We start from the raw sequence: 57,671 nt of genomic DNA, 5'->3' as shown, positions 1-57,671 counted from the left end.
CAAAAGCAGCGCGATCAAGATTCCGATGATCGCAATCACGACCAGCAATTCCACCAGTGTGAAACCAGGTAAACGGGGAAGTCGGGTTGGTTGTCGCTTCCTCACAGAAGACACCCTGTTCGGGGGAACTTAAGCCAGCATGAATGGGACCTATTGGATCGGGGGAGCAGCCCCATGTCAATTCTTTGCGGCCAGTTTCCCTTCCAGGTCTTTCCCGGCCTTCGGACCGCTTTCATGAGGGGGCAAAACATCTTATAGTAGGCGTTTACGTTCTGGCTTCGGGGATCTACCGTGCGCCCCAGGACCAAACAGCCAAAGCAAAAAAAGTCTCGCTAAGACAATCTCGCGCCCCACGTTCGTCGCCGACCAGTTTTCCTTGCACTCGGCTACCCCCTACTTTTGCGTGGGCCCTACCGTTTTCGACCGCAGGATATTGAATGAAAACGCTGATTAAGAACGCCACCGTAGTTTTGCCGGATGGACCGCAGAAGACGTCCGTTTTGATCGATGGTGCCCAGATTGCCGACATCGATCCGGCCGAATCGGTCAAAGTCGACGAAACGGTCTACGCCTACGGCATGACACTGATCCCCGGCGTCATCGATCCGCACGTCCACATGCGTGACCCTGGTTTCACCTCCAAGGAAGACCTCCGCAGCGGTAGCCGCGCATGTGCCAAGGGGGGCATCACCACCTTCCTGGAAATGCCCAACACCAATCCAGCGACTGTTTCGCAAAAGCTGCTGGAAGAAAAGCTGACGTTGGCGGCTAACAAAAGCATCGTCAACTACGGCTTCTTCATGGGCGCGACTCTGCAGAACATGGAAGAGCTGAAGACTGCCAAACGCACGCCTGGCATCAAGATCTACATGGGCAGCAGCACCGGCGACATGGCCCTCACCGATCCAGGCCTTTTGGAAGCGATCTTCGCCGAAACCAAGCTACCGATCGCCGTTCATGCGGAAGACGAATCGATCATCGAAAAGATGAAGCAGGAATGTGCCGGCACGCGCAACGTGATGGACCACTCCAAGATTCGCAACGTCGATGCCGAAGTCGCCGCCGTCAAAAAGGCATGCGAACTGGCTCGCGAATACAAGCATCGTCTGCACATCTGCCATGTCAGTGCTGGGGCTTCGGTTGACATCTTCGAGGATCACGCCGATGTGATCACCGCAGAAGTTTGCCCGCACCACTTGTTCCTGAACATCGAAGATTACTTGAACCTGGGCACGCTTGCTCAGATGAATCCTTCGCTCAAAACGAAGGAAGACAACGAAACGCTCTTCCAGGCCCTGCTGGACGACAAGATTCAAATCGTCGCGACCGATCATGCTCCGCACCTTTGGGACGAAAAGTGCGGCCGCTACCCTGACACCCCCAGCGGTGTTCCTGGGGTCGACACGGCGTTGCCGCTGATGCTGGACATGGTCGCCAAAGACAAGTGCACCATCGAAGACGTCGTGCACTGGATGTGCGAAGGCCCTGCATTGGTTTGGGATATCCTGGAAAAGGGTCGCATCGAAGTAGGCTACGACGCCGACTTGGTGCTGATCGACATGAACAAGACCCAAACCATCCGCGGCCCCCAAATGGAATCGAAGTGCCGCTGGACCCCATTCGAAGGCCGAGAAGTCACCGGCTGGCCAATGCGAACATGGGTGTGTGGTAAGGAAGTCTACCGCGACGGCCAATTCGACGAATCCCGCATGGGCGTCGAAGCCATGTTCGACCACGACCGAGGCGGCTACTGGGCCGGCGTCGAAGATTAGTTTTCCCCTGCCGATTTGCCTCTCAATGCACAGCTGTCGGCAGACAGGACTCGCGCATCCCGTGTTCAACAACCGGGGTGCCACTGGCTTTTTCAGTGTGGAAGCTACTCCGCGATCACCATTTTAAATCGCAATAGCCAGCGGCAATTTACCGCTGGCTATTATTCTAGACCGTTCTCAAATCGATTCGAGGCTTTCCACTTCACGAGTCCGTTATGGCTAGCCAACTAATTACGCTATTCGCCATCGGCGGACAACTTGCCGATGAGATTGAGACTAATCTGGCTCGCTGGTTTTCAGCTCGTCAAGCGGAAGATCCGGACGAATGGTCCACCGAACAATGGCCAGAATCAATTCACGCCGAGATCGACCAATTTGCAAAACGTCTTCTCAAACATGGATTCACCCCACCGATCGTGTACCGCTCGCAGCATGTCGACCTCTGGTCGGCTGGCGATGTTTTCAACCGTGCCCTTGATACGTGCGATCACCAACTCTTAACCAATCGCTTCCAGATCTACAGCAAACGCGCTTCGTCGAGCCATCGAGACGACAAACCGTTGCCCCAATTTGATGAATACCAATGGCTAGATCGGCGTATTCAGGAAGCCGCTACCAGCTGGAAAGAAATGGGATCGACCCCGTTGCTACTACTATTCCGCGAAATTATGGGAGGACTATGGTTGGATTCCGAAGTGGAAGCGTCACTAAAACATTTACCTGACTGGTGGTAATTTGGCGGGCATCAACATTTTCTAGGCATCGCTACGTCGCAATTCAATGCGATTTCGCCAGTATCTTGACGGGAAAACGCCCCAATCGCAAATTTGCAGGATGCCCAACGCGCGGATCGGGTTCCACTTTAATGAGTAGAAAGTATTGAACAAGTTTGCGCGTCATATTAGCGAACTATTGTCCAACCATACAGCAAAACTTCGACATTCTTACGTGGTGTTTGCCCTGCCCCAATGTGCCTTCTACGACCTCAGCGACGCACCATTGCGCGTTGCATGCAGAGCTTACCCCTGTTTTTCTCGAGGGTTTTGAGCGGCGAAAAGAAATCGTGGACGCTTGGACAACCATTAGAGACAATCGGAGCGATTCTCTTTCGAGGTCATAAGCTTGGCAGCGAATTCACGCCACTTACCAGTTGGCAGGGGGCCGGCGGTCGGGAAGCGATTGTCGGCGAGCGTGTTACAGATACATGCCCATGAAGCCGTCGTCCGATTCGCTTTCGGCTTTGATCTTGGCGATGCGTTCTTCGGTTTTCTTGAGATCGCCGGCTTGGATGTAGTGGTCGAACTCGACGGCGACGCTTCGCTGAACTGTTTCCTGGAACCACTGTACGATTGGCTCAGAAAGCCATGTACAGGTTTCCTTGACCAGTTCGACTTCCAGATCGGTTCCCTTGGTGGCCAGGTCGTCGGCATCGGTCATGACGGTGCCGTGGAACTTGAACTGGATCATCCCATCCTGCGGATGATTAAGCAGGTGGTAAGTGCACGAAGCGTTGTGCAGATAGTAGGTGTTGTGGGAACCATGTTTCTCCATAGCCCCCTTCACACGCAGACAGTGCTGCTGAAACTTGGGCGACGCGTCCATCGGAATATCAAGCCGATCGATTGAACGCAGCGGCAAGCAGTCAAACTGAATTTCAACCCAACGATCCATCGTTGCTCCGACTGAAAACTGGACACTTCACACGGAAAACGGACGACGTGTTTTAGTCTACCACAGATGTCACTTCGGTCGCAGGCGTGGGGACTTCGGCAGGGGCTTCCAGCCTCCAGCTTCCGACGAACCAGCCAGGGGTGACCGAAAGAGAGGAAATTTTCAGCGTTCCGGCTTTGGCCAACTCGCCTTCCAATTCGATCCCTTCGCCGACAATTTCCTGCTTGAAGACCGCCTCGAACTTCTTACGCAGGAAGGTTTTCGCCGTCAGATCGAGCGGACCGAGGCGTTCCTGCGTGGGGAAATCGACGACCACATCGCCAGTGCGGGTCAGCAGTGTGCCGTTTTCCCCTTTTTCGATCTTGTAGTCGGCACTGATGGCGATGGTGCGATTCACTTCGTTATCACCCCGAGTGAACTGCCGACCGCGGATGCCGATCTTGACGGTGTCGTTATCGAAGACGACCTGAATCGGCAGCTTGTAATCGAAGGTGATCGACCATGGATCGGTATCAGGCGTGATTTTCAATTCCTCAGGAATCTCGGCGTCACGCTGCTCGAGGATTTCCACGAGCCGTTCGTCGGTCAACTTGACGCCGGCCAGGAACGTTTCGCCGTAGTTATTGATGATCGATTCATGCAGCTTCAGGGTGAGATCAGCCTGTTGGTCTTCGGTTTCGGGGGCAGGCTCCGGAGCGGCCAGCTGCGTTTGGCTGGCATGCATCACTTCGAGGTTTAAATGATTGGTCGTCGTGGACACGTTCAGCTCGTCCGGGAATTCGTCGCGACCGAGCAGGTGGCGATAGAGCCGCTCACGAAGTCGCGAGTTCGCATCGGTCACCAGATCGCGTGTTTCGTCGTCAAATCGGGCTTCCAGACGGGCTTCGGTTCGCTGCGAAGCGATGCGTTCGGCCTGCGATTTTTGCTGATAGGCACGCTTCGTGGCGATTTTTTGGATCAATCGCATCTTTGCGCAGATGGCATTGAACGTCGTCGTCGTGTCGGCATGGGCCGTCGCGGGACTTGCCGTTAAACCATCCTCGTCGAACGCCAGCAGCTTGCTGGCTCCGACGGTGCTGAAACCGGTGGAGTAAATCGTCGCAGGGCCATTCACCCCTACATTGTCGGAAGAAACAGTACCAGCAAGGGTAAGCTCGATCAGGCCTTTGTCCTTGCTGGGCACGAGATTCACATCGACGTCACCCACCATATGGGCGGTGCCACGAACGGTCGTTCCCAGGATCAGTTCCCGGACAGGAGTCGTTTGATCGACATTTCGGCGGACGGCACCTGAGATGAATTCGCGGGAAACCGACGCATACAAGTTGGGACGATCGAGTTTATTTCGGATCGTTTTTACAGCGGCTGGAACCTGGTTCCCTTGCTCAAGCCAGCCGAGGATGCCACCGATGGCCTGGGCATCTTCACGAACTCGATTTTCGACGTACCGTCCAACGGCATCGCCTAAGGTTTTTAGCTGGATATCGAACTGTTTTTGGTACTGCTCGACTTGCGAGAAATAGGCCAGATTGATGTACGTTCGCAGGGCTTTTCGGGCCTCGATCATCTGCTGTTTGTCAAGCCCCGCATACGATCCTCGGAATTTCAGGTAGATTTCCTCTAAGGTTCGCAGGTCGGGTTTTTCCGCAGAAAGTTGCGTTTCCAAGTCGCTCCAACGAAGGTAAGTCTTCCAAGCTTCTTCGTTTTCGGCGGTACCGTTGTTCAGAAGGTCTTCAAGCGTTCCGAGGTTCGCTTCGAGCGTTCGCTTGGCTTTCGAGACATCCTCGTCCGTCACCGGCTGGAAATTACCTTTGGCGTCCTCAACGACATCCGAAAGGTCGCCAGCAGGGGTTGGCTGCTGCGAGAATGCCGAACCGGAGACAATCAGTAAACCTGAAGCCAGAGCCGCGAGATAAAGCGCTGCCGTACGCCGTAGATTGCAAATCATGATGTTCCTCATCCGTGGTGGAAGGGGCCAAATCCGGTTTGTGAGGTTGGGGCAGCCCACAAGATATACCGTTTAGGTGATCTCGTGAAGCTTTCATGGCCAGCATTATTTCGAAAAGCCACCTAATACACAAACAATTCCAAGACCACATCCTTTACCTATACTTCGCACTTAACCCACCTGTCCAGACGGGCAAAGATCTGAAGAAATTGCATCTCCGAGGTGCGTTTGCCCGCAGTAGTAGATTGACTGCTACAACTGGTCCACTTAACTTTACGTAGATGACTTGACCGGTAAATCCCGCGTTTCCTACCTAAATGCGGGATTCTTTACCAACGATTTCTCTCCCTTTTAACTCCCCCGATTTCTCTATGAACATGTCGCTTCGCTCCTTTGGCGTGTTGTTCAGCCTTCTGATTCTCGCTGGCTGGAACGGCACCGCACTGGCCGAAACTTCGGAACTCAATTGGCACGACGACTATTCCAGCGCTGTCAAAGCCGCCACGGCGGAAAAGAAAATGCTGTTCATCGTCTTCGATGACGACTCGAACGCGGCCACTCGTTTCGAGACAGAGATCCTTCCGGATAACCGTGTCTCGAGCCTGCTAAAGAATTATGTCGTCGCCAAGCTGTCGGTCGACGCTAATGTCACGATCAAAGAAAAGCCAACGCGTCTGCTGAACCACGCAGCGTTCGGTTATATGTACGGAAACGCCGGGATTGCGATTGTCGACTACACCAATAACGATCCATCGCAGTATGGACAGGTAGTCAGCCAGTTCAATTTTCGATCGGCCCAAGGTCGCAGCGTTCACGAGATGCAAGTCATCCTGACACTGCCGCCTGGTTCGCTCACCCAGCGAACGTTGATCTACGCCGTTCGGATGCATCCGGAACAGCCTCGCAGCACCAAGGGCATCTTCCGCCGACTGCTCGCCCTGGAAACGTTCCGTCACAGTCGCAACCAAGCCAACATGCAGTTGCAAGGACACCATCAGTGGGAATCGCGTTTCCACCAGATCAAAGCCCAGCTTCCTGGTGGCTTGGTTCCAACAGAAGTCTGTGCAGAAAGCTGGCCTGGTCAGCGTTTGGAAGACGCCGCGATTGAATGTGTTCGCAGCTGGCGTCATTCGTCCGGTCACTGGTCGGCGGTCAGCGATAACAACGTCTACTACGGCTACGACATGAAGCGAGGCCGCAACGGCATCTGGTACGCCACCGGCATCTTCGCTCGGAATCGTTAAAGCAGCGACCGAGCAAAGCTCTCGCAACTGACATAACTCACGCGACCCGTGCTGTTGTTACAACCGCACGGGTCGCGTTGTTTTTTCTCAACATCGCATGATGAAAAAATGCCGCATGTTGCCTAACCGCGTGCTAGGTTTTCATGGCTTGTCATTCTGGGCAAGCTACGTCGGGAACTCCACGTCTGTGTTTTGGAAACAGTCATGCGGTGGTCAACTAGCACGAAGCGAACGTTGCTCCTTACGACGCTATGGATTGCGATCGTCAGCATAGGCTGCGCGCCGTTCCGCGTTCCTCGAATCGACCCTTCCGGGCAGCGAATCTTTGCTCGCGATACGACCTCGGTCGACTGTAATTTAGGTTGCTTTAATCAACAGCCTGCCTTCCAGCAGCCGGCGCCACTTTCTCCTTGCCCGGCCCCTGGTGTCACACCGCTGACCCCGCTTCCTGCGGCTCCTAAAGACGTAGCCGACCCGGAAGCACTTCAGCTTTCACCTTCACGCGTCGTTGCTCCTGTCGGTACGGAAGTTGTCTTGGTGGCTGGCGTCAATCGTAAGAAACATCTGCATGAGGCTGGTCGTCCAGTGAACTGGATTTTGTCGCGTGAAAGCGTCGGCTATATCACGGAAGTTGGTAAAGACTCGAACATGTTCGACCTGGTTTCGAACCGAAACTATGGCGTACAGGGACCAGACTTCGCGACAAGCAGCACCCTTTTGTGCGACAAGACGATCGACCGCGGAACCGAACTTCCCGGCGACGACGTGCGTGTACTCAAGGGGCAAACCTGGATGTCGGTCAGCTCGGCATCGCCAGGGGTGAGCCGCGTAACAGCGTTGGCCCCGACGTTTGAAAACTGGCCTGCTCGTCAACAGACAGCAACTATCTACTGGGTCGATGCGCAGTGGCAGTTCCCTGCTCCAGTGGTTGTTCCTGCAGGCGACAAAGCTGTTCTGACAACGACCGTACTGCGTCAAACGAATCGACAGCCCGTCGAAGGATGGAAGGTTCGATACGAAATCCTGGACGGTCCTCCCTCAGCATTCCTGATCAATGGCCAAACGGCTGCACAGGGCGAACCTGTCGAAGTTCGTTCCGATGGCAATGGTTTTGCGACCGCCGAGTTGGCCCCCCTATCGAATCAGGCCGGGACAGCTCAGGTTCGTGTCACGCTTATCCAGCCCAATATGGACCCTGAAAGTAACGCCGAGAACTTGATGCTCGGTTCCGGAGTGACCACAGTCACGTGGAGTGCTCCACAACTTTCGGTCGACATCACCGGTCCAGAAGTTGCCGAGTATAACTCGCAGGCGGTCTACAACATCAACCTGCAAAACGGTGGTGATGTGGCCGCACGAAATACATTCCTTAGCGTGACCCTCGATCCTGGTCTGGTCTACGAGTCGAGCGTGCCAGCCGCCCAGGTCCGTGGCAATCGCTTAGAGTGGTCGATCGGCGACCTCGAAGCTCGCGGCTTCCGACAGATCTCGCTGACAACGCGAGTTCAACAATCGGGCACACTGCAAAACCAGGTCGTCGCAACGGCCGAGCCAGGACTTCGTAGCGAAGACAGCGTCAGCACGCAAATCGCGGTCGATGCGATCCACCTCGAAATGGAGGGGCCGGAATCGGTCACCGTCGGCGAACCGGTCACCTATCGAATCACAATCCGTAACACTGGCAATCAGCAGCTCACCAATCTACGGTTGGAAGATGTGTTCGACAACGGATTGATCATCCCAGGTCGAGAAAGCCCGATCGGCAATCGCCTCAATGGCGGTACGCTGAACATGGGCCAAACCATCACGGAAAGCCTTACCTTCCAAACACAGACTCCGGGGCGTTACTGCCATCGCTTGACCGTCGAGGCCGATGGTGTGCAGGGCAAGTCCGCTACGGCATGCGTCTCGGTCAATCCACCCCCTGCAGAGCCTAGTTTCAACTTGGAACTGCGTGCCCCTTCGACCCGAACGGTAGACGAAACGGTTCTGTTCCGGGCCATCCTGACGAACACCGGACCAGTGACGCTGACCAATGTCCAGGTGGAAGAAATCGTTGATCCTAGCTTCCAGATTCTCGGCCGAACCGATCCGGCTCGCGACGAGCAGAACAAAGTGATTTGGACATTCCCACGCATCTTGCCAAACCAGCAAGCGATTTTGGAAGTGGAATGCAAAGCGAATAGTCCTATCAGTGAGGCTTGCAATCGCATTTCCGCAACGACCGCGGAAGGCGTGTCGAATAATGCTCGAACTTGCACGACGATCACGGCCTCGGCACGTCCGCCTCAGGAACAGCCACCAGCAGTGGGTCAAAACGGCGGGGGGACACCTCAGGAAGTTACCGGGCAATTGGAAGTCAGCCTAACCGAACTGCAAGAGAACATTCGAGCCGGCAACAATGTGACCTATTACCTTTCGGTTAGGAATGCCCGTAACGCTGACGATGGCAACGTCGAAGTTCTACTGCGGCTCGGCGACGGGATGCGATTCGTAGGACTAACCGGCCCAGGTAATCCGCAAACGTCTCAGTCCGCTGATGGAATGACGATTGGCGTTCAACCGCTTCGCTACATGCGAGCCGGAGACTCGGCCAGCTTCCAAATCACGGTCCAAATGGCTACGCCTGGGAAGAAATTGATTAAAGCGGAAGTTCGCAGCCAGCGATCGCCGCAAGGCATATCGGTCGAAGAGGATACGACCGTATACTAAAGGCATGCCTCGCTTTGCCATCCTTCATCACGAAACGCCAACCGAAGCAGCTAAGCCGGATCATTTCGACTTGCTGCTGGAAGAGGGGAGCGTTCTGAAGACGTTCACGCTGTGGCAATTCCCGCAGATCGAAACGACCGTCGCGGCGGTCCCTGATTTTGATCACCGGATGGTCTACCTCGAATATGAGGGACCGATCTCCAAGAATCGTGGGCACGTCCAGCGAGTCGACGTAGGGACGTTTGAGTGGATCGAACAGACGGCTGAAAGAATCGTCGTTCAACTTGCCGGGCAAAAGCTCGACGGAAAGCTAACGCTCGAGCTTCAAAGCTCCGCAGGTGTTTCGGGAAGCGACGGTAATTCAGCGGGGGCTTGAGCCGGTGCCGCTTCTTCTTTTTTGATTTCTTCCTCGGTCTTGATGGTTTCGCCGGATAGCAAAATCTCGCCATCTTTCAGTTGCAACGCATCGATCCGAATTTCCCCTTCGATATCGGCACCCGAACTGGGGATGGTTACCAGGGCGACCGGATCTCCATCCTTTTGTTGCCATCGAATCGGAATATCAGCTTTGCCGGCGTAGGTATCAATTTCCGAAAGCAGTTGCCCTAGCGGGATCGGCAGAGCGCCTGCGGTGACGTTGTGAAGTTGAATGCCGACAACGTTCGGCTCCCCTTCCACCAGAAAACAATCGAGCGAAACGGCCAAGACCGAGTTGAGCGACTGGCCTTTGTATTTACAGCCGACGAGCAACGTCTTGCCTTTTACTTTGATCCGCGGTTCCTCAATGTGCTCGGGCAAAAGCTCGGGGAACTTTTCTTTGAGATCGGCAGCCAGCCAGCCGTTGATCTGCTGATCGGTCAGACGAAGCGACCACGCACGAGGCTTTTTGACCTGATTGGTGAATGCAAAGACCTGCTCTTCGAGGATCTCGCCTGACTCATGAGCCGTGGTTGGTTCGACGTAAAGGGCCTCGGTATAGAATTCCGGGACATGCTGAGTGGCGTTATAGACCGAACCGGTCACCGCTGCGATCAGCACAGCCGCTACGAAAAACACCACGAGAAACGTCTTTTTCCGCGCCAACGTTCAACAAGCCCAGTGGAAGTTTGCCCGCCCCAAATAAAAACCGCCTGCCGGAATCGTAGGGATTTGGCAGGCGGTCGTCAATTTGAATCAGCGGTTGGCTAGCAGCTTTGATCTACTCGCCAGCAAACCGCAACAAAGCGTATTTCTTCTTGCCGCTCCGTAAGACCATGACCGTTTCGCTGGCCAAATCGGTGGTGCCGAGCGATCTTTCGACCTCTTCAACGCGGCGATTATTGACGTAAGCCCCGCCCTGCGAAATGGTTCGGCGTGCGTCCCCCTTGCTCTTGCAAAGGCCTGACTCAACCAACGCATCGACGATGTTTAATCCACCATCGGCGGCCAGTCGGTCTCGGCTAAGCTCTTGGCTAGGCACATCCGCGAAAATTTCGATGAGCTGCTTATCGCTCAAATTATCGATCTCGCCGCCAAAGAAAATGTCGGTTGCACGTAGAGCACTTTCGACACCCTGCTTGCCGTGGACCAGTTCGGTCAATGCTTCGGCCAAGCGTTTCTGGCTTTGACGCTTATGGGGCTCTTCTTCGCGGGCTTTATCCAGCGATTCGATTTCTTCCCGTTCTAGTTCAGTCAGGAATCGCAAGCACTTGCCGGCATCTTCATCCGCGACGTTGATCCAGTATTGGTAGAACGCGTATGGACTTGTGCGATCGGCCGACAGCCAAATGGCGCCGGACTCGGTCTTCCCCATCTTGGTCCCGTCGCTTTTGGTCAAAAGCGGACAGGTCATACCGAAGAGTTGAGCCGATCGCATCCGGCGTCCCAGATCGATCCCAGCCGTGATGTTGCCCCACTGGTCGCTACCACCAATCTGCAGCGTGCAGCCATGCTTGTCGTACAGATGCACGAAGTCGTAGGCTTGCAGCAGCATATAGCTGAACTCAGTGTAACTCAGCCCGGCATCGTCTCGTTCGAGTCGGCCTTTGACGGAGTCTTTCGCCATCATCACGTTGACAGGAAAGTTCTTGCCGATGTCGCGCAGGAAGTCGAGGTAACTGAAGCTTTGCATCCAGTCAAAGTTATTCACCAAGACGGCACCGCTGCCTGCTTCCTCAAAGTCGAGAAACTGCCCCATCTGAACTTTGATGGCGTCAACATTAGCTCGCAGTTGATCGACAGATAGCAGGTTCCGTTCAGCACTTTTGCCACTCGGATCGCCAATCATTCCTGTGGCACCACCGACCAAAGCAATCGGCTTATGACCTGCCGCTTGAAAACGACGCAGTAGCATCAACGGCAACATGTGCCCGACGTGAAGGCTCTCGGCAGTCGGATCGAAACCTGCGTAGACGGTCCGCGACTGCTCGTTCAGCCAGGTCCCGAACGAGTCGTCCCCCGTGGTTTGATTGATCAGTCCACGCCACGAAAGTTCTGCGAAAATGTCTTTCATCTGCCGAAGGTCGCTGCCGTTAAGGGTTTCGTTGCCGTAAGAACCGGGCATTCTAAGAAAATTTTGCCAAACGAACTACGGGACGACACCTAAACGCTTGCCTGGGTTCAGCTTCCGCTCGTAAGAAGCCGTTCTGCAACTACCAAGTCATCTTTGGTCGTGATCTTCAGGTTCTGGAGGCCCCCTTTCACGACATGCACGGGGTGACCTAATCGCTCGACCAGACTGGCGTCGTCTGTAGCAGGCTCGTCACGGAACTTTTCATATGCCTCGAGAATGACTTGTCGCCGAAAGACCTGCGGCGTTTGTGCTTCCCAGACGCCCTCCCGCGGAACGGTCTCGGAAATGGTGCCTTCGATGGAGACACGCTTGAGCGTCCCAGTAACCGGCAGCGCCAGAATGGCCGCGCCATGGGAAGCAGCTGCGTTGAAGACATCGTCGATCATCGCATCATCGATACCAGGCCGCGCGGCATCGTGAATCGCGATGAACTGGCTATCGCCAGAAAGTGCGTCGATTCCATTGGCAATCGAATCGGTACGCGTTTCACCACCAAGGACAAATCGAATACCGTACTTCTGACAATCGGCAGTGAAGTTCTCTTGGAAGTAAGACTCGTCGTCGGCTGAAATCACGATGACGACTTCGCTAACATCGTGTCGAGCCGCAAATCGTTTCGCGCTATGTAACCAAACCGGTTGGCCCAGGAGCGAGACGTAGACCTTTTTCAATTCGCCGCCGCCGAAGCGTGTACTACGTCCGGCAGCGGGAAGAATGACACTGAATTTGACCAACGGCGAGCTCCTTCCGCGATGAAAATAGAAATACGTTACTTATCATAACGCATCATGATTTCATCTGGAGGCGTACTGACGCCGGGGAAATTGCCTTCGGCAATCATGCCGCCAACTTCAGAAACACGGCGGAAGTAACGATCGCTCGGAGGAGTGAGCAAGATCTTGCGTTTCAAATCTCGGCAAGCAATGTCGGCCGCGGCACGTACGGTCTCGTTATCTTGCTTGGCGGCATACAGCGCCGTGCACAAGATCGTCATCAGGTCCTGGACGTTTTGCGAGAGATACGACATACGGCACTGCCGATCGGCCAGCTTCAGCTGATGCTTCCGCATCGTTCCCGAAATCTTCAGAGGCATGTCCTGCAGACGATCAGCTGCAAACTGGGCATGGGCTTTCAAATCATCAGGCATCGAAGGTAACTTCGGCCGTGGTTTTCCTCCCATATACTCCTTCATCATCCAGCTGGCATAAGGAGCCAAGGCCCCCTTGAGCGCCCACGCATGAGCAGGGTTCAACGGATTTGGCTTCTTGATACCGGCAGCGTGCAAAGCTTTGCCGATCGGTTCGAAGAACTGCGTACCATGCTTTTTGACAAGCGACTTAAAGAAAGCCATCCCAAGCATTTCCCCTTCCCCTTCGTAGATACAAGGGGCAAGATACTCGTGGACGTTGTCACCAAACATATGTCCATGTAGGAACGAACGGCCACCGTGCGTCTTCATAAATAGTTCAATCGCCGCTTCCTTCTGCGATTCGCTACCGAAGATCTTGGCAATAATACATTCCATTTCGCCGCGGTAGCCTGAGTCGATTAACGTGGAACACCATGCGACCAACGCATCGGAAGCGACAATCATTCCGGCCAGTTTACCGAGCCGTCGCTGCACGAGTTCGCGTTTGGCGATCGGTTCGCCATAGGTTTCTCGAAAGTGAACCCACGGAATCATGCTTGCCATCATCAGTCGCATCGTGCCGGCGGCGTTCGCACAGAGACTGATACGGCCGAGGTTTAATCCGTGATACGCAATCGTGAGCCCGTTTCCTTTACCGGGCAGCAGCAGGTTCTCCTTTGGGACACGGAAGTCTTTGAAAATGATCCCTTGGTTATAGGTATGCTTCAGTGCCCAAATTCCATACTTCCGAAGTTGGAAGTTCGCGTTTTCCTCCGGAGGGAGGTCGACCACTAACACAGCCGGCACGTCGTCGATCAGGCAGACCACACCAATCGTTCGCCCTGGAACGACATTCGTGATGAAAAGTTTCTCGCCATTGAGAATGTACGAGTCGCCGTCCAGCTTGGCCGATGTCTTCAGCGCCGTCAGGTCCGAACCAGCACATGGTTCGGTTAACGCGAATGCCGAAAGACGTTCGCCACTGGCCAGCTTCGGTAAATAGCGCTGCTTCTGTTCCTCGTTTCCAAAAGTACTGACAGGATCGACAGCCCCGATACAGCCATGCACCGAAGCAAGTCCAGCGAGTGTTGGATCAACCATCGCCATTTCAGTAAGAAAAGGGGCAAACGATCGAAACGGCGTTCCGCTGCCGCCGTACTTCTTATCAACGAGCAAACCCCAGTAACCAGCTTCGCCGAGCGACTGCAAGACTTCGTCCCGGATCTTTCCCTTCTCGTCGGTGATCGACTTACTTTTCTGAAAGCCGCGAACGACCTCCAGGCTGTCATCCATCACTTTGCGGATTTCAGGAGCCGTTTCAATAGAATCAGACTCGAATAACTCCGTCGGAATGCCACGATCCCAAACCGCACGGTGCGCCGGGCTGTTTGCCGTTTGGTACTGCGGCTGAAATAGCTTTTCGACTTGATCGTCGGCAGAATCAATCGCCCCGGTTCGACGAGCTTCGTCTTCGCTTTTGCCCCCGAGTTTGAGCGCGGTTTCGGCGAACGATGTCTCATGTTGTTCGTCCGGCTTCGTTTCTGGAACCGAAGGATTAGTGGTATCGCTGCTCATCGTTGCTGCTCCCGCGACAGATTGAAGTGGTTCGTAATGAGAGACACACCCCCATTAACACTGCATCCAAGCTAACTAACTCTACCTTACATATCGATGAAAGGCGCTCCAACAATCGGCACATGTTGACGTAAACACCTTCCAGAAAGCATCTTACAACTATCGCCTCTGCCACGGGAACCACGACACTTTCCGCGGCTTGTACATTTGTTGGATCAGCCCACGATAATTTTCCGCGATCGTATTTCGGCGAAGACTTAGCTTGGGGGTCATTTCGCCTGTTTCTGGAGTAAAACCTTGGCCCAAAATGGTGAAGTGACCGATTTGCTCGAAATCGGCACGATCGGCAAGTTGTCGGTCGATAACCTCTCGGTACCAGGCCCGGACTCGGGGATGAGCCAATGCTTGTCGCTTGGAAAAGACCCAGAGCCTGGCCTCTTTGATTCGCGCTCGCAGTTGCTCCGGTTGGGGAACGATCAATGCCGACAAGCATTTCTCCCCTTCGCCGCAAACGACTACTTGAGCGACAAGCGGATCACTACTGATCGCCAGTTCGAGGGTCGACGGATTGACCTTTCTTCCGGTTGAAAGGACGAGCATCTCTTTTTGACGACCCGTGATCCAGAGAAACCCATCATCGTCAATCTGCCCGAGATCGCCGGTACGAAGCCATTCTCCATCCATGATTTCGTTTGTGGCAGCTTCGTCGTCGTAGTAACCCTGCATCACGTGCGGACCACGCGTTTCGACTTCGCCATCTTTTGTTACCCGAATTTCGACACCGTGAATTGGCTTACCAACGCTTCCGGTTCGATGGGCGTTCTCGGTGGAAACGGTAATGACGGGAGAAGACTCGGTCAGTCCATAACCTTCCAAGATGGTAATGCTTTGGTTTTGGTATTCATCGATTGTCCAAGTCGTCAACGGAGCACCGCCACTGGCGCACATGCGGATTTCACCACCCAAGGCATTGCAAAGTGAGTTGTCGATGTCCAACATCCCCTTTGCTTTCAGTCCCTCGGCAACTTTCTGATAAAAGTAAGGGACACCGTTAATCAGCGTCGGCTGTGTGGCCTGACAATCGGCCAGGATCGTATCTCGAGACTTGGCCAACACCAACTGCGACCCACGTGCAATCCAGGTATAGACGTCGCAAGTTCGTGCGTATAAATGACTGAACGGCAGAAAGCTGAGACGTTTGTCCGCTGGTTTCTCTTGGTAGGCATGCACGACGGCCGAGGCATCGAATGCCAAATTGCGATGCGAAAGCATGACGCCTTTCGGTGTACCAGTCGTCCCTGAGGTGTAGACGAGCGAACAGACGTCGTCGGGATTCAATGCATCTACTTTTTCCTGCAGAAACGAAAGCATTTCGTCAATCGATGTCGCACGAACCACCTCATCCAAGGAGGCAGCAGGATCGGCTAGGGGATCATCGCTTTCGTCGTCGACAACGGTCCAGCAAACTGAATCATCATGCAGCGCAAGCAAATGTTGGCGTATTGCTTTCGGGTTCGCAATGATCATCGCCGGCTTGCAATGCCGAGCAATCGCGACGACTTGATCGTTTGAAAGATGGGAACTCAAAGGCACGTGCCACCATTTGAGAAACATGGTGGCGAGATCGAACGTGATCCATTGGCGGCTGTTATCGCGAATTTGAACAACGCGATCACCAGGCTGAAATTCCTCGAGCCGTTCGTACAAAACGACACTCGCGTAGACATCGCGAAGCAGATCAGCCCACGTCACCCATGTGAAATCGCTGGCATCCTGGGCCTTGGAACAAAGCGCCGGCTTATCCGGGTCGGTTCGGACACGGTCGAGAAACATCGATGCTATCGACGCATGTCGAAAGACTTCTTCCCCCGTTTCCATACGAGAACCTCAGGCAGCTAGTCGATTCGCTCGAAGATCGTTGCGATCCCCTGCCCTACACCGATGCACATCGTGGCGAGACCAAAACGAGCATTTCGATCTTTCATTGCATGCAAGAGCGTCGTGCTGATACGGGCGCCTGAGCAGCCCAGTGGGTGCCCAATCGCGATTGCTCCCCCATGCACGTTCACTTTGTCGACGTCAAGTTCCAAGCCTCGAATACAAGCCAACGACTGTGCAGCAAACGCTTCGTTCAGTTCGATCACATCGATCTGATCCAGCGTCATACCGGCTCGCTTAAGAGCTTTCTGCGTCGCAGGAATGGGCCCGGTTCCCATTACCGAAGGTTCGACACCTGCTACGGCGGTGGCGACCACTCGTGCCATTGGCTTAAGATCCAGGCGTTTTGCAGTCTCTTCCGACATCATCAACATGGCACAAGCACCGTCGTTGATTGGCGATGCATTCCCGGCAGTGACCGTTCCGCCATCTGGCATAAATACGGGCCGCAACGCGGAAAGTGCTTCCAAGCTGGTATCTTCGCGAACACATTGATCCCGCGTCAGGAGATGCCGCTGGCCATCTTCGTCGCGTCCATGGGTGGGAATGATTTCCTGCGTGAACTTCCCTTGATTGAATGCAGCGACCGCTTTTTGATGACTGGCCAAGGCGAACTCGTCTTGATCCTTTCGCGTGATTCCTTGCGTCTGCGCGAGAAACTCGGCCGTGATCCCCATGTGGAGCGCGGCTTCCGAGGTGTGATGAAACAGCTTTGGATTAACGTCGATCGCATGATCCATCGGGACATGCGTCATATGTTCCAGACCACCGACAATCTGCACATCTTCCGCGCCGGCGATAATACTGTGAGCTGCCTGATTCAATGCCTGTAAGCTACTGCCGCAAAGTCGGTTGATCGTTGCGCCTGCCGCAGTGACGGGAAGCCCAGCCGTCAATGCAATGATTCGCGCGACGTTCAGCCCTTGCTCTAACGTTTGCTGGGTATTGCCGAACAAGACGTCATCGATGTCGTTCGGATCAACTCCGGTACGCTCGATCAAAGCTTGCACGCAATGCACGGCCAAATCGTCGCTCCGCACATCGCGATAGTACCCACGTTCTGGATGGGCACGACCGATCGGCGTTCGGACACAGTCAATGATTACCGCCTGATTCATGATGATGCTTTCTCTCTCTTCGCCGAGCCGTTAGTCCGAGGTTCGATCGTAAAACTTACTGTCCTGCTTTGCCATTTCCAGCAGCATTTCCGTGGCAGCAAAACGAGGCCCGAGTTCTTCGAGCGGCTTAAGCCATTCGACCAAAGCCTTCGCTCCGATCGTGTCTGCCCAGAACAGTAGACCTCCCTTAAAGGGCGGGAAGCCGATACCAAAGATCAACCCTAAATCGACATCGCGTGGATCTCTCACAACGCCTTCGTCGAGAGCACGCGTCGCTTCGAGCAGCATTGGCAAAATCAAGCGATGTTGGATTTCCTCGTCTGTGATCTCTCGCTCTGGCTTGTCGACGTACTTGGCGATCAACTCAAGGGCCATTGGATCAGGTTCAGGGCGGCCCTTCTTCTTTTCGTGGTTGTAGAACCCGTACCCCTTTTTCGTGCCCATTCGTTCATTCTTGATCAACGCCGGCAAGATCGGCGAGACCAGCGTGCGATCCGGGAAAGCATCGTACATCGTTCGGCCAGCGTAGAACGACGTATCGATCCCGACCATGTCGTACAAAGCGATCGGCCCCATCGGCATACCAAACTTGACGGCAACTTTGTCGATCCGCTTCATGTCGACGCCATCTTGAAGAAGCTGAGTTGCTTCATTCATGTAAGGGAACAGCAATCGATTGACGAGAAAACCGGGGCCATCGTTCACGACAATCGGGAACTTGCCGAGTCCCTTGGCATATGCGACCGCGGTTGCGGCTGTCTCGTCCGAAGTTTGTTCACCGCGAATCACTTCGACCAACTTCATCTTGCGGACGGGATTGAAGAAGTGAATACCGACAAATCGCTCGGGGTGCTCTAATTTTTCGGCGAGCTTCGTGATCGGCAGGGTTGATGTATTGCTTGCTAGAATCGTTGACTCAGGTAATTTCTCTTCGAGTCCGGCGAAGATTTTTCGTTTGAGTTCCAGGTTCTCAACGACCGCTTCAATAATGATGTCGGAGTCGAGCAATTCGTCTCCACTAGTCGTACTCCGCAGACGCCCAGCATAGTGGATTGCACGCTCGACGCTCTTTGAGCGGGTGTCCTTGTCGAACGAGACTTCATCTAAGACTGCGCTCGCGCCTCGTTCCAAGGCTTCTGCGTTGGCATCATTCAGTGTTACCGTCAGGCCGCGTTTCAGATTGGCAGCGGCAATACCACTACCCATGATTCCGGCCCCGATCACGCTGGCAGATTCCAACTTTTTCGGCTTTGGGCCGTCACCTTCGATCCCGCTGTCTTTCTTGTTCCGATCGGTCAACAGAAAGACATTGATCAACGCTGCGTTGACCGGAGTGCCGAACAGCTTCGCCATCCCTTGAGCTTCGGCTTCCAGGGCCGATTCCGCATCGACCATGGCCCCACCGAGCAGCGTTTCTAAGGCCGCTAAGGGCGCTGGATACTGTCCCTTGGTTTGCTGTTGGATATAGGCCGACGCCGTAGCGCCCAGGAATCCAAGTTCTGTTTCATTGATTTGGATTGGCTTGATCCGCTGGGCACGATCGCTCAGGTATTGCTTCGTCTCTTGTTCTTCACGGATCATGCGGATCGCGGCAGGCACCAACTCATCGGTTGCCACCATATCGTCCGCTAGGCCTTGTCCCAGGGCTTTTCGGGGAGAGACGCTTTCGCCAGAGGTGATCATCTTTACGGCGTTGCCCAGGCCGACAAGTCGGGACAAGCGAACCGTTCCACCCCAACCGGGATAAATGCCGAGCTTGACTTCCGGAAGTCCAATTTCCGTTTTTTCATGAGTGGTAACGATTCGACGATCGCAACCCAGGGCCAACTCGGTTCCACCGCCAACACAAGTCCCATTGATCGCGGCGACTGTGACCCAGGGATAAGCGTGTAGGCGACCGAACAGTTTCTGCCCCCACCGACACATCTCGAACGTCCGTTTTTCATCCACTTCCATGGAAGCAGCAAACTCGTTGATATCGGCACCGGCAATAAAGATGCTTGGTTTGGCCGAATCAATGACGACCCCGACGATGTCGTCTCGCTCAGCAAGCGTATCAAGATGGTTTGCCAACTCTTCCATCACAGGCCGACTCAGAATGTTCGCGCCTTTGCCAGGCAGGTCGAACGTGAGACGCGCGATGTCCTTTTCGGGGAAGCTTAGCTGGATGCTGGGATTCGAGGCCATGTCTCCGTCCGTTTCGTCCCGGGCCGTCGCCATTATCTGGAATTCGGCCGCGTAACTATCTTGGGGGAGCCATACATGCGGGGTGCTCCCTGACGGTGGAATTATAACGCGCTGAAGCGACCAGCGTTGAGTAGGGCAGACCGGTGTCGGTTAGAAATTGCCTGTCGAGAGGGTGTCCTGCCGATCAAACCACTTTTTCCAGGCGGCACATTTGGCTTCAAGAGGTGTCGTACGTGAAATCCCCTTGGGATGCTCTTCCAGGGGCACAATACTGGACAGTCCGTCTAAGGCGGTCGATCGAATGGAGGTATCGTCATCCAAAAGTCGTATCAGAACCGGCACATCAGAGGACTTCTTTCTAAGAGAAATTGCCTGGACAGCCTTTAATCGAACAGTCTTCGACGAAGAGTAGGTCATCCGGTATAGATGGTTAATGCCACGTTCATCTCCGATCAATTCAAGCGATTCACATGCAGCCAACTGCACATCGACATCACGATCGGTAAGGCAAGCGACAAAGAGATTCGGATCTAGTTCTGCATCCAATCGACTTAACGCGTTAATCGCAGCGATTCGTACGCCGGGAACTTCATGCTGCAGACCATCGGCGATTGGCGAAACCACGTCTGCCATTGGGAAGTCGCTTACATGCTGATAGGCCTCCATGCGAACGGCCGGATTATCATGGGCCAATGCACGCCGTGTTATATTTTGTGCCGGCTCGCGACCGTCGTCTTGAATTACCGACATAACCGCGGGCCAGGTCATCGCCGTGAAACTCTCCACGTGATAACTCAGGCGCCAAACAACCAACTCCGGCAATTGGGTACTACGAGCATGTTGCTCAAGCGATCGCAACGCTGAAAGACTCAAGCGAGGATTCCCCGAAATCGCTTCTTGCACATGCTGATAAACAGGATCGCACTGCGGAAGCAATACGTCGAAGAGATACGTATTATCGTACTTCGACAAAGGCTTGGCCGTTTTCTCAACGGCCGCGAGTACCTTATTGGGCTGCAACAAAAGTTGCCTACGTGCCTCGGAACGAACGGATTCTTTTTCGCCGAACTGGGCCTGTTCGATCCAATCGAGAATTTCCACAACTTGATCCGCGTCGAGCTCAACCACTTCGCTCTGCTTGACGGTCGATTTCTTTGCTTCTTCTGTCGCTACACTGCCGACGAGTTCCGGCGAACGTTTCTCGATGGTCGCACGCACTTGATGGCTGTTGTCGTCTTTCAATTTTGCAATGATCGCTTGATTCCGCGGTTCGAGCGGAATCCACTGAGCGACTGCTTTTCGCACACGCCACGAACTTGCTTCCGCCAAACGTTCCCAGGCCTCATGCTGCTGGACAAGGCTCCATGCAAAAACAGACGCGACTTGCACTAAAGTAGGGTCGTTTTCGGTGACTCGTTCGAGCATGGCCTGGGCGGCTGCAGAACCTTCTCGTCCAAGCCCGATCGTGGCACTTTGACGCGAAGGAAACTCTGGGGAACGCGTTTGCGAAATAAGCTCTTCCAGTGGGGCGACACTCCGCAGGTAAGGCTCCCAAAGACCTAAACGGCGAATTGCCTCCGGCGAGAGCGACTGAAAGTAGTCGTCGATGGAAGTTTGTGCTGAGGCATGACGCGCCGAGAGAAGTAAGTCGAGAATGGTGGCTTGAACGCTTGGGTTGTGCTGGTCGAAGTTGGCCACAAATCGAGGATCCTCAGAAATGTCCTCTGACACGGCCGCAAGCGTCGCCCAATATTGCGTCTCCAACATGGACGCTGCGTCTTCATCAGTTCGACGTACATGATCCAAGAATTGACTGCGATTGCTGAACAAACCTTCGACGACCGACTTGGTGTTGTCTCCCGTCATCAGGCTCATCGCTTCAAGAAGAGCGGCCTGAGTGGTCGGAGCGATATCCGGATGGTGAAAAAGTTCGGCGAGGCGTGAGGGCTTCGGCGGATGTCCAAGCCGAACCAAGCCAATCGACGCGGTCGCGGCAACTTCAATTTTGGCCGACTTAGCGCCATTACGAAGGGTCTCGACACTCGATTCGGTTTGATCGAGCAAGCCTTCCAAAGCATGGTGCTTCCATCGCGACTGCCGTGCTGGAAACGCTTCGTAAAGTGGCATGCTTTGATCGAGATACCACCCGCGTGACTCAATCTTCTTGGGGCGAAGCGAAGTCTCTGAGGTTTGGACGACACTTGCGGCGAGAATCGTCTCTGCGGCGGTAACAGCTGGCGGGGGCTCAGGTGTGTCGGAAACTTCCGCTGCCTGCACAGCGTCCGATTCTTCGGCGGGAGCAGAGGAAGCAGTAAGCGTAGTCAAATCGTGCTTGGTTTCGACGACACTACGGCAGCCAGCGGTTCCGAAAAGGAACGCCACTACCGTAGCTGCTAGCATGACAGCAGAAGTCGAGTTTATCCAAGCGTAAAGATTGACCATGCCGCTGCTTTTAGCTGGCAGCGGCAGCTAGGACAAGATCAGTCGTACCTAGTTTGGCACGTCAGGAGCGGCCCCACCGGGAATGTCCTCCATCGGTGCGGCAGGTCCCGCAGGTACATCAGCTGGTGGACCTGCAGCTCCAGGCACATCCGCCGGAGGTGCACCCCCTGGAATATCAGCACCAGGGATATCGGCCCCTGGAACGTCCGCGCCAGGCAAGTCAGCACCAGGAGCTCCGACGCCTGGGATATCCGCTCCACCAGGGACATCCCCAGCTGGCATCGCCCCTGGAACCTCATCGGCGGGAGCCGAATCGTCGGTATCTGGAGGCGTGATTTCTACCGCTGCTTTGGCTGCGAGCTTCTGTGCAGCGACCGTCAAAGCCTCTAGACGGGTCTTGGAGTTCTTCAGCAGCTCATCTTCCCACAATTCTTCGTCGTCGACGGTTGCCAGCATGGTAAGCATTGACTTTGCGAGACCGACAATAACCTGACGATCTTCGGCATTTTGTGCATAACGAATGATGCCTTCGCGGATACCGCTTCCATCATCCGAAATCTGCATGGTATTACCGACTAGTCCCTGCTTGCATTGATCGAGGTGCGTCTTCACACGACGACGGAACAAGCTTTCCATCCGAACAGCGAGCGGATCTCGGACAATTTCAGGCTCCATCATTTCGCCACCGCCGAATTCGTCGAACTCGCCTGGCCCACCCGGACCACGGCCGCGGTTGCGATTTCGAGAAGATGGTCGTGGAGTAGGACGCGGAGTTGGTCGCATGCCAGGCCCCATCATTGGTCCACCGAATTCGCCCATCATGCCGGAACCGCCTGGTCCCAACATAGCTTTGTAGTACTCGGTCATCGCATCGTCGTACCATTCGACATCGGAAGCCACTGCTTCAAGAGCCACTTTACCGATCTCGGCTGATTCTTTGACGACATCCATCTTCGCCGCCGTCTGAGCATCGAACGTCAGTTTACCTTTGGCAGCCACTGCATCGCACCGCATTTCAATCGGTAGGCTCTCGTCGGTAATGACCATGTTCAACGCGTTCGCAAGTGCGCCATCTCGCCCGGCATTTCCAATGTTGCCTGCGACATCAATGGCACGCTTTCGCATCCACGAATGAGCGTCGGCACCGCGTCCTTCAGGCGGAGCTTTTTCACTGATGGTTTTGACAACCAAGTCCATCAGCTTGTTTTTTTCGGTGTTACCCATCGCGCCAAGATTGACGCCGTACAACTCACTTTGCTCCAACAATCCAACCCAGGCCCCCACCTTCACGGCGTCGCTTTGATTTGGATCTTCAATCGCGGACAACAAAATTGCCGTCGATGGAGCGTACGGAATTTCTGGCGTCTGATTGATGTTGTCCATCTCTTTGGAACGCAAGTCGCCGATCAGCAAGATCGCGTTGTATCGCAACACAGGATGGTAAGCTGGCTTGATGTATTCCGACATGAACTCAACCATAATGCCATTAAGCATTGCGCGAGCATTTTCTTCGGAATAGAGCGGACCGTAATAGGCTCTCAGAAATTCTTGTCGCTTCGCCCCAGCCTGGGTCCAGTTTTCTTTACGCGTCCAACTCTTTAGGTAAGCATCGCGGAAGAACTTCCGAATCAATTGCCTACCCTGCTCGTCCATCGTCTTACCGCTAAGGTACTCACGGACGGCGGCTTGGGCCTGACCAAAACGAATTCGCGTTTGTGTGTCGCGCGAATCGGGATCGATATCGGTCGCAGTGACAGGAATTTCCTTATATTGAGCCCAAGCAGTTTGCGCACTAGTTACCAGAACGGCAAAAGCGAGGGTCAAAACAGCAAGTCGTTGCATGCCACGGTGTTCCTATGGATAGAGAGGCCTCAGCTCGTTAGGCTGAATCCGGCTTCGATGAGAATCACGAGGGATTTAAGGGAGCTCAATTTCCCAATCGACGAGTTATCTAATCATACCCTCTGACTTCGGTTAGGTTAAGAATAGTTGCGCAAGCGAAAGCCTGTCAATGAATTCGCAAAACACCCCTCTGGAAGGGAAGACTTCGGGCATGACCAACCTGCTTTATTATCACGACCGATTTCTTCAGCACCTCACCGGCGATCATCCGGAGTGCCCGCGACGTTTAACTACGTGCACGACACAACTTAGGGACCACAACGTCTGGCAGAAATGGAAGGCTCCGGCGTTCTCGGCAGCCGCCATCGAAGACGTTTCTGCCGTTCATGAGCCCCAAATGATTGTTAAGGCCCGCGACTTGGCCACTAATGGAGGGGGAAATCTGGATGCGGACACCGTAGTGAGTCCCGAGTCGTTCGACATTGCGTTACTTGCCGCAGGCGCCGCCATCGATGCGACGCGAAGCGTCATGTCCGGCCGCGCAGAAAACGCGTTCTGCTTGATTCGGCCCCCAGGCCATCATGCCACTGCTGATACGAGCATGGGATTTTGTCTACTGAACAACGTTGCGATCGCAGCCGCTCTGGCAATTAAAGAATTCGATCTCGCTCGCGTGCTAATCGTTGACTGGGACGTTCACCATGGCAATGGAACCCAGGATATCTTCTGGCGAGATGATTCAGTCGCATTCTTTTCTATGCATCGCTATCCATTTTATCCCGGATCAGGTGACAGAGATGCCGTTGGTGAAGGGCCTGGGAAGGGCTTCACGCACAACCTGCCGGTTCCCTATGGAACCGATCGCATGTCAACGTTGACCACATTCGAATACCAACTGCAAGAATTTGCCGAGCGCGTTCGGCCCGAGTTGATTTTGATCAGCGCTGGCTTCGACGCCCACAAGGACGATCCTGTTGGCGACCTTGGCTTGGAAACCGAAGACTTTGCCACGATGACACAAATCGTTCAGGCAATTGCCAACACATGGTGTCGCGGGCGAATTGTCAGCCTGCTGGAAGGTGGCTATAACCCGCCGCGTTTGGCTGACTCGCTTGAAGTCCACTTACGAGAGTTAGCAACGACCAAGCAGAGCGACCGTTAGCTTACGCCGTCATTAATCCTCGAACTCGTCTGAGGAGTCAGACAATTCGTCCGCCACGCTTAGCATCTTCAGCAGGACGACGACATACGGCGTATCAGGGTGCGGAGTGGCTGGCAGAGGGCGGGCAAACGAAGCCATGTCGTTTGATTCGGAGGAGTTTTCGCGTGGCCATCCAAAGTGGTTGACGTTGCAAACCATCGATGCGACTTTCAACAAACCGGGAGCAAAAAAAGGATAGCCATCCCAATCAGCAATCGGAGTGCCAAAAAACGACCGAGCCGTACGAATTCTGCTCAAGTCGGGAATCGTCGAGCCTACCGATCCAAGACGGTTGACGTCTCATATTGCCCGGTTTGACTGACCATTACACCTAGTCAACTCTATGGAAAAAATTGCAAGCCAAGATTGCAAAACATACGAAATACTAGGGCTTCCACGCCTCGATGGCTTCGACCGCCATTTGAAGTTGCGGGTCCTCGAATTCAAGCAACTCTTGCTCCTCTTCCGAGATTTCACGTTCCTCAGCCATTTCCGGTTTCGAGAAATTTGTACGATCGATGTCGTTCAAACGCCTCGCGCGGATGACTTTTTTCAACGTCTCGTCTTCTAATTCCAACTCCCAGCCTTCATCGGGCGTGACGCCCCAGTCGTCCTCTTCGGTAGAATCGGGAAAACGATGAATGTTGCTACCGCTCGGCCGCCAATAGGTTGCCGTGGTGATCTTCATCGCACGGCGATCTCCATCGAGCGGAAAGATGCTTTGTACGGTTCCTTTGCCGTAAGACCGTTCGCCAACGACAATCGCACGGCCATGGTCCTGCAGTGCGGCTGCAAAAATCTCGCTGGCACTAGCACTAGCTCGGTTCACCATGACGACAACCGGCAGATCTTTGGGAACCGTTGTCGTACCGCCCGTAGCGGCGTGAACTTCGCGAATCTTGTTATTGCGCGTCCGCGTCGTCACGATATCCCCTTCGTCGAGGAACATATCAACCATCTGCGTAGCCGCTGTCAGGTATCCACCGGCGTTGCCACGCATGTCAATGATCAAGCCTTCTACGTCTGGCCCAATTTGCTCCAATGCGTCGGCAAAGTCGTCTGCGGTTCGGTCTCCGAAAGAATCGACACGTATGTAGCCAATGTTGGGATTGCTCGCGAGATGGAAATCCCATTTCCCACCTTCGCCATGCGTGTCTCCCATGACGGACTCGACCATAATGTTGGCTCGAGTCATCGTAATATCGACCGGTTTATCTTCACCGATATGAAGCACCGTAAGTGTTACGGGGGTGCCAGTGACGCCATGTAACCGTTCAAGCGATGTCTTGAAGTCTTCTCCGTTGAGCTCTTCGCCATCGATCGCAACAACAATATCGCCTGCTTGGATTCCCGCCTCGTAAGCGGGGGCACCAGCCAATGGAGAAATGATGATCATCTCCCGCTTTTCTTCGTCGAAGTCGACGTGAACACCGATGCCACCGAACTCTTGTCCCAGTTCTCGGCGGAAGTCCGAGTAGCGTGTCGGAGCGATATAGCCTGAGTTCTGATCGAGTGGAGCGGTCATCCCTTCCATCGCGGCATTGAATAGATCTTCGTCAGGAACGGGACGAACGTAATATTCCGATATTGTTCGCAGTCCCTGCTGAAACATCAACGCGTAACGTGATTGCGCCGCAGATTGATAGCAAATCATCGCCACAATAAACGTGACGACAATGGTGATTAGATTTCCACGCGGCATGAAATCGTTCCGTCCCAGGCACCAAGAAGATATTCAACGGTATCTCCATGGTACCCCTTCCCTCGGTCAGGTCCTAGTGCTGAAACCGTTTGGACTGATCGGTTAGGCCCCGAGAAACGGCACCGGAACTAGGAACGCATGCTGTTCAAGAAGGCTGTTCGCGCCCCGCCAGGAAATATAAAGGAACAGATACATGAAGAAGATGTAGGACACCACCACCGGGATAGTCGCCAAACGACTTAACCAACGCCAAACGAAATGAGCTGGCTTATCTCGCTTTTGCGCCACGGCCAACGCCCAGCCCGAAAGCATTCGGGCCGGAAAAATGAAGACCACGAAAAACAAGCTCGGCAGCCAGGCAATCTCGCGATCGATCATTTCGATCTTGAGCAAGTACAGCGGCAGGGCGAATAGCAACGTGATAAACAGGGCAAACCACCATGCCAAGGGTGCCTGCCGAAAAATTCGCCGGATGGCTCCGACCTCAAACAAAGCCTTAAGGCGATTCTCGGAAGCAAATCTCGCCTGGAGAAATGGCAAATACAGCAGGACAAACGCAAAAATCAACATGCCTGGCAAGCTTACTAAGAAAGCCCCAGCTGGTTCGCTGATCTGCCGAGCACCGATCATCCACAAAACGGGAATCGCCAACCATACCAACGTACCGATAAAACCACGAGCTCCCATCGAAAAGTAATGCCACAAATGCAACTCTTTGATGAATGACAGTGTTCCTTCTCTGGCTTGAGCGTACATGCCGCCATGGAAAATCGTCTTAACGAATCGAATAGGGGCAGGCCACAAAAAGTGACGAAACTTGCCGCCCCGATAACAGGCCCAAGCGACATGCAGTCCGACGACAACCGTCGCAATCATTGTGACAACCCAAAGGTTTCTTGTCTGAACACTTTCTGGATCAATCAACCAGGCGCTTTGCCATGCGTCGGAAAGAAGTCGCAACGGCAGAAACATCAGCCAAGCCCCAGCAACGATACTGCCGATCCTGGCCGCCTTACGAATTCCTACGAATCCCTTCGAGAACTTTCCTGTTCGAGCAATCCGGCCACTAACTTCCAGTAGATATCCCAGGCTCATCAAGTTGAGGATCGGCACGGTCGCAAGAAATGCCAGGATGACAATCATCGACATCACGCCAAAGCACCACTCCCCAGCACTCAGTAACCCGGCGCCGAACTGCCGAAAACCGTTCTTTCGTGGTGGCTGGGCTGCCGTCTCCGAGGGAACCAGCGATTCGTTCACGTCCGTATCGATCGAATACTCAAGTTCCTCGGCGGGAACCAATTCTTCGGCATGCCATGTTGAGTTGACCACTGACATTGGGGAATCCTGGAAACGGATCGAGAAAAGCGGTGATACCCTATCTACTTGGCTGCTTAGTTTAGCGGTTTTGCGAAATCGAGAAAAACGGGAAGTTTTCTTTGCATTCGGAAACCAATCGCCTCAATTCCCGGTAACATGATTGTACGACTTGCTTTTCTCTATCCATTCTGGGCCTAACGACGAGTCTGTTTCATGTGGCTCAAAAATCTAGCGTTCGTTTCCTTGGCCACCATTGTACTGGCCTCGCTAGCCAACTGGCTTTTGACGCCCCCTAAAGTCGAAGCGATCGACACCCCTATCGTCGTCCGTGGCGACGATTTCGATTCAACGGTCGCGGCCATCGACGCACAATTTCATGAAACGTGGCAGAAGAACAACCTGCAACCGGCACCACGTGCGGACGACCTGACGATCGCTCGAAGAATTTCTCTTGGTCTAACTGGGATGATCCCCTCGCTCGAGGAAATTCGTCTGATTGAAAACCGCCCAACCGAAGATCGTCTTGCGTGGTGGGTCAATCACTTGCTCGAGGATCGTCGCTACGGCGACTACATGGCCGAGCGACTGTCGCGTGCCTATGTAGGGACAGAGAACGGTCCGTTTTTAATCTTTCGCAAACGTCGATTCGTGACATGGCTTAGCGATCAGCTGATGGCCAATCGTCCATACGATAAGCTCACCACGGAATTGATCGCCGAGTCTGGTCTTTGGACCGATCACCCCGCAGTCAATTTCGTTACGGCAACGGTCGATCAGGACGGCACCAAGGAACCTGACGTGGCCATGCTTGCTGGTCGACTTACGCGTGCTTTCCTGGCGACACGAATCGATTGCGTTCAATGCCACGACGATAACTTAGGGGGCGACTTGAAGCAAAGTGACTTCCACGAACTAGCCTCCTTCTTCCGTGAAGCTCAAAATTCTTTCGTGGGTATCACCGACAAGCGAGGACGACAGTACGAGTACAAATACCTCAATGACGAAGACGAAACAAACGTTCCCGCTGAAGTCCCCTTTAATCAAGATCTCTTAGCGGAATCAGGCGGTACGCTTCGCCAGCGTTTGGCCGGTTGGGTTACGCACCCTGAAAACCGCCCGTTTGCCAGAGCAATTGTCAATCGTGTCTGGGCCGTCATGACGGGGCGACCGCTGATCGAACCCGTCGATAACATTCCTCTCAGAGGCAGCTTCGAGGATGGCAAGTACCCTGCAGGCATGGAACCACTTGTCGATGACTTCGTCTCCCACGGATTCGATTTGAAGCGGCTTGTTCACGTGATCGCTGCGACGGAGGCATTTCAGCTCGACAGTCGTGCCGAACACGAAATCACTTCGCAGCATGAAGCGAATTGGGCCGCTTATCCCATCACACGGCTTCGACCAGAACAAGTCATTGGCAGCATCAATCAGGCATCGTCACTCCATACCCTGAATGCCGATAGCCATGTCCTGACCAGACTCATCACATTTGGCGAAACGAATGAATTTCTACAGCGATATGGAGATGCCGGCGAGGATGAGTTCAGCATGGACGGGGGAACCATTCCTCAGCGTCTGCTGATGATGAATGGCAATCTTGTCAAAGAACGGACTAAAGAGAACTTTGTTCGAAATGCGGCGACTCGAATTTCACAGCTTTCGCCCAGTGACGAAGTCGCGATTGAAACCGCGTTTCTTTGCGTGCTGACGCGCCGTCCAACGGAAGCAGAAAAGAAACACTTTATCGAGAAGCTGACCAGCGAAGAAATCCCCATGCGGCGAACGCAGGAATTTGAAGACATTTACTGGGCGCTAATGAACTGCACTGAGTTTGCCTGGAATCACTAGGAGCGACAATGAAACGCTTTCAAACTATGCTCGGTCCAGAAGGCTGCGGAACGGCTGGCCATTTCAGTCGCCGCACACTGCTTCAAGCCGGAGCAGGTCTTGCCTGGCTAACACCGTTGTCGCAGGCGTTGGCTGCATCTGCGGATGGATCCAAGCGTACTCGCCGTCCTAAGTCGGTCATCGTTCTATGGATGCAAGGGGGCCCAAGCCAGTTGGAAACGTGGGATCCCCACCCCGGCAAGATGATCGGCGGCGATGCCAAAGGAATCAACACATCCGTCAAAGGGGTACAACTCGCCGCATCGATGCCGAAAACGGCGGAACTGTTAGACCAGATATCTCTGCTTCGCTGCGTCACCAGCAAAGAAGGAGATCATGAACGTGCCACTTACAACATGCAAACTGGCTATCGCCCAGATCCGACGCTGATTCATCCATCCGTAGGTGCGATCTTATGCCATGAACTCTCAACGTCAGGCGTCGAAATTCCTCGGCATGTGTCGATCTTTCCGTCAGAGTTTTCCCCGCGCGGGGGCTTTCTTGGCAACAAGTACGATGCTTTCAAAATGTACGATCCGCGTGGCCAGTTGCCTGACCTTCCTAAGCGAGTTTCGGAAGAACGATTTCAAGCACGTTTGAACGACCTCGATATCTTGGAATCAAGCTTCGCACGCGGACGCCGGCGTGATCTGGAAACAGACAAAACGCTTCACAGAGAGACGGTCGATCGCGCGACCACGATGATGACTTCCGAACAGATCAACGCATTCAACGTCGACGACGTCCCGGAATCGATTAAAGAACAGTTCGGTGATACCGGATTCGGGCGGGGCTGTTTGTGCGCGACCCAATTGATCGAAACTGGCGTTCGTTGCGTTCAAGTTACGTTGTCCGGCTGGGACACCCATGCCAACAATCACGAGTTGCAGTCAAATCGCGCCGCCGATCTCGATACCGCTTTCAGTGCAACGATTCATCACTTGAAAGTGCGTGACTTGTTTGAAGATACCATCGTGCTGTGTGGTGGTGAGTTCGGGCGTACTCCGAAAATCAATCCAGCCGCCGGCCGCGATCATTGGCCTCATGGGTTTAGCGTTGCCCTTGCCGGAGGCGGTATTCGCCAAGGAGTCGTTCTGGGAGAAACTAGCCCAGAGGGTGAGAAAGTCACGGCGGACACCAAGCATGCCGTCGGGGTTGCCGATATCCACGCGACGATTCACTCTGCTTTAGGGATCGACTTCGAGAAGGACTACCAAACCCCAATTGGGCGGCCAATGGCAATCTGTGAAGGAACACCGATCCATGAGATCGTGGCAGACGCTTAGTCTACGGGTCGCTTTTGCTCGAATTCGACCATCGCATCTAACGTAATGTTAGACTGAGCGTATTCGATGAAAGTCAGTCGGGGTTGCTTAAGAAGCGTATCGATCGAGGCGTTGGTCACCGGAGTATCGCTCAAACCAATCCCGACAAGCTTTGGAAGCCGTGGCAAACGCGTCAGATCTTCGTCGGTTACCTCGCAGCCGCTCAGGTTGATTTGTTCCAGATTCGGTAAGCCACGCAGCATCTCCAGCAACTCGGGGCGGTACCGTTTCGGGGGAATTTCTATCGCATAAATCACGCCCCCTTTCTCGCGACGCATCAATGCGACACCTTTTCGGGCGAGTAGAAAGCGAATTCTTCGGCTATCGACCTCCACGCCTTCGGCTTGGTTTGGCGATTGCTGAACAAACTGTTCTCGCGAGATCTCGACCGATTTTCCATCTGCGTCGAGAACGAAGTACATATCGCCTAGCCAAGGACGTGGTTCGGAGATATGAAGCTTACTCCCTGGCTTAGCCGCTCTCTCAAAGTAGAGCTTGAATAGACGTCGTTCATTCGGAAAAGGAACTTCCAGATCTCCCCAGCCAGTGATCTTATAGTTGCTGGTTTTTGTGGTGATCATTGCTTCCGGTAAATGGTGAGAGTACAGCACGCTGGCAATACCGTGATCGACCCAGCCGGCATAAAAGCCCGCAGGATAAATCAGAAGCAGACCGGCTAATCCCCATTCCCAGCGAAACCGAGGGACGACGCTAGGAGCATTCCACATAACCCAACCGCCAATAATCGCCGTTGCCAGATTCCACGGCATCACACTGATGTTGTGGTCGTAAAACAAAGGTGTCAAAAACAGCGTGATCCCCACGTGCATCATCGCACATGGTATTGCAGCCCAGCGAGGACGAAAGATGGCCAACAGGCCAACCGCTAATTCACCGAGCCCCACGCCATAGGCAAACAACCTTTGAAAGTTCTCGGGGTTCACATGGAGCGACTTGACCATGTACCACGACGCAAACGTGAACCAATCAGGCGAAAGCAATTTGTGTAATCCGGCCCAAAGCCAAAGCGATGCCAGAAACCAACGAACCAATACCACTCCACAGTCTTCGACAACCGCAAACATCAGCATCACCATTGCGATGACCTGCGGTTGCGTTCGGTATTGATCGAACACAAATGAAAGCAAGAGCGACGCCGCGTGAACGGCAAGTCCAAGCCGTGGCCGTACAATCACCAAAACGAGCGTCGCGAGCATCCATACCCCAAACGGAATTTGAGGCAGATCGATCGCCGGCATATGGACTGGTGAAATTCGGACTTGCCACAGCGGCCAAGTGATTCCGATTGTGAGGGCCTGGGCGACGACTGCAATAAGAAGCAGCGCATAACGACTTCCAGGCAGGCCGCAAATCGACCAAGCGTTGTCCAATTTCCCGTCGTTTTCACTCGGCTGAACGATCGCAGCCATGTTCACCATTCTCCGCAGGTGAGTTTCTCACAACCACCAACCATAGCACATGCCGTCAGAAAACCTCTGATTTCGAGCGTTCAGTCGCGTCGGCATGGAAGATTGACATAAGTTATCGCAAATCGGTCCGAATCGCTTGATCGAGGGGGTCATGCTCTCGCACAATGGGGGGCACGTATTAATGGGCAACCGGAATCGACAATCCTGAGGATTTTGACATGTTGGCGCAACTGCGGACCTATTCGATGGCAGGCATCGACGCGATTCCGGTAGAAGTCGAAGTGGACGTTTCCCCTACCGCTCTCCCAAAGACGGTTCTCGTTGGACTACCGGAAGCCGCAGTCAAGGAAAGCGTTCATCGGATCGAGCGAGCCATCGTCAACTCAGGCTTCTTTTGCCCGAGAGATCGTGTCGTCATCAATTTGGCACCGGCAGAACTTCCTAAAAACGCTGCCTCGTTCGACCTGCCAATTACACTCGGCATCCTCTTAGGCAGTGGCCAACTCAGCAGTGACCGGCTGTCTCAGTATGCAATCGTTGGCGAACTGGCCCTGGATGGAACAGCACGTCCAATCCGCGGCATTCTTTCCAAGGCCATAGAAACCGAAAAGCAAGGTCTCGCCGGCATCATTGTTCCCGCTGAAAATGCCAGAGAGGCGGCCGTCGTCGAAGGCATTGAAGTTATTCCGGTAACTAGCCTGACCGAAGCCGTCGGGTTCCTTTCAGGTCAACTCAATATCGAACCAGTCCCCCCACAAATCCACGCCCTACTTGAAGAGCATTCGACCTACGACGTTGACTTCGCGGATGTTCGCGGCCAGGAACTAGCCAAGCGTGCCGCAACGATCGCATCAGCTGGAATGCACAACTTACTTCTCGTGGGGCCTCCTGGGTCTGGAAAAACGATGCTGGCCAAACGCGTCCGCACGATTCTTCCAGAATTAACTCCCAGCGAATCGGTCGAAACCACGCGTATTTATAGCGCCACCGGTCGGCTTGCGACCAACCAGCCTCTTCTGGCTACACGCCCCTTTCGTTCTCCGCATCATACCATTAGCGAGGCTGGACTTGTCGGAGGAGGCAGCAATCCGGCGCCTGGCGAAATCAGCCTATCCCATAACGGAATTCTCTTTCTCGACGAGCTCCCGGAGTTCAATCGCCGTACGCTTGAATTGATGCGGCAACCGCTGGAAGATCGCCTGGTAACGATCAGCCGAGCCCTGCGTAGCGTCACGTTTCCGGCCGACTTTATGCTTGTCGCAGCGATGAACCCATGCCCTTGCGGGTTTCGCAACGATCCCCGTCGCGACTGCCGCTGCTCGGTTCCCCAAGTCGAAAAGTATGTCGGTAAAATCTCTGGACCACTGCTCGACCGGATCGACATTCAAATTGAAGTGCCGGCAGTTCCTTATCAGGAATTGGCCAGCGAGACCGAAGGAACAAGCAGTGCGGAACTAAAAGAAATGGTTGTTGCTGCCCGTAAGCTTCAAACGCGTCGTTTCGTTGGAAGTCGTACGCGATACAACGCCCAAATGAGCAGCCGCGAAGTTCGTAAGTTTTGCCACGTAGAAGAAGAAGCGGCAACGCTGATGAAGCAAAGCGTGACCAGCTTTGGGCTGTCGGCAAGAGCGTACGACAAAATCTTGCGTTTGGCTCGCACCATTGCCGACTTGGAATCTGCAACGATGATTTCCGCCGACCATGTTTGCGAGGCAATCAACTATCGGATGCTCGATCGCAGCCTGGTCGGGTAATAATTACTTCTTGCCCAACTCACGAAATTCAATCTTGCGAATTTCAGCTTGACTTTGCCAGGCCGAAAGTCCCATCGGCTGTGAAAGTGTGACTTCGGTACGCATCGAGATTTTTTTACCTTCGATGTTCGCATCGATGACCTGCTTCCCGTCGATCCAGGCCTCGATTTTCTTTTCCGTGACGCGAACTTTAAAACGGTACCACTGATCGTCATTGAACGGGATGTACTTCGTCGTTTCGTTTTCGGAGGCATCGGCACCATCGATGTTGCTTAAGCCTACGACCGCACCGCCCCATCCGCCGGCGACGAAACTGCAGTAGCTATCTTTGACCGGGAAGGTACACGCGGCGAAGAAGTCGATTCCCATCGTTCGGCGTGCTTCCCACATCAATTCATAGTTGGTCTTCGGGAAATCGTCCTTATTGTAGGTGATGCCGGTCAGCATCACGCCTTGGCCCATCTTGATGACCCCATCCTCAACGGTGACTTCTCCTTCACCACCAAATTGTGGCACATCGAAGAACTCGAGCGACTTGCCGTCGAAGAGGGACTTCGCTTTCGATTCCTTTTTCGCTTCTTCTGCGGAGACCGACATCGCCAACATCGAAACGATGAGCAAGCAAAGGAAGGACGGGGCGATGCGCATGGCGGGAATCACTTTGTTTGAAGGAAGATGAAACAGTCCAAGCTTCAGGCACGTTTCCTTCAGCCTAACAAGAGAAATCGCCTGATTCCATTAGCCATGCCAGGTTCGGAACCAGTCGACGTACTCCTGAATGCCATCTTCAATCAGTACTTTGGGACCGTATCCCAGCAGCTTTTCCGCCTTTTCAAGATTGGCATACGTAATCGGCAGGTCCTCCGGACGTTCCGGTTGATAGTCGATTACCGCTTTTTTGTCGAACGACTTTTCCAACAGTTCGATCAGACGGCGCATCTCGATGGGGTCGCTGTGCCCCAAGTTAATCTCTTGTCCAACGACACCATCTGCCGTTAGAGCCGAGATAAACCCTTGGCAAATGTCGCTGACATGGGTGAAGTCGCGACGGATGCTACCATCGCCGAACAACGGAATCGGCGTGCCTTCGTGGACTGCTTTCGCGAAGATCGTTAGTGCGAGATCTGGGCGAAGTCGTGGACCGTAAACGCTGAACGGCCTTAGGCAAGCGGTTGGCACACTATGCAGCTGATGGTATGTCAGGCACAGCAACTCTGCGGCCCGCTTGGTGGCACCGTAGGGACTAGCCGGAATGCCAAGCGGGGCATCTTCGCAAAACGGGACGCCAGCTCCCTTACCGTAAACGGTTGAGGAAGATGCGAGTAAAAATCGCTTCACCGGATGATGACGAGCTGCTTCCAACAGGCTCAGCGTGCCGGCCACGTTTGCCTGCTGGTACATCTCCGGCTTTTGCACACTGATTCGCACACCGGCCATCGCCCCCAAATGAACGACATGATCGATTTCGTGTTCATCGAACAATCGTTTCATCGCGTCACTGTCGCAGAAGTCACCCTCCACAAGGGTCACTCGGGGCTCTTCAGAAACAGGTTTGACGTTTTCGCGTTTGAGGGCCGGATCGTAGTAGTCGTTGAAGTTGTCCAAGCTGACAAGCTTTTCGTCCGATTGCTTCAGCAAAATTTGAGTCAGATGACTACCAATGAAGCCGGCTCCGCCGGTGATCAGAATGGCCATGCGTGTTTCACGCCTTGTGTGTTGTTAAAGAATGACTTGCCCAGAATCCGTAATCGCTACAAACCATACTTGATTCAGGCTGTCACTGGCAAGATGCACCGCGGTTGTGGGGCTACCGGGCGTCGATTAGGCTGAAGTCATCCTCAATCCCAGTCGTCGGAATTGCCCGTCATGCCGCTGCGAAAACTGCCTATCTTAGCCAGCTTGGTCCTTCTAGGACTTTGGGCGATCGCATTTACGGCAACCCATTGGCCGATTCCCCATCCGGCCGACAAAGCTCTTTTCCCTCATGTGGATAAAGTCGCCCATGCGCTGATCTACGGTACGCTTGCCATTGCAGCTTCATTTGCCGTTCGATCGTGGGGGTTTCGGTGGTCGCCGCTTTTGGCGGTCGCTATTGCCCTCAGCATGATCGCTTTGGGGATATTCGATGAAATGACGCAAATGTTCGTCGTTGGACGTACCCCAGATCCAACGGATCTTTTAGCGGATGCCGTTGGTATTGTCCTTGGCCTCGGCTTCTTTACCCTGCTGAGAGGTAAGTTGCCGCGTCCGAAAGCTTCGGCTGGCGACTCTCCGTAGCGAACAAGGACGCGTTCATGGCCGTTCCCAATCTTCGTGAAGTGGCGGACCAATTTACTCGGCGAATCACCGAACTTCGCCCCCTTGTGGATCAGATCGTCCAAGGCATTCCTTCGGGTCAGGTAACCACCTACGGCGAAATCGCGAAGTCACTCGGTGACACAGTTGCCAGCCGCTGGGTGGCGACTTATTTACTCGATACCAAATGCCCCGTAGCCAAGTCTTCGCATCGAGTGATTCGTTCTACCGGCGAAGTTGGTCTGTATAGCTTGGGAGACTCACACGAAAAGTCCTTGCGACTTCAGGAAGAAGGGATCGCCGTCGCGTCAGGGAAAGTCAATCTTTCCCAATTTCAGTGGCAAATGCCTCCTCGCTCTGCTCCCTTGGCAGAACTTAAACGTTGGCAACGCGAATTCCACTGTCCGCAGCGGCGACCGCTTAGGATCACCGACGTTCACACGATCGCTGGAATCGACGTCTCTTACGCAGGCCAATCAGCGGTCTCTGCCTGCAGTCGAGTCGAAATGGATGGTCGGACGCTATTGAGCACGGAAACATACGTCGATCAAGCCAAGTTTCCCTACATCACCGGCTATTTGGCGTTTCGCGAGATCCCCGTTCATTTATCTATGTTGGCCGAAATGCAGCAGAAAGACATTCTCCCTGACATCCTGCTGGTCGATGGCAACGGGAAACTTCACCCGAGACGGATGGGGATCGCGACGATGCTCGGAGCACTTGCCGGCATTCCAACCATCGGAGTCGCGAAGAAGTTGATCTGCGGTGTTGTCCTTGCTCCTGAACTTCGAGTCGGATCGTGGGAGCCAATTATCGCCTCGAAGAATAATCCAGAAGACGTGCTTGGCTACGCGATCAGACCGCATGAAAAGACCAAGCACCCGATCTACGTGTCGGCCGGCTTTGGCGTGGACGACGAAGTAATGAAAACAATCGTCGAGCGTTGTCTTGCGGGGCATCGTTCGCCGGAACCAATCTATTGGGCGGATCGCATCAGCCGGCAACATGCTAGCACGATCGTGGCGTAGCCCCCTCTTCCGTGATCCATCTAGACTTCGCCGGTCGCTATTCGTTATCGTCCTCGCAGATAGATATCTCGCCCCCGCGAATTACCTTTCGACGAGTTGATTGAGCCTGTGAAAACTGCCACGCTTACCTTCGCTGTTCTTGCCGTTTGGACCACGTTGATCGCGACTTCCGTTGCGGCTGACTTTCAAGTCACAACGCAGATTTATCGCGGCAATGCCCGAATTCCAGCGGTTACCTATCACACGGTTTTCAATGGCACCAAAGTCTACGACGTCATTGCTACGCCGCCGCGGCAAGCGACAATCATCGACTACAACACCGGCAAGATCACTTTGCTCGATCCGAATCGAGAAGTGAAGCTGACTATGTCGACGCAAGACGTGCTGCAGCATTCTGCCTATTTCAAATCGCACGGTGATTTTCCAGACGATCCACTCTGGAACTTTCTGCGAGATCCGAAGTTCAGCGTCAACTATGATCCGCAAACGCAGATCCTGAAACTGGATGGCAAACCGCTGACCTACGAATCAGATCTCAACAAGATCTCGGATCAGGCGTTGGTCGATGCCTACGCACGATTCTGCGATTGGTCGGCCCAGTTGAACTTCATTTGTGCCGGAGGTGATCTCCCCCAGGCCCGTATCGAGTTGAACCATCAGATCAGTGCCAAAGGGGCCGTTCCCAGCGAAGTTCGCAAAACGATTCGTCACGCGAACCCGGCTAAAAGCGTTTCGCTTCGCAGCACGCACGAATTCCAGTGGAGCATTCAGCCTGAAAACCTGAAGCTGATTGAATCTATTGAACAAGATATTGCCAAAGCCAAAGCCGTGACGCTCGGCGAATACGTGAAACCTGCTTTTACCACGGCACAAAACTAGGCGTTTGCTGGATTGCGGAATATCTCTCAGGTACGATGAGAACAGTTTTCTACGTTACACTGTTCGACACCCCACCTGAATCAAAAGGATATGCCGCGCATGATCCGCCTCTTAAGCCTTCTGCTAGCTGTCAGCTTTTCGTCCGTCTGCTTGGCAGCCACCTACGAAATTACGCAAGAAGATGATGGTTTGACCGTCCATTATGACGGCAAACTGCTAACGCGTTATCTGACCAAGAGTGGTGCGAAGCCCATTCTGTATCCACTGCTCGGCCCAGATGGGCTGCCGATGACGCGTCGTTTTCCCATCGAATCGGTTGGCGAGCATGAACGAGACGATCACCCCCACCATCGCAGTGTTTGGTTTACGCACGGCAAAGTGAATGGCACCGACTTCTGGCTCGAAAAAGAAGGCGTCGGCGGCCAAATCATCCACGAGAAATTCGAGAAGGTCTCAGACGGCGAGAACGCTCAGATCGTCTCTGTAAATCGCTGGGAAAAGCCAGACGGTACCGTCGTTTGTCGGGATCGCCGCACCATTACGTTCGGACAAGACGAAGGCCGGCAGTACTTCGACTTCGACATAACGGTGATGGCCGGAGACGAACCAGTCACATTCGGCGACACCAAAGAAGGTGCGTTTGGCATCCGCGTGCCGGGCACGATGAAAGTCGACGCAAAGAAGGGAGGCACCATCGTTAACGACAAGGGTGCGAAGAACAAAGATGCCTGGGGCAAGAAATCGGCATGGGTCGATTACTACGGCCCTGTGAAGGACGAGACCGTTGGGATCACCATCATGAACCATCCGTCCAGCTACGGCTATCCAACGCACTGGCATGTCCGTACGTACGGCCTGTTCGCAGCAAATCCTTTCGGAATTCATGACTTCGTCGGGAAAGACGTCGAATCAGGCGACCACACGATTGAGCCAGGCAAATCGATGAATCTCCGCTATCGCGTTTTGCTTCACGAAGGGACCACCGACGAAGCTGATATCCCTGCTGCCTTTGCTCGCTACGAAAAGGTGAAGAAGTAACGGCAAACGTACGAGAAAAGTACATCAATCTTCAGAAAAACATCAAAGCCCGGGCAGTTTGACTGCTCGGGCTTTTTGTACGCGCCGCGATCACAAATTTCCCATGCTTCCTAGTCTATCTATGTCAAACTTTGACGTTCACACTGCCGATACCTAACTTTGCAAACACTTAACCCAGGTTACCCAAACGGCCTATTTCGATGGCGATCGGAACTCGGCCGTATAGATACGGAGCATCCCCAACCTATGGCCGCTGAATCCCCGTGTTTCACGCAGCTGGAACACCTTCGGCAGTACATTTACCAGATCCTATGTGACAAAGAGCAGCTTGAGCCGGGCGTATTCCCCATGACCGAACGTGTCATTGTGCGAGCCCAAGATCCTTGCGGGATCTATTTCTGCTTGCACGGACCGCGAAGCGTCAAATGCACGGCGATCTGGGAGACCGATACCAACACGATTTTGTTCTATGGAGCCAGTGGCGAGCGGTTCCTGAGAACGCAACTTTCGAGTGCTTCCGCTTTGCAAGTGGCCGCCTGATTTTCAGGAGGCCGCGGCCAATGGATTGGCCGCATGTCACCTAGCCGCTGGATCCTATTTCATACCCAAGACCGCATAAACATGGAGGTTTATTCATATGCTAGTCCTTTCCCGCAAGGAAGGTGAAAAGCTTCGACTCGGCGAAGAGATTCTGATCACCGTCGTGAAAGTTGGAGCCGATAAAGTCCGCCTCGGCATCCAGGCACCATCCAATTTGTTGATCCTCCGCGACGAGCTGGAACTGCACGACCAGGTCGACGCCGAAGAGGAAGAGCGTATCACGCTGGTATTCACGCAAGAGGTGAACCAGCCGGCCACGAAACCGATGAGGATCGCGGCCTAATCACGCGGCAGCAGGCGTGATTGCGGAAAACGTAGGATGGCTACGGCCTTAACAGCGCGAAAGCCATCTTCCCAGTTAGGTGCGTCCGGCAGACAACTGATGGCCGTCTGCCCACGACGTTGGTAGCCATCCTACGAAGCAGCTAAGAAACCGCAACTTTGAAAAACAGAGTTACCGACAGCGCATAAAAAGAGAGGGGTGGTATTCCACCCCTCTTTCATTTTGTATCATCCGATACGTCGTTGTCAGCGAGGGTTTACTCGCGAGGGCGAATGGCGCCCGTCAGACCGGTGTAGTCGCAACGATCTTCGTCGTGCCATAGCGGCAGGCCTTGTTCAACGCGACGGCGAAGCACTTCGATCTTGGCTTCGGAACCAGCAGGCGCGTCGGTTGGGATGAATTCATCGCCAGCGTCCGGAACGAAGTCTTCGTCGTGACCGAACTTCAGGATGGCGTCAAAAACGTTCTTGATCTTCTGCATCTTGGGAATTACCTACTTTCCTAACAGGGGCGCACAGGGCGTGTGAATTGCGTACGGCTTACACAGCCGGATTGTTCGTATCGATCAAGGAGAGCGAGCACAGAAAACGTGCTAGCTGACCTTTGCGGGTATTAAGAGCAATATCCGTTCGCTCGTGAGACAGCAGTCTGCCAACTTAAGAACATCAGGGCTCTAGACCCAAACAGTTCTCGGCTTGCAGTGCTGACGGCCTCCACATCGACCATTAAAAATCGGTAATTTCTTTGTGGGTCGAGGTGTCTGATAGATTTGGCCGTTGATCGTCCCTAAGGATCCTCCCCAGGTCTGATCAAGCACACGATTATTTATTGATCGCTTAACGTGTCAATAGAATTTTCTGCGTGTTGCCGCAAGGCGAATTGTCTCAGTAACCTCAAACCACTCAGTAGCTTCCGATCTAAAGCATATGTTTGAATTGGCAAAAAGCAAAAACGACCGATTAACTTCCACCGAAGCCAGCGTTAGCGTCTCCTTAATGGAGACTTAACCTCCTTAGCAGGTTCGCCGTACGGGTTGCCGAAACAGAACCGATTCGCGAAGCTGTACCGTTTGCCCGGCAAGACCCCTTGCCAAAAGTTTTTTTGCTGCTTCCGTTTTTTCCATCGATCTCTGCTCCACTTGGGGGGCCAAAATGGCCTGGATTCAAAAAGAAATGACGCTCCGCGCTCGCTCGCGGGGGTTCCATCTCATCACGCGTGACGTGCTAGCCGAGCTTCCGGAACTTCAAGATTTTGGGGTTGGCATGCTGCACGTTTTCATACAGCACACGTCGGCCAGTTTAAGCATTAACGAGAACGCCGATCCTGACGTGCAGACCGATTTGGAGATGGCGTTCTCGAAGATCGCTCCAGAGGACTTCCCATACGTCCACACGATGGAGGGCCCGGACGATATGCCGGCCCATATCAAAGCAGCCATGCTTGGTAGCAGCGTGACGATTCCGGTCACCGACGGGCGGCTCAATTTGGGGACCTGGCAAGGGATCTATTTGTGCGAACACCGCAACCATGCCAGCCGTCGCCGATTGGTCCTCACGCTTCAGGGCGAGTCGCGATAGCCTGCCGCAATGGCGTGGTCGGCCCCGCTATTTTGGCCCTTTTGCACGCGCACACTTCGGCCGAAAAGCTTCGATTCCGCGCACGTTTGGCCGAATTCCGCGCAAATCTTTTGCACACTTGGTCAATACTTCGTTACAATTTATGAAAACGAAGGGGCCAAGTCATAACCGGAGAAATAAGGGGAACGATTCTTCCACGGCCTGCGTGCTGGGCATTCCACTTCGGCGCATTAAAAAAGAGAGGCCAACTTTCGTCGGCCTCCCTTCGCGTCTTATTTCAGATGGGCTTGCTCGCAGCGGTGCCGCGCGACTTCCGTCTATGGCTGGACCGGAGCCTGCATTGGTGGTGGGGGCAACTGGATCGCACCATTTTCGGCTGCCATCGCCGACAGGGCATCGGTGTAAGTGATCAGCAAGCCATGCACGTGCTGGAAGTCAGGTCGCTGCGTTAGCTGGGCGTAGTTCGCATTCCCTGCAACTTGATCGTACCGAGCGATACAAGCCTGAAGGACCTGAGGGTTGGGGTGCGGTCCCTGTTCGTAAATCTGTTTCGGAAGTGCGAGATAGGCTCGCCATTGATCGTCGAGCATGCTTCCAAGCCGGTTCGAGGCCGCCGCTAGTTCCATTCGCAACTGATCGACGCTGACGCCACCCGACTGCTGTGGAACCATGGCAGGGTTCAATTCGACACCTTGCTGGGGCGTTTCATAGGTTCCTGTCGCTTGCGGTTCGACAATGGCGCTATCGGAGTATCGGCTGAGCGTTGCCAACAGTTCGGCCGCCGAGGCAGGCAGAACCGGAGTATTGGTCGCTTGCTGACCTGCAGGCGTCAGCCCGGTGCTGGCGTAGTAATTGCGATTGGCCATCGGATCGATCTGCAGCGAGCTCCCATCGACCGAAGCTCCGACGAACAAGCCACGGCTGCGGCTGTAGGAATAGATCTCGCTCTTGAGCGACAAGTCGGTTCCAGCCGAAGCGTTTCGACCGACCGGACCGGCACTCGCGGCCGCATCAACACCAATGGTGAACTTCCCGTTGAGAAGCCCCTGGATGCTGTTGCGAGTCATGAAGACCAGCACGACGTCGGTGGCTTGAATGCCTGCCTGCCAGCCGACGCTTCCACCGGTCATGGTGACAAACTGTGGTGGCTGCCAGGCTCGGTTTTCGTCACGAATCATCGCGACACCACGGCCATGGCGAACGCCAACGACGAAACCGCCTTTGATCATGTTCGGAATGATCACGACCCCTTCCGCTTTGGAGAGCATGCTTTGCGGAATGCCCTTGGCGGGGATGGCCATGATTTCGTTCAAGACGCTTGTCGCTTGATGCACGACAATGTCTTCGCGACTCTGCTGCTGAGCCAAAACGTTATGAACGGTAAGCAGCGAAAACGTGATCGCCGCAAGAATAACCGATGAGTACCGGGTCATTTGATTTTCCTCCTCCGTGAACTTGGCCGCCGCTAGCATTGAAGGCAGTGAGGCGACAGCCTGAGTTTGCCCAATGTATCGCAGTCGTCAGAATCGACAAACCTCGATTTACGACTTACAGGTGGGCTTAACATGCCAACGTTATTACGGCACGTAGAAGAATCCGTTCATGCGTGCCGGGTCTGACCGCAGGGTGCCATGCTCACGCCAACGTGGGCATGTGGTCAACGAAACGAAGCATTACTACGCAGACGAAGACATGGCACTCATTCACATGCACCGATTCGACGCGACTGAAAAAACTCCTACGAAGCGGATTGCCTCGCGTTGTACTTCATCAGTTTCTCTTTCACGCCGGGAATGATCTTGGCGGCGTTTTCGTGGTAAATCTTCTTCAAAACGTCATCCGGCAGTCCAATCCCGTAGATGTACCACAAGCCTTGTGGCGGCGGCACTTTTTCGGAATAAGGGAAATACTCGTCGTAGGTCTCGAAGAATCGCCAGTAGTACCGCAGACGCTCTTCCGGCCAAGGACCATCGGTGCCGAACAAGATTCGGTCCTGGTATTTCATAATGAAGTCCCGAGCCGTGTAGGGCTGACGACCAAGCTCTGAAATCCGCGAGGCAGGCTCGATATACAAATTCGGATACTTCTCGAGCCATTCCGTCACCGTCGCCAGGTCTTCCGAGTTGTTCGCGAAGTGAGCTCCGATGAACGTCGTTTCGGGGTGACGTTCGATCACGCGGTTTCGGGCCGCCAGCAGTTCTTCCCGCGAAGGGAACTTGTCCCCATGAAAGCTCCAGTCGGGATGGCGAGACAGTTCTTCCCACCGTTCGTTGGTCTTGTCGATCGGGTCGAAGAAGGCAACCGGATCGGCCGTATGGATAATTACCGGCAGTCCCAGTTTTCCGCATGCTTCCCAAATAGGATCCCAGCGAGGGTCATCGATTTTCAGAAACGAACCGTCGGCGTCTTTGTAGCCCAAACCAAACTGCTTGAACAATTTGAGCCCGGAAGCTCCTCGCTTTTTGACTTCGGCCAATTCCAACGCCATGCGGCGCCCAAACTCGGGACGTTGACAGGCCCACGTCTCCGGCTTGTCAGGATCCCCCTCTCCTTGCCAGTCGATGTTGGCATAGATGAGGAACCGATCGGGGTACTTCGTCCAGAGGTACTTCGCATGCTCGTCGAAGTCGGCCCCCAGGCGACCATCCAAGCTGACGCAAACTGCGATATTGTTGCGATCCATCACCGCGACAAAGTCGTCTAATTGTTCTGTGGAATGTTTCAAGCGGTAGCGAAAGTGGGTGTGATCGTCGACGACAGGAAACTTGGCGTGCGATAAGTTCGTTTGGCGAACCTTCAGGGTCGCTTCGGGGCGGAATTCGCCGATGGCCAGCGGCCTGCCATCTTCGCCATCGAGGGGAGGATCGGTTTCGTCCGCTTGAGCGAAGGCAACCTGGGCCGCGGCAAGCGTAACGGCCGCCAGCACTGCCAAGTGAAGCACGTTTCGGAAGAAACCCAACATGAAACTTTCCTTTCGTTGTCAACTTTTTTGGGCCTTAGGGGATAACCCTCGTAAGGCTTTTCGCGTCGTCCGAGGGAGGACGAGCGATGTCACGATTGGTACGGGAGCAAAATGGTCGTAAAATGTGGCGATCGAACCAATCTTCGAATGCTTGCGATGTTATGAGCCTGGAAGAAACCCAAAAACAAACGCCGGGGCAATTGAGCGCGGCCAAACACTTGAGCCGCCCCAAGGGCAAACCGCCGTGTGATATTCCTGGCTACGACCTGGACGCTTTGCTCGGCCGTGGTGCCTATGGGGAAGTCTGGGTCGCCACGGCCCAGAATACCGGGCGCCGTGTCGCGATCAAGATCTACCACCACCGCGGGGCACTGGACGAAAGTGTCGTTTCGGCGGAAGTCGAAAAACTGGTTTTTCTTTCGGCCGATCGTTACGTTGTCCAGCTTCTAGAAGTGGGTTGGAATTCGGAACCTCCCTACTACGTGATGGAGTATCTTCCCAACGGATCGCTGGAAGATCAACTTCGTCGCGGCGGAGCGATGCAGATCGAGGACGCGATTCACATCTTCAAAGATGTGGTGATTGGCCTGCTGCATGCCCACGGTAAAGGTATTTTTCACTGCGACTTGAAGCCAGCCAATATCTTGCTGGATCAAGACGGCAAAGCTCGCATTGCCGACTTCGGCCAATCGCGGCTGTCCAACGATCAACGCCCTGCCCTGGGGACACTCTTTTTCATGGCCCCCGAGCAAGCGGACATCGAGGCCACCCCCGATGTCCGCTGGGACGTGTACGCACTGGGGGCGCTGCTGTATACGATGCTCGTCGGCGAGCCTCCGTTTCGCTCTTCTTCCAGCGTCGGAGAAATTGATTCGACCTCCGGACTTCGCGATCGACTGCAGAAATATCGTGAACTGATCGCCAATTCGCCGCCGCCAGAGAACCATAAAAAAATTCGGGGCATCGACCGCGAGTTAATCCAGATCATCGATCGGGCAATCAGCGTCAATCCTCGGCACCGATACCACAACGTTCAGGAAGTTTACGACGCCTTGAACGAGCGGGAACGGAACCGATATCGTCGCCCCCTGTTGGTGCTAGGCATTCTGGGGCCTGCGGTGCTGCTGACGATCGGGCTTCTGTTTGGCTGGCAGAATTACAAAACGGCGATGGCGACCAGCGAAGGGGCGATGATCTCCAAAGCCCACGAAAGCAATCAGTTTGCCGCGGAACTTGCCGCTACGAATGTCTCGAGCGCCATCGGTCAGCGTTTCGAGGAAGTGGAACGCCTGGCAGACGATCCGGAGTTTCTCGATCTGTATTTGAACACCATCTACGATCCGGAGCTGAAGGAGCTGCTGGATCGATTGCATGAAGTCCGCGCGACGGGGGCAGATCAAACGCCTGACCGGATTGCCTTCCAGCAGCACCCTAATCGCCAGGCACTGCAAGACCGCATTCGGGCCCAGTTCGAGTTGCCGTCGCAAAAGAACACCGCCAGCTGGTTTGTGGTGGATGCCCATGGGTTTCATATCGCGTCGTCGTTCGATGCCGACCCGGCCGTTTCGCCGATTGGGGGCTACTTCGGCTATCGAACTTATTTCCAAGGAGGAGCGGCCGATCTTTCGCCAACCGCCCCTACCCCGGAACCGATCAACGAAACGCATCTTTCGGCTGTGTTCCGCAGTACGGCCTCTGGCACGTGGAAAGTCGCTATGTCGACGCCGCTGCGAACCAACGGCAAGCTGGTGGGGATCGTGGCGATGTCGATCGATGTCGGGAAGTTCACCAGTCTGGAACCGGCCGAGCATCAGTTTGCCGTGTTGGTCGATGGCCGCGACGCTCCGACGCATGGCGTGATCTTGCAGCATCCGCTGTATGACAAACTGCTGGAAAACCGCGAGATGGTGCCGATTCGCTTTTCGGAGGAAGACCAGTACCGCGTGAAGCTCGACCAGTTTCAATCGAATCAACCGGTGGTCGGCAAAGATCCGATCGGGCACGACAAGCTGGGGCAAGAGTACAACAAGCCATGGATTTTCGCCGCGAAGGATGTTGTCTTACCGCAGCGAAAGGGCCAGGTTTCCAGCGACCCGCAATCGACCGGGCTGGTGGTCGTCGTGCAGGAAGACCACGGATTTGCAGTGAAGCCAATTCACGAGCTCGGCAAGCAGCTTTCCCAGCAAGCCATGCTGGCGGTCTCGTTGATTATCCTGGTCGTGCTGACGCTGTGGTACTTTGTCGTGCGAGCGCTGCGACGTGTCGATGTCGGGGCGGTCGCAACCGGCGATTCCAGCAGCGTAATTCCTCCCCACGAGATGCCCACGATCGTGGCCCCTGTCAAAACCGGAACTAAATCGTAGCGAAGGGGGACTATGGCTGAATTGTTTGCTCGCGATACGCTTTCTTCGCAGCGGTGGCGACGACGTCTCGTGCCGAATCAGCCGATCGTCATCGGTCGTACGACGCCCAAGTTTCCGATCGCGTGGGACAAGCAGATCTCGTCGCAGCATGCCCAATTGAACTGGAATGGCGTTCAGCTGGAAGTCCGCAAGGTGGAAGAAGCGGTCAATCCGATTTTCTACAACTCGCGGCCACGAATCTCGTTTATGCTCGACCCCGGCAAGCATTTCGTCATCGGACACACCGAGTTCCTGCTGTTAGACTCGGAACCGACGATGCCGCTACCGCATCGCAGCCCCAAGACGGAAGTCACCATTCGCCCCGAAGAAATCCGCAAAGCCTCCTTCCGCAAAACGCCAGGGCGGATCGAACTGCTGACCGAGTTGGTCTCGAAGATGACCGCCTCGACCGATCACGAGCAGCTGATCGTCATTACGTTGCAGCAACTTCTGCAAGGCATTCCCCACGCCACGGAAGTGCTTTTGCTAGAGCCAACGCAAAGCGAGACCGGGCCACAGTTCGCCCCAATCGCGTGGGACAGTCGCGATGGTATTTCAACGCCACGTGGTTCAAGCCGCAGCTTGATCGAGAACGCCGTCCATTCGCAAATGTGCGTACTGCATGTCTGGCCAAGCGATCCTGACCCGGCTGAGTCAGACTATACCCAAATCGCTGGGCACGACTGGGCGATGTGTATTCCGATTCAGATTAAGCTGCAGCAAGTCGCCGCACTTTACATCTCCGGGAAGCGGGCTCGTCTGGAAGGCAATTTGACCGAGGTCGAACTGCTGCAGGACGATATCAAATTCGCCGAGCTGGCCGGGTCGACGTTCGCGAATCTCTCGCGGAACCTGGCGTTGGAACGACGGCAATCGCAGCTGAACCAATTCTTTACGCCGGGTTTGCTCGATCACGTTTCGTCCGATCTCGACAGTTTCCTCGCCCCGCGCGAGGCCGATTTGATGGTGCTGTTTTGTGATCTGAGGGGCTTTTCCCGTGCGACCGAAGAGCACTTCGATCGGCTGATTCCTTATTTGAACCATACGAGCGAAACACTTTCGATCATTACCGCGGCCATCCTCGCGCAGCAGGGCGTGATCGGTGATTTTCATGGCGATGCGGTGATGGGCTTTTGGGGCTGGCCGGTCGATGCAGCGGAGAATCCGTTAGGTGCGATCCAAGCAGGCTGGGAAATCGCCCAGGCTCTCGCAGGCACCGACTTCCTTTGTGCGGAATCGCCACCGAAAGCAGGCATTGGTATCGCGGCCGGACGTGCGGTGGCCGGCATGATCGGTAGCCGCGATCAAGTGAAAGTGACCGCGTTTGGCCCGCCGGTGAACCTGGCTGCCCGGATCGAAGGGCTTACCAAACCGCTAGGCGTTCCGTTTCTGCTGGACGAAAAGGCGGTCGCACAGCTACAGCAACATCCTTCGATGCCGCCGAATACCTTCCTCCGGCTCGGCAATTTCCGCCTGGCAGGGCTGCGGCAAGCAACGCAGATCTTCACCGTCAACTCCGGCGAACAGCCATGGACCGCCCATTACTCTCAGGCACTCGCTTCTTTTGAAGACGGTAACTGGCCGCAAACCAAAGAGATGCTTGAGGAAGTGCCGGAGTCGTTTGGACCGCGAAAGATGCTATACGAAATCATGGCTCAGCACGAAAACCGCTGTCCCGCCGATTGGAACGGTACCATCGAGCGAACCGCGAAATAGCTCTGGGGCGGACATGTTACGGAGTCGCACGAAACGTTGCATCTTGATTGGCGGCCGTTTCAGCCCAGAAGCGTTTGAACTCGGCCGCAATGAAGAACGAGCCTGTCACGACCAAGACATCGTCCGCTTGCATCTCGTGCATCGCCTCATGGAACGCGGCTTTCGCTTCGTCGGTGGTATGAATCGGTACGTTGCGGTGGTGCTCGATCGACTCGGCAATCTTCAACAGCTGCTCGGGACTCGTCGAGCGAGGACTGAAGCCATACTTCGTCAGCCATACGTTATCGAAGGCGGTTAGCAGTTGCCCTAAGACCGCCGCATGATCTTTATCGCCACTCGACGCAAACACAAGATGCCGCCGTTGATCGGGGAAATGCTTCTCGAGTACTTCGACCAGCGCGGCGGCAGAGGCATCGTTGTGAGCCGCATCGACTATCACCGCTGGGCGTTCCGAGAGGCATTCGATACGAGCCGGCAACTGCGTGGTGGCCAACCCTTCGCGAAGGGCTTCGTCAGAAATTGAATGCCCTGCTTCGCGGAGCTGATGTACGGCCGCGATCGCCAGCCCGGCGTTGGCGACCTGGTGATCTCCCTTCACCCGAATGACGAGCGACTCGGCTGGCTGGTCATGCCACTGAAACTCGAATGCTTGCTGGAACCATGCCCCGCGAGCCGATTCGGTCCAGTCGGTCGCTTTCGGCGTGCTGCGGAAGTCTCGGCCAAGTTGGCTTAGTGGTGCCTTATTTTGAGCGGCCACGTTAGCGATTACCGACTGAGCTTCGACCGCTATTACGCCACTTACCACCGGCACATTTGGCTTGATAATACCCGCTTTCTCGCCAGCAATTTCTGCCAGCGTGTTCCCTAATAATGCGGTATGGTCGCGGCTGATGCTGGTAATAGTGCACAGCAGCGGGTGGCATACATTGGTCGAATCGAGACGACCGCCGAGTCCGACTTCGATCACTGCGAAGTCGACCTCTTGCTGGGCGAACAGCAGAAATCCCATCGCGGTGGTGATCTCAAAGAACGTCAACCGATCCTCAGGGCCGGCGGTTTCGTCCATCTGCTGCACGATCGGCCGGATTTGATCGACTAGCTGCACGATATCTTCCGCGGAACAGCTATCGCCGTTGAGCCAGAAACGTTCTTCCAGGCGTTCCAAGTGGGGCGAAGTAAACCGACCGACGCGGTGCCCCGCTTTCCACAGAATGTTGGACAGGAACGCCGAGGTCGATCCTTTCCCCTTGGTACCAGCCACGTGGATGATCTTGAGCTTGCGTTCAGGATTGCCCAGCGCGTCCATCAGCGACTGCATGCGGTCGAGCTTGAAGCTGCGCGAGCGATAGGGGATGTCGGTCGTTCGCTCGTAATTGATTCGCTGGAAGAGATAATCCAACGCTTCCTGGTACGAGGGCGAATCGGCAGATTGGCTGGCGTCCAACGAGATTTCTTTCTCGAAAGTTTCCGCAGGAAATGAAACGTAGTGATGCCCTTATCTTAACGAAAATCGCCAAGTTACCCACCGCGCTCGACTGTTCCCCCCACGAAATCCGAAAACTGAACGCTTCCTGCAGCGCATAAAAAAAGCCGGTTCACTGCGGGAAGTGAACCGGCTGAGGATCAGGAGACGGACGTTGTTGTAAACGGGGGCTCGATTCGTTGGACAGACGAAACGAGACGTTGGAGGTTGCACGATGACGTTCGGGGAACATTTCGTACGAGCTTGTCCTAGAGTAAAGCACGAGGTGTGCCAAACGTGCCGTGAAATATCTGGAGAGCAACCTAACCAACAACGTATGAAGCAGTTACGCCATTTCAGAAAAAAACGGAGCCCAATTTGCTAGCGTGCTGATTTGTAAGCTTTGCAAATAGTACAAAGCTGGTTTTGAAGTTCCTACCGAAACCGTCATACGATTTGCCCGATCGTTACAATTTGTTGCGTAAGGAAACCTCACCGCCGAAGCGAGTACCGATCGTGCGGTAAACGTTGAGGTCGACCGTTTCGGTTACCTTGCTAACGCTTCCATCAACGAACGCGACATTCACCACCCCTGGGTGGAAGCTGCGGGCCGTGACTGCACCCATGCATGGATTCTGATCGACATCGCCAGCCCCTTCCGAGTTGTTCACGAAGTCGGCAGGCTGCAATTGACCATCGATATTGAAGATGGTATTCGGCGTGAAGAAGGCCGTGTAACCGGTTTGATGGACGTTGCCGCTGACCCATTGCGAGTGGCCAGCCGGTGCCGTCCCTGCGGTGACGTTTGTGTTGATAATGTTCGCCACGTCGGAAAGGCTCGGCACACCGGACGAGTTGTCGTACTCCGAGCCGGAATAGAACCGCGTGTACGTATTCACCTCGGAAATGGCCATGGTGTTGCTTGTGCCGTCGGCGAATTCCGCGATGCGGGTATAGCGGTTCGCTCCGAAAGCGCCGTCGCCTGACTGCGAACCGTCGTAAACCATAAACGTGCCGTGCGAGAGGGCATAGTTCGACGGAAAGTGATCGGGGGTGCCGTCTCCGGTGACGTCGATCGCACGTAAGTTTATTTCCGATGGGCACTTAAACATATCGAGTTCCACGGCCGGAAGTGGTACGCCGACATTCAAAATGTTGGCCTGGGCTCCGTTGGATTGATAGGCAGTGTAGGAAGTTCCCCAGTCGATGGCTGCTTCCAGTGGCCCTTGTTCAAGAAACGGCAGCAGTCGAGCCAGGCCAGACCATTGCCCTCCGGCATCCCACGCGGCGGGAAACGCATCGTGGGTTTCGTGATAAACGTGCATTGCCACGGCCAACTGATGCAAATTGTTGGAGCACTGCATTCGCCGAGCGGACTCGCGAGCTTGCTGCACGGCCGGCATCAGTAGCCCGACCAAGACCCCAATGATGGCGATGACCACCAACAATTCAACGAGCGTGAAACCGTGACGGCGTTTCATTCGCGACAACCTCGGAGAAAGATAAGGCGGGATTCTGGGAAGCCTTTTAAAAAATCTCCCCATGTGTAGGTATAGGCAATTCTAAGCGAGCCCACCACGTTTATTAAGTAACTTATTGCCGGAAGCAGGCCAAAGGTTTCGTTTTCCTGGGCAAGGAAATCGTCAAAACCGGGCCTATTGGTCGGTATCCCCTTCGATCAGTTCCCATTCGCCTTCGTCGGTTTGCAGCACGATCGAGCGATATTTGAAGAAGAGTTCGAAGGTAATCAGCCTTCCGGAGCCTTTGGGCCCTTTCACGTCCAATACGTCGGTCCGCTTGCCCCCTTCGTTGAGACTCGCGAAAAAGTTGTGCGAGCACTGGTCGATTCCGCCCAACTGCTCGATGACGATCGGATGTTGGCGAACTAAATCGGCCGCTCGGTTGGCATCTTCTTGTGTTCCGTTGCGAATCACGATCACCGCGACCACCACAAACGCAATGACGCCCGCGATGATCAGTGGCATTTTCCACGGCGATCGTCGCGGTTGGTCTTCGTTGGTGATGTACGGGTTTTCTGCTTGAACAAGTTCCGAGTCGACAAGCTCTTCCACGACCACCCCTCACAGAAATTTCAATTTCGTACCGATTTAGGTTGCATGATAACCGCTTGGCTGCCAGAAACCGAGGATTTCGCGATCGATTTTCAGGTTAAAGGCGCCCTTGATCGGTCGAGCCAGAAAAAAACGCCACGTCAGAGCCTTCTCTGCGTGGCGTTCTTGATGTTTAGATTCAGAATCGATCTCAACGAGCTCGGTTTAGAGATCGCCTCGATTGATGACTTCGCCGCCGTTGCGAGTAGCGATCGCGCGGTAGGTGCCCAGATCGACCGTGTCGGTGACCCGAGATACCGATCCATCCATGAATGCCACGTTCACCACACCAGGGTGAAAGCTTCGAGCGGTTACCGCCGCGAGGGTTGGATTGGTGGACAACGTTGAAGCACCGACACTCTCTCGATTATTGGTGAAATCGATCGGAATGGCACGCGTTCCGCCGCTGGGAACAAAGTCGGTATTAGGCGTGAAAAAGGCAGTAAAACCAGTCTGATGCGTTTTGCCGTCGACCCATTCGGTATGGCCGGAAGTTCGCGCTCCTTCGACGACATTGCTTTGGATATAGCCAGCGACATCGGGGAAACTGTTGATTTCCGCGGTGCCATATTCGCTGCTCTCGCGATCGTAGTCGGTGTACGCTTTGGCTTCGCTGAACGCCATCACGTTCGTCGTCCCGTCGGTCATGTCGGCCATGCGAAGATACTTCGTCGGCACAAACGCACCGTTCCCGCCATTGCTGCCGTTGTAGACATACCACACGCCCATGTTGATCACGTAATTCAATGGGTAGTGATATGGGTTGCCACTGCTGAGTCGCAATTGATCCTTCACCTCGGAAGGGCAAAGCAACAGATCAACTCGAATCGCCGGAAGTGGCACTCCATTGATAAACCGGTTGGTATCGGAGTGGTAATTTGAGTAATCGACGGCGTAATCGATTTCCGATTCAAGCGCTTTTTGCTCGAGATACGGCAGCAAGCGTGCTTGGGCGGACCATTGATTGGAACCCCCTTGCCAACTTGTTGGGAATCTTGTGTAAGTGTCGTGATAGTTATGAGTTGCGAGAACCCATTGCTTCAGCTGATTGGTACACTGCATCCGGCGGGCTGCTTCGCGTGCCTGTTGAACGGCGGGCAAAAGCAGGGCGATTAAGACACCAATGATCGCGATTACGACCAGGAGTTCGACGAGGGTAAAGCCTCTTCTTTTCATCGGCGGGGGGCCTTCTCTATAAGGGATCAAGGGAGGTTGAGAACTTGATAGGCCAACAAAGCTGGTCATTATGATACCTAGTCTCAGTCCAAATGTCAGTCCGTCGAGGGGAATCCCCCCTAAACCCCTGAAAACTTTTTTTGGTCATCTGTCTGCATAGGCAATCGACCGCCCCTAATACGGTGGCTTGCCCCTATAAGCGGTAGAATGGGGACAATAACCAAGGAAGATCGTATGAAGTCGGGACCCTGTCACGGTTTGGTTCCTTGTCACTGGGCTGCGGTGGATTTATAGTCGAACTTTTCCCTTAGTCGTTCTCCACTCGGCAGAAGGAGTTAGAAAAGCAGTCTAAGCTAGCCGAACCAAGCTGGCTGAGCTGCGTAAACAGGGAATATCGGGCGAACCACCTATTCGGCAGCACGCCCTAAATCATTTCCTGCTCATCTATTTCTTCTTCCCATAAGCACCACCGTGGCTTGAAACAGGTTCCATGGCATCGGTAGAAACTCAACCGCAATCGTCTGCTTCCTCATCCGACAACGAAGTCATCATCGAAACGCGTAATCTGACCAAGATTTATCGCGACTTCTGGGGACGCCAAAAAGTTCGAGCCCTCAAAGCACTCGACTTGGAAGTGCGTCGTGGCGAGATCTTTGGCTTGCTCGGACCAAATGGTTCCGGCAAATCAACGACGATGAAGCTTTTGCTCGGCTTGCTCTTCCCCACTAGCGGTCAGGCTTTGGTTTTCGGCCAAGATCCGACCAGCATCGCGACGAAGGAACGCATCGGCTACTTGCCGGAAGAGTCGTACCTGTATCGCTTTCTGGATGCTCGGGAAACGCTGAACTTCTACGGCCAGTTGTTTAACATGCCTGCCGATGTTCGCCAGAAACGAGTGAACGAACTGATCGAGATGGTCGGTCTGAAGTGGGCCGAACGCCGTCAGTTGAAAGAATACTCGAAGGGTATGACCCGTCGAATCGGTCTCGCTCAGGCACTGATCAACGATCCAGAGCTGATCTTCCTCGACGAACCAACGACCGGTTTAGACCCCATCGGTATTCGCGAGATGAAGGACTTGATCCTGAAACTCAAGGAACAGGGCAAAACGGTCCTGGTCACCAGCCACCAGTTGGCCGACCTTCAGGACGTTGCCGATCGTATCGCCATTCTGCATCAGGGCGAACTGAAAGAACTGGGTCGCGTGGATGCGTTGCTGAAAGTCAGCGACGAAACCCAAATCCGTGCCAAAGGTGTCAGCGAAGAGGCGAAAGCCGAAATCCGAGCCATCTTGGAACGTGAACACGCCGAGAACATCTCGGTGGAAAACCCAACAACGACGCTGGAAGAACTCTTCCTCAATATCGTTCGCGAAAGCGAAGCCCGACCTGGCCGCCGTGCCGGATCGGACAAATCGTAGTTGCCTCGTTAGAACGCATTGGCCCATCCTTCCACGCGAATCATCGATAAGAAACAGTCACCATGGGGATTGAAGATACTATCCAGCCGCTTTCCGAGTGGCTACTTCCCATCCCGGGCGAGCAGCTTGGCGGCCTTCTCACGTTCCTGATTTCCCTGATCATCCTGATCGTCGTCGGTCTGGTGTTCGGGTTCATCATGTCGGTCTTCCGCAACGGCCCTTTCGAGGCCTTTTATGCGGTGTTCGGCACGGCCGTGAAATCGGTTCCAGAGCTCCTATCCATTTCGCCGCGTCGTGTTAGCGCGATGACCTGGCTCGCCTTCCAGGAAGCAATTCGCAAGAAAGCGCTTCTGGTTTTTGCGTTGTTCATGGTCGTGCTGCTGTTTGCCGGGTGGTATATCAACCCTAGCGCAGAACAGCCGGTGCGTCTTTACTTGACGTTCGTGCTGACGTTCCCGAAGTGGCTGGTGCTGCTGTTGGTAATCGCCCTGAGCGTATTCAGCCTGCCGGACGACATCAAACGCCGCACGATTTACACCATTTACACCAAGCCTGTTCTTCCGAGCGAATTGTTCCTCGGGCGTCTGTTTGGCTTTGTCGGCGTCGGTACGATCGTGCTTCTCGCCATGGCGGTGGTCTCTTACATCTTCCTGATGCAGGGCTTCAACCATACGCATTACATCGACGCTGAACAGCTTGTCCAAGGGGAAGACGGAACGCTGATCGGCGAAACGACCGAAGCGGCCGGACATAAGCACGCCGTCACGATCTATCCCGACGGTACCGGCGAAACCGATCGTACGCACGAGCATCGTCACGCGATCTCGCTGAACGAAGGGGCGACCGGCAACGAAAAGTACACCGTGCATGGCCCGACCGACATGTTCCAGGCCCGCGTTCGCCATATCGGGCATGTTCGCTTCCTGGATCGCTCCGGTAAAAACGCCGCACCGCGCGGGATTAACGTCGGTAAGGAATGGGAATACTTCAGCTACATCGAAGGGGGTACCTTTGGTGCCGCCATCTTTACGTTCGACAACGTCAACGCAGGGATGCTGACCGAAGTGACCGAGGGGGATGAGACGAAGGAAATGCTTCCTGTCGAGTTCAACTTGAGCGTGTTCCGAACCTACAAAGGGATCATCACGGAAGGTATCCGCGGAAACTACTACTTCAAGAATCCAGAAACCGGCGAACGTAGCATTGCGATTCCATTCACCGCCAAGGAAGAATCGGACTTGCACTACATTCCGCGAACGCTCTCCAACTTCAAAGCCGATGCGGAGAAGCCGGAACTCGACTTACTGGAAGACCTGACTTCGGAAGAAGGGGGCCGCTTGGAATTGTGGATCCAATGTGTCGAGCCAGGCCAGTACTTTGGTGTCGCTCAAAACACGGTCTACATCCTGGAAGCCAACCGCAGCTTCACGATGAACTACATCAAGTGCTACTTCGGCATCTGGCTGCAAGTGGTGCTGGTCATCACCTTTGGTTTGGTCTTCAGTACATTCCTGAATGGCCCAGTGGCTCTGCTCGCCTCGTTCCTGGCTTTGGGCTACGGAAGCATCGCTGGCGACGTGAAAGACCTGGCCCGTAGTGTCATCTATGGTGAAAAAACCGGATGGTACGGGGGTGGTCCCGCCGAGGCCATGGTGCGACTATTTACACAGAAGAACATCATGACCGAACTGGGCGACTACTTCTGGGTAGACGTCGTGAAAGGGATCGACATGGTGTTTGCCGCCCTGATTTATGCATTTGTAAACATGCTGCCTGATTACAGCATGTTCGACACGCAAGGTTTCGTCGTCGACGGGTATAACATTCCTATCGCCGTCGTCGCGGAACAATTTGTTACCGTGTTCGGCTTCTTGATCGCCCTCGTCGCGGTCGGCTACTTCTTTCTGAAATCGAAAGAAATCGCAGCATGAGCAAGAATAAATCTTTCATCCATAAAGTTATCTACGGCGTTTG

At 54.3% G+C, this 57,671-nt stretch carries 46 protein-coding genes (2 of these 46 only partly in view); 21 read left to right on the top strand and 25 right to left on the bottom strand.

Translation table 11 applies throughout. From position 1 onward, the window contains the following. Nucleotides 1–105 carry the 5' end (the start) of a DUF1559 domain-containing protein gene (locus tag LA756_RS24115; RefSeq protein WP_224437281.1) on the bottom strand. 894 nt of this gene lie to the left of the window's left edge, so only the first 105 of its 999 coding nucleotides appear in the window; the start codon lies at nt 103–105; its stop codon lies beyond the left edge, outside the window. 332 nt (nt 106–437) lie between these two features. Between LA756_RS24115 and LA756_RS24110 the strand changes: the two genes are divergently transcribed. Together LA756_RS24110 and LA756_RS24105 are read left to right on the top strand one after the other, a co-directional pair. Beyond that, entirely contained in the window at nt 438–1,772 is a 1,335-nt protein-coding gene (locus tag LA756_RS24110) for a dihydroorotase (protein WP_224437280.1), read from the top strand. Between the two features lie 215 nt (nt 1,773–1,987). After that, complete coding sequence (locus tag LA756_RS24105; protein ID WP_224437279.1) at nt 1,988–2,506, top strand: hypothetical protein; 519 nt, start codon at nt 1,988–1,990, stop codon at nt 2,504–2,506. A gap of 460 nt (nt 2,507–2,966) precedes the next feature. Here the strand turns inward: LA756_RS24105 and LA756_RS24100 are convergent, their stop codons facing one another. Together LA756_RS24100 and LA756_RS24095 are read right to left on the bottom strand one after the other, a co-directional pair. Then, the gene (locus LA756_RS24100; RefSeq protein ID WP_224437278.1) at nt 2,967–3,443 is read right to left on the bottom strand and encodes a hypothetical protein; all 477 of its coding nucleotides are present in this window, start codon (nt 3,441–3,443) and stop codon (nt 2,967–2,969) included. Nucleotides 3,444–3,495: 52 nt separating this feature from the next. Continuing rightward, nucleotides 3,496–5,391: a hypothetical protein gene (locus LA756_RS24095; protein WP_224437277.1), complete on the bottom strand. Its 1,896-nt coding sequence runs from the start codon at nt 5,389–5,391 to the stop codon at nt 3,496–3,498. Nucleotides 5,392–5,768: 377 nt separating this feature from the next. Between LA756_RS24095 and LA756_RS24090 the strand changes: the two genes are divergently transcribed. The 3 genes from LA756_RS24090 (at nt 5,769) to LA756_RS24080 (ending at nt 9,723) form a co-directional block, all read left to right on the top strand. Further along, the gene (locus LA756_RS24090; protein WP_224437276.1) at nt 5,769–6,635 is read left to right on the top strand and encodes a hypothetical protein; all 867 of its coding nucleotides are present in this window, start codon (nt 5,769–5,771) and stop codon (nt 6,633–6,635) included. A gap of 204 nt (nt 6,636–6,839) precedes the next feature. Continuing rightward, nucleotides 6,840–9,347: a DUF11 domain-containing protein gene (locus tag LA756_RS24085; protein ID WP_224437275.1), complete on the top strand. Its 2,508-nt coding sequence runs from the start codon at nt 6,840–6,842 to the stop codon at nt 9,345–9,347. 4 nt (nt 9,348–9,351) lie between these two features. Next, the gene (locus tag LA756_RS24080) at nt 9,352–9,723 is read left to right on the top strand and encodes a DNA polymerase ligase N-terminal domain-containing protein (protein ID WP_224437274.1); all 372 of its coding nucleotides are present in this window, start codon (nt 9,352–9,354) and stop codon (nt 9,721–9,723) included. On the opposite strand, the gene LA756_RS24075 is transcribed toward LA756_RS24080, so the two are convergent. The 9 genes from LA756_RS24075 to LA756_RS24035 form a co-directional block, all read right to left on the bottom strand. Further along, a complete protein-coding gene (locus tag LA756_RS24075) occupies nt 9,672–10,406 on the bottom strand; it encodes a hypothetical protein (protein ID WP_224437273.1) in 735 nt (244 codons plus the stop codon). The genes LA756_RS24080 and LA756_RS24075 overlap by 52 nt on opposite strands. Before the next feature lie 139 nt (nt 10,407–10,545). Then, nucleotides 10,546–11,838: a tyrosine--tRNA ligase gene (tyrS, locus tag LA756_RS24070; RefSeq protein ID WP_224440427.1), complete on the bottom strand. Its 1,293-nt coding sequence runs from the start codon at nt 11,836–11,838 to the stop codon at nt 10,546–10,548. Nucleotides 11,839–11,945: 107 nt separating this feature from the next. Continuing rightward, nucleotides 11,946–12,632: a 2-C-methyl-D-erythritol 4-phosphate cytidylyltransferase gene (gene ispD, locus LA756_RS24065; protein WP_224437272.1), complete on the bottom strand. Its 687-nt coding sequence runs from the start codon at nt 12,630–12,632 to the stop codon at nt 11,946–11,948. Nucleotides 12,633–12,667: 35 nt separating this feature from the next. Further along, nucleotides 12,668–14,602 (bottom strand): acyl-CoA dehydrogenase family protein, encoded by a 1,935-nt coding sequence (locus LA756_RS24060; RefSeq protein ID WP_224437271.1) that lies wholly within the window; start codon nt 14,600–14,602, stop codon nt 12,668–12,670. Nucleotides 14,603–14,761: 159 nt separating this feature from the next. Next, on the bottom strand, nt 14,762–16,435 hold the full coding sequence (locus tag LA756_RS24055) for a long-chain fatty acid--CoA ligase (protein WP_224437270.1): 1,674 nt from the start codon (nt 16,433–16,435) through the stop codon (nt 14,762–14,764). A 62-nt stretch (nt 16,436–16,497) separates the two neighbouring features. Continuing rightward, nucleotides 16,498–17,658: an acetyl-CoA C-acyltransferase FadA gene (gene fadA, locus LA756_RS24050; protein ID WP_224437269.1), complete on the bottom strand. Its 1,161-nt coding sequence runs from the start codon at nt 17,656–17,658 to the stop codon at nt 16,498–16,500. A gap of 30 nt (nt 17,659–17,688) precedes the next feature. Beyond that, complete coding sequence (locus tag LA756_RS24045; protein ID WP_224437268.1) at nt 17,689–19,878, bottom strand: 3-hydroxyacyl-CoA dehydrogenase NAD-binding domain-containing protein; 2,190 nt, start codon at nt 19,876–19,878, stop codon at nt 17,689–17,691. A gap of 117 nt (nt 19,879–19,995) precedes the next feature. Beyond that, complete coding sequence (locus LA756_RS24040; RefSeq protein ID WP_224437267.1) at nt 19,996–22,287, bottom strand: HEAT repeat domain-containing protein; 2,292 nt, start codon at nt 22,285–22,287, stop codon at nt 19,996–19,998. Nucleotides 22,288–22,335: 48 nt separating this feature from the next. Beyond that, entirely contained in the window at nt 22,336–24,129 is a 1,794-nt protein-coding gene (locus LA756_RS24035; protein ID WP_224437266.1) for a hypothetical protein, read from the bottom strand. A 211-nt stretch (nt 24,130–24,340) separates the two neighbouring features. On the opposite strand from LA756_RS24035, the gene LA756_RS24030 reads away from it, so the two are divergent. Further along, complete coding sequence (locus LA756_RS24030; protein ID WP_224437265.1) at nt 24,341–25,291, top strand: histone deacetylase; 951 nt, start codon at nt 24,341–24,343, stop codon at nt 25,289–25,291. Between the two features lie 12 nt (nt 25,292–25,303). Here LA756_RS24030 and LA756_RS24025 read toward each other — a convergent pair whose 3' ends face one another. The 3 genes from LA756_RS24025 to LA756_RS24015 all read right to left on the bottom strand — a co-directional run bounded on the left by LA756_RS24025 (nt 25,304) and on the right by LA756_RS24015 (nt 28,370). Further along, complete coding sequence (locus tag LA756_RS24025) at nt 25,304–25,588, bottom strand: hypothetical protein (protein ID WP_224437264.1); 285 nt, start codon at nt 25,586–25,588, stop codon at nt 25,304–25,306. A 127-nt stretch (nt 25,589–25,715) separates the two neighbouring features. Then, the gene (locus tag LA756_RS24020; protein WP_224437263.1) at nt 25,716–27,032 is read right to left on the bottom strand and encodes a S41 family peptidase; all 1,317 of its coding nucleotides are present in this window, start codon (nt 27,030–27,032) and stop codon (nt 25,716–25,718) included. Between the two features lie 102 nt (nt 27,033–27,134). Beyond that, nucleotides 27,135–28,370 carry a DUF4013 domain-containing protein gene (locus LA756_RS24015; RefSeq protein ID WP_224437262.1) on the bottom strand — a complete coding sequence of 412 codons (1,236 nt, stop codon included), beginning with the start codon at nt 28,368–28,370 and terminating at the stop codon, nt 27,135–27,137. A gap of 195 nt (nt 28,371–28,565) precedes the next feature. Between LA756_RS24015 and LA756_RS24010 the strand changes: the two genes are divergently transcribed. Together LA756_RS24010 and LA756_RS24005 are read left to right on the top strand one after the other, a co-directional pair. Continuing rightward, nucleotides 28,566–30,200 (top strand): DUF1549 domain-containing protein, encoded by a 1,635-nt coding sequence (locus tag LA756_RS24010; RefSeq protein ID WP_224437261.1) that lies wholly within the window; start codon nt 28,566–28,568, stop codon nt 30,198–30,200. A gap of 8 nt (nt 30,201–30,208) precedes the next feature. Beyond that, complete coding sequence (locus LA756_RS24005; protein ID WP_224437260.1) at nt 30,209–31,525, top strand: DUF1501 domain-containing protein; 1,317 nt, start codon at nt 30,209–30,211, stop codon at nt 31,523–31,525. Here the strand turns inward: LA756_RS24005 and LA756_RS24000 are convergent. Next, entirely contained in the window at nt 31,522–32,994 is a 1,473-nt protein-coding gene (locus tag LA756_RS24000; protein WP_224437259.1) for a DoxX family protein, read from the bottom strand. The two genes, LA756_RS24005 and LA756_RS24000, sit on opposite strands and share 4 nt — an antisense overlap. Before the next feature lie 218 nt (nt 32,995–33,212). Between LA756_RS24000 and LA756_RS23995 the strand changes: the two genes are divergently transcribed. Then, on the top strand, nt 33,213–34,748 hold the full coding sequence (locus tag LA756_RS23995; protein WP_224437258.1) for a YifB family Mg chelatase-like AAA ATPase: 1,536 nt from the start codon (nt 33,213–33,215) through the stop codon (nt 34,746–34,748). Between the two features lie 3 nt (nt 34,749–34,751). On the opposite strand, the gene LA756_RS23990 is transcribed toward LA756_RS23995, so the two are convergent. Both LA756_RS23990 and LA756_RS23985 read right to left on the bottom strand, forming a co-directional pair. Continuing rightward, nucleotides 34,752–35,396 (bottom strand): DUF1080 domain-containing protein, encoded by a 645-nt coding sequence (locus tag LA756_RS23990; RefSeq protein ID WP_224437257.1) that lies wholly within the window; start codon nt 35,394–35,396, stop codon nt 34,752–34,754. Between the two features lie 90 nt (nt 35,397–35,486). After that, the gene (locus LA756_RS23985) at nt 35,487–36,443 is read right to left on the bottom strand and encodes a GDP-mannose 4,6-dehydratase (RefSeq protein WP_224437256.1); all 957 of its coding nucleotides are present in this window, start codon (nt 36,441–36,443) and stop codon (nt 35,487–35,489) included. A gap of 171 nt (nt 36,444–36,614) precedes the next feature. On the opposite strand from LA756_RS23985, the gene LA756_RS23980 reads away from it, so the two are divergent. The 6 genes from LA756_RS23980 to LA756_RS23955 all read left to right on the top strand — a co-directional run bounded on the left by LA756_RS23980 (nt 36,615) and on the right by LA756_RS23955 (nt 40,871). Further along, a complete protein-coding gene (locus LA756_RS23980; protein WP_224437255.1) occupies nt 36,615–37,025 on the top strand; it encodes a VanZ family protein in 411 nt (136 codons plus the stop codon). A 17-nt stretch (nt 37,026–37,042) separates the two neighbouring features. Continuing rightward, entirely contained in the window at nt 37,043–38,071 is a 1,029-nt protein-coding gene (locus LA756_RS23975; RefSeq protein ID WP_224437254.1) for an endonuclease V, read from the top strand. Between the two features lie 108 nt (nt 38,072–38,179). Continuing rightward, complete coding sequence (locus LA756_RS23970; RefSeq protein WP_224437253.1) at nt 38,180–38,950, top strand: hypothetical protein; 771 nt, start codon at nt 38,180–38,182, stop codon at nt 38,948–38,950. A gap of 99 nt (nt 38,951–39,049) precedes the next feature. Then, entirely contained in the window at nt 39,050–39,988 is a 939-nt protein-coding gene (locus LA756_RS23965; RefSeq protein WP_224437252.1) for a PmoA family protein, read from the top strand. 246 nt (nt 39,989–40,234) lie between these two features. Further along, on the top strand, nt 40,235–40,528 hold the full coding sequence (locus tag LA756_RS23960) for a hypothetical protein (RefSeq protein WP_105349541.1): 294 nt from the start codon (nt 40,235–40,237) through the stop codon (nt 40,526–40,528). Between the two features lie 97 nt (nt 40,529–40,625). After that, nucleotides 40,626–40,871 carry a carbon storage regulator gene (locus LA756_RS23955; protein ID WP_224437251.1) on the top strand — a complete coding sequence of 82 codons (246 nt, stop codon included), beginning with the start codon at nt 40,626–40,628 and terminating at the stop codon, nt 40,869–40,871. Nucleotides 40,872–41,127: 256 nt separating this feature from the next. Here the strand turns inward: LA756_RS23955 and LA756_RS23950 are convergent, their stop codons facing one another. Continuing rightward, nucleotides 41,128–41,352 carry a hypothetical protein gene (locus LA756_RS23950; RefSeq protein ID WP_224437250.1) on the bottom strand — a complete coding sequence of 75 codons (225 nt, stop codon included), beginning with the start codon at nt 41,350–41,352 and terminating at the stop codon, nt 41,128–41,130. Between the two features lie 670 nt (nt 41,353–42,022). Between LA756_RS23950 and LA756_RS23945 the strand changes: the two genes are divergently transcribed. After that, complete coding sequence (locus LA756_RS23945) at nt 42,023–42,448, top strand: secondary thiamine-phosphate synthase enzyme YjbQ (RefSeq protein ID WP_224437249.1); 426 nt, start codon at nt 42,023–42,025, stop codon at nt 42,446–42,448. A gap of 317 nt (nt 42,449–42,765) precedes the next feature. Here LA756_RS23945 and LA756_RS23940 read toward each other — a convergent pair whose 3' ends face one another. Both LA756_RS23940 and LA756_RS23935 read right to left on the bottom strand, forming a co-directional pair. After that, nucleotides 42,766–43,881, bottom strand: a complete 1,116-nt coding sequence (locus LA756_RS23940) for a lipid-binding SYLF domain-containing protein (protein WP_224437248.1) — start codon at nt 43,879–43,881, stop codon at nt 42,766–42,768. A gap of 305 nt (nt 43,882–44,186) precedes the next feature. Next, complete coding sequence (locus LA756_RS23935; RefSeq protein ID WP_224437247.1) at nt 44,187–45,410, bottom strand: amidohydrolase family protein; 1,224 nt, start codon at nt 45,408–45,410, stop codon at nt 44,187–44,189. An 86-nt stretch (nt 45,411–45,496) separates the two neighbouring features. Here LA756_RS23935 and LA756_RS23930 point away from each other — a divergent pair, with 86 nt between their 5' ends. Beyond that, entirely contained in the window at nt 45,497–47,773 is a 2,277-nt protein-coding gene (locus LA756_RS23930) for a serine/threonine protein kinase (RefSeq protein WP_224437246.1), read from the top strand. Nucleotides 47,774–47,785: 12 nt separating this feature from the next. Beyond that, complete coding sequence (locus LA756_RS23925) at nt 47,786–49,528, top strand: adenylate/guanylate cyclase domain-containing protein (RefSeq protein WP_224437245.1); 1,743 nt, start codon at nt 47,786–47,788, stop codon at nt 49,526–49,528. A 16-nt stretch (nt 49,529–49,544) separates the two neighbouring features. Here LA756_RS23925 and LA756_RS23920 read toward each other — a convergent pair whose 3' ends face one another. The 4 genes from LA756_RS23920 to LA756_RS23905 all read right to left on the bottom strand — a co-directional run bounded on the left by LA756_RS23920 (nt 49,545) and on the right by LA756_RS23905 (nt 54,277). Beyond that, nucleotides 49,545–50,972 carry a folylpolyglutamate synthase/dihydrofolate synthase family protein gene (locus LA756_RS23920; RefSeq protein ID WP_224437244.1) on the bottom strand — a complete coding sequence of 476 codons (1,428 nt, stop codon included), beginning with the start codon at nt 50,970–50,972 and terminating at the stop codon, nt 49,545–49,547. A 485-nt stretch (nt 50,973–51,457) separates the two neighbouring features. Then, nucleotides 51,458–52,471, bottom strand: a complete 1,014-nt coding sequence (locus LA756_RS23915; RefSeq protein WP_224437243.1) for a DUF1559 domain-containing protein — start codon at nt 52,469–52,471, stop codon at nt 51,458–51,460. A 174-nt stretch (nt 52,472–52,645) separates the two neighbouring features. Next, nucleotides 52,646–53,062 (bottom strand): hypothetical protein, encoded by a 417-nt coding sequence (locus LA756_RS23910; RefSeq protein ID WP_224437242.1) that lies wholly within the window; start codon nt 53,060–53,062, stop codon nt 52,646–52,648. 204 nt (nt 53,063–53,266) lie between these two features. Continuing rightward, nucleotides 53,267–54,277, bottom strand: a complete 1,011-nt coding sequence (locus LA756_RS23905; RefSeq protein ID WP_224437241.1) for a DUF1559 domain-containing protein — start codon at nt 54,275–54,277, stop codon at nt 53,267–53,269. A 490-nt stretch (nt 54,278–54,767) separates the two neighbouring features. Here LA756_RS23905 and LA756_RS23900 point away from each other — a divergent pair, with 490 nt between their 5' ends. The 3 genes from LA756_RS23900 to LA756_RS23890 all read left to right on the top strand — a co-directional run. Continuing rightward, nucleotides 54,768–55,697: an ABC transporter ATP-binding protein gene (locus LA756_RS23900; protein ID WP_224437240.1), complete on the top strand. Its 930-nt coding sequence runs from the start codon at nt 54,768–54,770 to the stop codon at nt 55,695–55,697. 62 nt (nt 55,698–55,759) lie between these two features. Beyond that, entirely contained in the window at nt 55,760–57,628 is a 1,869-nt protein-coding gene (locus tag LA756_RS23895) for an ABC transporter permease (protein ID WP_224437239.1), read from the top strand. Continuing rightward, nucleotides 57,625–57,671, top strand: partial view of a hypothetical protein gene (locus tag LA756_RS23890; protein ID WP_224437238.1) — the 5' end (the start) only. 1,834 nt of this gene lie beyond the right edge of the window; only the first 47 of its 1,881 coding nucleotides appear in the window; the start codon lies at nt 57,625–57,627; its stop codon lies beyond the right edge, outside the window. Before LA756_RS23895 ends, LA756_RS23890 begins: the two co-directional genes overlap by 4 nt.

Source organism: Bremerella sp. TYQ1, from assembly GCF_020150455.1.
GTDB classification, from domain to species: domain Bacteria; phylum Planctomycetota; class Planctomycetia; order Pirellulales; family Pirellulaceae; genus Bremerella; species Bremerella volcania_A.
Note: the sequence above shows the minus strand (reverse complement) of the source record. Positions and strands in the feature narration are given on the sequence as shown.

Excerpts from the sequence above, each read along its gene's own strand:
- LA756_RS23925 (WP_224437245.1), top strand. The coding sequence starts at position 47,786 with ATGGCTGAATTGTTTGCTCGCGATACGCTTTCTTCGCAGCGGTGGCGA.
- LA756_RS24010 (WP_224437261.1), top strand. The coding sequence starts at position 28,566 with ATGTGGCTCAAAAATCTAGCGTTCGTTTCCTTGGCCACCATTGTACTG.
- LA756_RS23915 (WP_224437243.1), bottom strand. The coding sequence starts at position 52,471 with ATGAAACGCCGTCACGGTTTCACGCTCGTTGAATTGTTGGTGGTCATC.
- LA756_RS24095 (WP_224437277.1), bottom strand. The coding sequence starts at position 5,391 with ATGATTTGCAATCTACGGCGTACGGCAGCGCTTTATCTCGCGGCTCTG.
- LA756_RS23990 (WP_224437257.1), bottom strand. The coding sequence starts at position 35,396 with ATGCGCATCGCCCCGTCCTTCCTTTGCTTGCTCATCGTTTCGATGTTG.
- LA756_RS24030 (WP_224437265.1), top strand. The coding sequence starts at position 24,341 with ATGACCAACCTGCTTTATTATCACGACCGATTTCTTCAGCACCTCACC.
- LA756_RS24090 (WP_224437276.1), top strand. The coding sequence starts at position 5,769 with ATGTCGCTTCGCTCCTTTGGCGTGTTGTTCAGCCTTCTGATTCTCGCT.
- LA756_RS24105 (WP_224437279.1), top strand. The coding sequence starts at position 1,988 with ATGGCTAGCCAACTAATTACGCTATTCGCCATCGGCGGACAACTTGCC.
- LA756_RS24000 (WP_224437259.1), bottom strand. The coding sequence starts at position 32,994 with ATGGCTGCGATCGTTCAGCCGAGTGAAAACGACGGGAAATTGGACAAC.
- LA756_RS23930 (WP_224437246.1), top strand. The coding sequence starts at position 45,497 with ATGTCACGATTGGTACGGGAGCAAAATGGTCGTAAAATGTGGCGATCG.
- tyrS (WP_224440427.1), bottom strand. The coding sequence starts at position 11,838 with ATGAAAGACATTTTCGCAGAACTTTCGTGGCGTGGACTGATCAATCAA.
- LA756_RS24045 (WP_224437268.1), bottom strand. The coding sequence starts at position 19,878 with ATGGCGACGGCCCGGGACGAAACGGACGGAGACATGGCCTCGAATCCC.
- LA756_RS24015 (WP_224437262.1), bottom strand. The coding sequence starts at position 28,370 with ATGTCAGTGGTCAACTCAACATGGCATGCCGAAGAATTGGTTCCCGCC.
- LA756_RS23955 (WP_224437251.1), top strand. The coding sequence starts at position 40,626 with ATGCTAGTCCTTTCCCGCAAGGAAGGTGAAAAGCTTCGACTCGGCGAA.
- LA756_RS24100 (WP_224437278.1), bottom strand. The coding sequence starts at position 3,443 with ATGGATCGTTGGGTTGAAATTCAGTTTGACTGCTTGCCGCTGCGTTCA.
- LA756_RS24035 (WP_224437266.1), bottom strand. The coding sequence starts at position 24,129 with ATGCAACGACTTGCTGTTTTGACCCTCGCTTTTGCCGTTCTGGTAACT.
- LA756_RS24040 (WP_224437267.1), bottom strand. The coding sequence starts at position 22,287 with ATGGTCAATCTTTACGCTTGGATAAACTCGACTTCTGCTGTCATGCTA.
- fadA (WP_224437269.1), bottom strand. The coding sequence starts at position 17,658 with ATGAATCAGGCGGTAATCATTGACTGTGTCCGAACGCCGATCGGTCGT.
- LA756_RS24055 (WP_224437270.1), bottom strand. The coding sequence starts at position 16,435 with ATGTTTCTCGACCGTGTCCGAACCGACCCGGATAAGCCGGCGCTTTGT.
- LA756_RS24005 (WP_224437260.1), top strand. The coding sequence starts at position 30,209 with ATGAAACGCTTTCAAACTATGCTCGGTCCAGAAGGCTGCGGAACGGCT.
- LA756_RS23975 (WP_224437254.1), top strand. The coding sequence starts at position 37,043 with ATGGCCGTTCCCAATCTTCGTGAAGTGGCGGACCAATTTACTCGGCGA.
- LA756_RS24110 (WP_224437280.1), top strand. The coding sequence starts at position 438 with ATGAAAACGCTGATTAAGAACGCCACCGTAGTTTTGCCGGATGGACCG.
- LA756_RS23995 (WP_224437258.1), top strand. The coding sequence starts at position 33,213 with ATGTTGGCGCAACTGCGGACCTATTCGATGGCAGGCATCGACGCGATT.
- LA756_RS23935 (WP_224437247.1), bottom strand. The coding sequence starts at position 45,410 with ATGTTGGGTTTCTTCCGAAACGTGCTTCACTTGGCAGTGCTGGCGGCC.
- LA756_RS23980 (WP_224437255.1), top strand. The coding sequence starts at position 36,615 with ATGCCGCTGCGAAAACTGCCTATCTTAGCCAGCTTGGTCCTTCTAGGA.
- LA756_RS23965 (WP_224437252.1), top strand. The coding sequence starts at position 39,050 with ATGATCCGCCTCTTAAGCCTTCTGCTAGCTGTCAGCTTTTCGTCCGTC.
- LA756_RS23940 (WP_224437248.1), bottom strand. The coding sequence starts at position 43,881 with ATGACCCGGTACTCATCGGTTATTCTTGCGGCGATCACGTTTTCGCTG.
- LA756_RS24020 (WP_224437263.1), bottom strand. The coding sequence starts at position 27,032 with ATGCCGCGTGGAAATCTAATCACCATTGTCGTCACGTTTATTGTGGCG.
- LA756_RS23900 (WP_224437240.1), top strand. The coding sequence starts at position 54,768 with ATGGCATCGGTAGAAACTCAACCGCAATCGTCTGCTTCCTCATCCGAC.
- LA756_RS23905 (WP_224437241.1), bottom strand. The coding sequence starts at position 54,277 with ATGAAAAGAAGAGGCTTTACCCTCGTCGAACTCCTGGTCGTAATCGCG.
- LA756_RS24080 (WP_224437274.1), top strand. The coding sequence starts at position 9,352 with ATGCCTCGCTTTGCCATCCTTCATCACGAAACGCCAACCGAAGCAGCT.
- LA756_RS23960 (WP_105349541.1), top strand. The coding sequence starts at position 40,235 with ATGGCCGCTGAATCCCCGTGTTTCACGCAGCTGGAACACCTTCGGCAG.
- LA756_RS23945 (WP_224437249.1), top strand. The coding sequence starts at position 42,023 with ATGGCCTGGATTCAAAAAGAAATGACGCTCCGCGCTCGCTCGCGGGGG.
- LA756_RS23950 (WP_224437250.1), bottom strand. The coding sequence starts at position 41,352 with ATGCAGAAGATCAAGAACGTTTTTGACGCCATCCTGAAGTTCGGTCAC.
- LA756_RS24085 (WP_224437275.1), top strand. The coding sequence starts at position 6,840 with ATGCGGTGGTCAACTAGCACGAAGCGAACGTTGCTCCTTACGACGCTA.
- LA756_RS23895 (WP_224437239.1), top strand. The coding sequence starts at position 55,760 with ATGGGGATTGAAGATACTATCCAGCCGCTTTCCGAGTGGCTACTTCCC.
- LA756_RS23985 (WP_224437256.1), bottom strand. The coding sequence starts at position 36,443 with ATGGCCATTCTGATCACCGGCGGAGCCGGCTTCATTGGTAGTCATCTG.
- LA756_RS24060 (WP_224437271.1), bottom strand. The coding sequence starts at position 14,602 with ATGAGCAGCGATACCACTAATCCTTCGGTTCCAGAAACGAAGCCGGAC.